A 46,567-nucleotide genomic window follows, 5' to 3' on the forward strand; every position below is an offset into this window, starting at 1 on the left:
GGGTAGGGAGGGAGGGGAGGAGCCTCGGTGACCGGGGCGTCAGCGAGGAGCTACGTAGACCGATCCGTCGCGGACCTCGACCGGCCACGTGTACAGGTCGAGGAGGTCCTTGCCACCGGCGTCGAGGCACTCGCCCGTCCGGACGTCCCACACCTGCTTGTGCAGCGGCGACGAGAGGGTCACCTGCGGTCCGGCACCGCCGACGGCACGCGACCCGATGAGGCCACGGGCGAGCACGTTCGCCCCGGTGTACGGGTCGCGGTGCTGGACCGCGACCACCTCGGTGGGCGAGAGCCGGAAGAGTGCGACCTGGACCCCGTCGACGAGGGCGGGGACACCCCGTTCGAGCGGCAGGTCCGCCAGGGTGCACACTGAGGTGGCTGTCGTCATGACCGTGCTCCTAGCGGGGTGCGTGCGATGGTCTCGGAGTCGCGCTCGTCCTGGGCCGCCGGGCGGACCTGCCCGCGAACCGGGATGTAGGCGAGGTCGGGGTCGGCCTCTTTCGGCGCGTTGACGAAGGACACGAAGCGGGCGAGCTTGTCCGGGTCCTCGAGGGTGGCGGCCCACTCGTCCTCGTAGCGCTCGACGTGTGTCTCCATGGCGGTGTCGAGGTCGGAGCAGATCCCGAGCGAGTCCTCGAAGATGACCTGCTTGACGCCGTCGAGGCCGCCGTCGACCTCCTGCACCCAGCTCGCGGTGCGCTGGAGACGCTCCGCGGTGCGGATGTAGTACATGAGGAAGCGGTCGATGGCCTGGTAGAGCTCGGCCTCGCTGAGGTCCTCCGCGAGGAGGTCCGCGTGGCGGGGGACGAAGCCGCCGTTGCCGCCGACATAGAGGTTCCAGCCCTTGAGCGTCGCGATGACGCCGATGTCCTTGCCGCGTGCCTCGGCGCACTCGCGGGCGCAGCCGGAGACGCCCACCTTGAACTTGTGCGGGGAGCGGACGCCGCGGTAGCGCATCTCGAGCTTGACGGCGAGGGCAGCGGAGTCCTGGACGCCGAAGCGGCACCACGTGGACCCGACGCAGGACTTCACGGTTCGGAGCGACTTGCCGTACGCCTGGCCGGACTCGAAGCCGGCGTCGACGAGCCGGCGCCAGATGTCGGGGAGCTGTTCGATGCGGGCACCGAACATCGCGATCCGCTGCCCGCCGGTGATGCGGGTGTAGAGGCCGTAGTCTCGGGCGACCTCGGCGATCGTCAGCAGCTTCTCGGGCGTGATCTCGCCGCCGGGCACGCGCGGGATGACGGAGTAGGAGCCGTCCTTCTGCATGTTGGCCATGAGGTGGTCGTTCGTGTCCTGCAGGTGGCCCTGGTCCTCGTCGAGGACGTGACCGAGGTCGAGCGAGGAGAGGATCGACGCGACGACGGGCTTGCAGATGATGCAGCCGCGTGACGTGTCGTCGGGCGAGAGCGGCACGGTGACGCCGTGCCGGGCGATGATCTCGGAGAACGTCCGCAGGCCGGTGACGCGCACGGCGTCGAAGAGCTGGGAGCGGCTCATCGCGAAGTGCTCGCAGAGGGCTTTGGACACGGTGACGCCCGAGCGGCGGAGCTCGACGTCGATGATCTTCGAGACGAGCGGGATGCACGAGCCGCAGGTCGCTCCTGCCTTGGTGCACTTCTTCACCTCGCCCATGCTCGCCGCGCCGTCCGCGACGGCCTGGCGCACGGTGCCGGCGGTGACGTTGTTGCACGAGCAGACGACGACGTCGTCCGGGAGGTCGGTGCTCGGGGCACCGCCGCCGGCGCCCTCGGGGACGAGGTACGCGGCCGGGTCGGCGCCGAGCTCACGACCGACCATGGGGCGGAGCGAGGCGTAGGAGGACGCGTCGCCGACGAGGATGCCGCCGAGGAGGACCTTGGCGTCGTCGGACATGACGAGCTTCTTGTACGTGCCGCCGATCGGGTCGGCGTAGACGACCTCGAGGGCGCCGGGCGTGGTGGCGAACGCGTCGCCGAAGCTGGCGACGTCGACGCCGAGGAGCTTGAGCTTCGTCGACAGGTCCGTCCCTGCGTACTGGGAGTCGCCGCCGAGGAGCTGGTCGACGACGATCTCGGCCATCGCGTTGCCCGGTGCGACGAGGCCGACGCACCCGCCCTCGATGCAGGCGACCTCGCCGATCGCCCAGATGTCGGGGTCGCTCGTGCGGCACGTGCTGTCGACGACGACGCCGCCGCGCGGGCCGCGCTCGAGGCCGGCGGCCCACGCGAGCTCGTCGCGTGGGCGGATCCCGGTCGCCAGGACGACGACGTCGACGTCGATCTCCTCGCCGGACGCGAACCGCATGCGCGAGACGGGGGAGCCCTGCGTGTGGGCGGGGTTCGCGAACACGGACTCGTCGGTGAGGAGCGCGCTCGTGGCGGTGCTGGTCCGGACGTCGATCCCGAGCCCGGCGATGAGGCGGCGCAGGGACTCGCCGCCGCCCGCGTCGACCTGGAGGGCCATGAGCCGGTCGGCGAACTCGACGACTGTGCTCTGTGCGCCGAGCGCACGGAGCGCACCGGCGGCCTCGAGGCCGAGGAGCCCTCCGCCGACGACGGCGCCGCGCAGCGGTCGGTCGTCACCGGTGCGGGCGAGGTGCTCGGTGCGGTCTACGACCCAGGAGCGCAGTGCCGCGACGTCGTCGAGGGTGCGGTAGACGAAGACGCCGGGGAGGTCGGTGCCCTCGAACGGAGGGACGGCGGCGGTCGAGCCCGTCGCGAGGACGAGCGTGTCGTAGGGGTGGACCCCGTGCGCGCTCGTGACCGTGCGGGCGTCGCGGTGGACGGCTGTCGCGCGGGCGTCGGGCAGGACCGTGATGCGCGGGTCCGACGCGATCGCCGGTCCGCCGTCGGCGCCGCCGAGCGTGAGGTCGTCGAGCGAGACGCCGCTGAAGAAGCTCGTCAGCGCGACGCGGTCGTAGGGGAGCCGGCCCTCGTCGCCGAGGACGGTGACGTGCCAGTCGCCGTCGGGATCGCGGTCGCACAGAGCTTCGACGAACCTGTGCGCCACCATCCCTGCGCCCACGACGACGATCTCGCGGCCCGCGCGGGCTCGCCCCTCCGGAAGCTCTGCGGCCTGACGGTGCGTGCTCTGTGTTCCCACGAGATCCTCCACGTTGTTCCTATGGATCACCGTAGTAATTCATCGGACGACATCCGCAGGACCTCGGACCTAGGGCGCGTCAGCTGCACGGGTATGCCGACGGCGAGGGCTCACGGTGCTCCGTCGACGGAACACCGTGAGCCCCTCGCCCGTCCCCCTACGTCGGGAAGCCCCACGTCTGGTTCTGCCCGCCGACGCAGTCCCACACCTGCAGGCCGTGGCCGTTGCTGGTGATGCCCTCCGGAACGTCTATGCAGCGGCCCGACCAAGCGTTGCGATAGCTGTTGCCGACGCGCGTCCATCGCTGCTGGGCGGAGCCGTTGCAGGTCCAGACCTGCAGCCTCGCCCCGTTGGCGATGTTCTCGAACGGCTGGTCCAGGCAGACGTCGTCGCCCGTTCTGAGCGATCCGTTCGCGGTGTGGGTCCACTGCTGGTTCCCACCGTCCCAGCAGTCCCAGATGCGCACCGCGGCCCCGTCGGCTGCGTACGGGTCCCGGTCGATGCACTTGGTGCTCCCGTTCCACCGCATCTCACCGCTGCCGCCTGCTGCCGGGGTCCACGCCGTGCCGAGGCGGTGGAAGGTCAGCGACACCAGCGTGGCGTCACCACCCAGCGCATAGGCGGAGATGCCCAGGCTGTCGGACGCGGAGCTGAAGTTGACGTTCTCCGTGTAGGACAGCTTTCCGTCGTTGCCGAAGGCCTCGACCTGACCGCGGTCCACGAGGATCCGCATCGTGATGCGGCTGTCGATCGGTGCGAGCGGCTTCCCCTCCATCTGCTGCCGACCCAGGTCGTAGGCGATGGTGCGGTCGCTGGACCCGTCCGCGCGCTGGTGCAGCCTGAAGCCGACCTCCTGCGCCGTCGCTCCGTCCAGGTCCCACTCGGCGATCAGCTCGTAGGTGTCCGCGCGGATGCCGTCGAGCGGGTCGCTGGAGCCGTCCGGCGTGATCGTGCGGGTGCCCCACGTCTGCGTCCCGCTGCGCAGCGTGGAGATCTCCTCGACCGGCAGCCTGGTGATGCGGACGCCCTCGGGGAAGGTTCGCAGTCCCAGCTCCGCCGGGAAGGAGGCGTTGCCGGTCCACGTCGCACCCTTGTTGCCGGGCTGCCAGAACATCTGCACGACCCGGTCCGTCGGCATGTTCGTGAAGGTCAGCCCGGCGTAGACGGACCCGTCGAAAGCCCCACGTCCCTCGTCCATCCGCTGAGGGCTCCCCCAACCGGCATCGGCTACGAAGACACCGTTGCTGTCGAGCGTGCCGATCACGTACCGGCCGGCCGCGTCGTTGAGGACCCACTTCATCGTGCCGGTGTTCCCGTCGACGGGGAGCGCGAAGAGGTCGGGGCACTCGTAGAGCCAGTCGGCCCGATACTCCCCGCGGGGAGACCAGGTCAGCAGGTCCGTCGAGCTGTAGAACTTCGCGACGTTGCCGTTCTCGTTGCCCCAGAACACCATGCCCCACCGGTTCCGGGCGGCGTCCCAGTACACCTTGGGGTCCCGGCTCTCGTAGGGCGTCGTGATGACCTTCGCCCCGCCGTCGTACATCTGGAATCGGTCCCCACCGTCGGTGCTGTAGGCGATGGAGACGCCGTCGGTGTTGGTGAACAGCAGGATCGGCGCGTGCGCGCCGTCCTGCAGGCCGGTCACGTTGTCGTGGTCGACCCAGCCGCCGCCGGAGAACAGGGTCGCGTCATGGACGCCCGGCTCGAGGGCGATCGGCTTCTGGGTCCACCGCACGAGGTCGGTGCTTACTGCGTGACCCCAGTGCATGGTGTCCCAGCTGAGGCCGTGCGGGTTGTGCTGGTAGAAGATGTGGTACTCGCCGTCGTAGTACAGCGGCGCGTTGATGTCGTTCATCCAGCCGCTCTGAGAGCTGAAGTGGAACTGGCCGCGGAACGGCTCGTCGTAATCCGTGGGGGCATAGGGGTACTCGGGGTAGCTGCTCGGCTCGCCGGCGGACGCCGCGCCGGCGCTCGCAACTGAGACTCCCGGTGCTCCGAGGGCGAGCACGACGGCGAGCAGTGCGGCGACGAGCCGCGGGCGTGATCGGAGAGGTCTGGGCATGGGTAGTTCGCACCTTCTTGTGGAGGAGGGCACAGCTGTGTGCTCGCTGAGCTGCGTGGGGGCGTGTGCCCAGGACGAGCTCGGCTCGGCGGCGTCGTCGATGGATCTGGCCGCTCGGCAGATGAAGCCGTGCTGGAGCCGCACGGGGCGCTCATCGAAGACTGTCGGGAGCTGTCGTCCTTTCGGTGAGGCTGCGCAGCTCGAAGGGTCCTGCTGGCCGTGCTGACGCGAGAGAATTCCGTCTCGCCAGAATTGCGTTCGTCATTGAAGGCTCCTCCAGGGGTGGTCGCAAGGACCGCTGACAACGTTGTCAGTCACCCATTAGTACCGGGACGGAACGCCCTCGTCAACAGTGATTTCCCATTTGTACGCTTGTGCCCGGCAGATCCGAGTGAGAATCCCATTTCCGTGCGGGTGGCTCGGATATCGCACAAGGCGATGGTCGGTGTCATTGCTGCCTGACCGAGCAGGCCTCCGCATCGCCGCTCGTCGAGCTCTTGACGGGGGACGACGACGCGCATTCCGTCGACGCTTTCCCTGACGCCGGGCCTGAGCATCGTTCCTGCGCCCATCTTCGGGCCGACCGGAGGAGGTAGACGCCTGCTCGATGTCGGACGACATCGAGCAGGCGTCCACGCTGAACCGACGAGCTCACCGCGGGCCGCGCACCACGACCGACCACCTGCTCCTGCTCGGCCGGCTCCTGGGACCGGCGTGATGAGCCGGTGCGCGCGATCCTGTCACCCCCGCTGGGTGGGCCGGTCCCTCAGGCTGACGTGCGGGCCGCCGTGCCGTACCAGGCGCTCCACGACTCGGGCGCGAGCGTCAGCGTGACGGAGCCGTCCGAGCTGGCCGGGGCCTCGCGGTCGACCGTGCCGACCTGCTCGGCGGCCTCCTTGCCCTCGCGCATGCCGACGTGGTCGGCGAGGAGCTCGAGGCCACCGTCGAGGGCTACGTCGAGGCCCGAGCAGCTGATCGTGACCGTGGCCGGCTCGGTCGAGCGGTTGACGAGGAACAGCGAGAGCGCGCCGGCCGTGCCGGCCGCGCCGGACTCGTCCCACGTGGCCGCCGCGGTGACGAGGGGAACGTCGCCGTGGGCCTTGGTCGTCGTCTGGGGCGCGGCGACGCGCAGGTCCAGGACGGAACCCTGGGCGAGGCGGGCGGTGTTCGCGAAGGGGTGGAACGTCGTCTGGCGCCAGGCGTCGCCGCCGGGCTCGGTCATGATGGGGGCGATGACGTTGACGAGCTGCGCGAGCGCGGCCACGGGCACGCGGTCGGTGTGGTTGAGCAGGGTGATCATGAGGTCGCCGACGACGACGGCGTCGAGAGCGGAGTAGATGTCCTCGATGATCCGCGGGGCGTCGCGCTGCAGGGGGAGGTTCTTCTCTCCCGGGAAGCGGGTCTCGAGGTACCAGACGTTCCACTCGTCGAAGGAGATGGTGATCTTCTTGTCGGAGCGCTTCTGGGCGCCGATGGAGTCGGCGGACGCGACGACCCGCTCGATGAACCGGTCCATGGCGGTGGCCGATCCGAGGAAGCTGGCGCGGTCGCCGTCCTTCTCCTCGTAGTACGCGTGCATGGAGATGTGGTCGACGATGTCATACGTGTAGGACAGCACCGTGCGCTCCCACTCGCCGAACGTGTCCATGTACATCGAGGAGGAGCCGCAGGCGACGAGCTCGATGGTCGGGTCGGTGAGCTTCATCGCCTTGCCGGCCTCGGCGGCGAGCTTGCCGTACTCGTGGGCGTCCTTGTGGCCGATCTGCCACGGGCCGTCCATCTCGTTGCCGAGGCACCAGAGCTTGACGCCGTACGGCTCTTCGCGGCCGTTCGCGATCCGCATGTCGGCCCACTTGCTGCCGGCGACGCCGTTGCAGTACTCGAGGAGCCCGACGGCGGCTGCGACGCCGCGGGTGCCGAGGTTGACGGCCATCATCGGCTCGATGCCCTCGCGCTCGGCCCACTGGAGGAACTCGTCGGTGCCGACGGTGTTGGGCTCGACGGTGCGCCAGGCGAGGTCGATGAAGGGCTTGCGGTCCTCGACGGGGCCGACGCCCTCTTCCCACACGTAGTTGGAGACGAAGTTGCCGCCGGGGTAGCGCACCATGCTCACGCCGAGCTCGTGGGTGAGGCTCGCGACGTCGCCGCGGAAGCCGAAGTCGTCGGAGGTGGGGTGGCCGGGCTCGTAGATGCCGGTGTAGACGGCGCGCCCGAGGTGCTCGACGAAGGAGCCGAAGAGGCGGCGGTCGATGGGGCCGACCTGGAAGTCGGGGTGGAGCGTGACGGTCGCCTGGATCGGGGCGTCGGTGCCCGCGGCGGCGTCGTTGCCGGTCTGCGCTGCGTCGTTCTGCATCGTTGTAATACTCCATCGTGAGAGGTGGGGCGCGTTCTGAGGATGGAATCAGGGTAGACGAGATCGTGCTGGATCGAAACGATTTGAGGGGACGAGTTTCGCTGGCGTCGGCCGAGCCGGTCCGCTAGGGTTGTAACGATTCAATGCGGAATCCCGAACGAGCGCCCTACCGCTTTCACCGTCGAGACGCGCCAGGAGCACACCATCGTGACCACCCCGACCGACCGCCAGCCCACCACCCCGAACGGCATGCCACCGGGGGTCGAGCGCCACCGCTACGCCGTCGCGGGCCTCGGGCACCGCGCCTCGATGTACGTCGGCGCGATCCTCGGTGACCACGCCGACGTCGCCGAGCTCGTCGCCTGGTGCGAGCCGAACCCCGGGCGCGTCGCCGTGTACGACGCGGTGGCCGCCGAGAAGGGCGTCACCGGCATCCCGGCCTACGGCCCGGACGACCTCGAGCGCATGATCGAGACCGAACGCGTCGACACCGTCATCATCACCACACCGGACCACCTGCACGCCGACCTCGTCGCCCGAGTCCTGCGGGCCGGAGCGCACGTCGTCGTGGAGAAGCCGCTGACGACCACCGCCGAGGGATGCCGCACGATCGCCGAGGCGGTCACCGAGACCGGCAACAGCGTCGTCATGACGTTCAACTACCGGTACGCCCCGCGCAACAGCGAGCTCAAGCGAGTCATCGCGAGCGGTGAGATCGGCGAGGTGACCTCCGTGCACTTCGAGTGGGTCCTCGACACGGTCCACGGCGCCGACTACTTCCGCCGCTGGCACCGCGAGAAGCGCTTCTCGGGCGGGCTGCTCGTCCACAAGTCGAGCCACCACTTCGACCTCGTCAACTGGTGGATCTCCGACGCCCCCGAGCGGGTCTACGCGCGCGGCGGCCTCAAGGTCTACGGCGACACGTCGGTCGTCGCGCAGGAGATGGCGGCGCAGGACGCCGCCGCCGGTCTGCCCCCGCGGCCCGCGCGCGGCACGGGCAGCTCCGACGGCACACGCGGCTGGGAGGGCCGCGAGGGCGACCGGTGGTCCCTCGACCTCCGGGCCGACGACCGCCTCGAGGCCCTCTACCTCGACGCCGAGCACCACGACGGGTACATCCGGGACCAGGACGTCTTCTCGCCCGGCATCACCATCGAGGACAACCTCTCGGTGCTCGTCGACTACCGCCGTGGCGCGACCCTCACGTACTCCCTCACCGCGCACGGCCCCTGGGAGGGCTACCGCGTCACTGTCAACGGCACGAAGGGTCGCGCGGAGCTCGAGGTCGTCGAGCGGGGATCGATCGAGCTCGACGAGCGCGGCCGCTCGATCCTCGACCCGTCCGCCAACCCCGCCGCCTGGGAGGGGGACGACGTCCGCCCGTTCGGCGACACCCTCGTCGTCCAGAAGCACTGGGAGCGGGCGCGCCGCGTGCCGATCCCCGACGGCATCGGTGGCCACGGTGGCGGCGACGCGATCCTCCTCCAGGACGTCTTCCGCGGTCCGGTCGACGGCCCCCGCTTCGACCCCCTCGGCCGCCCGGCCGGCTACGTCGACGGCGTCCGCGCCGTCGCGGTCGGGATCTCCGGCAACGCCTCTCTGCTCAGCGGACTGCCCGTCGTCGTCGACGAGCTCGGCCTCGGCGTCGACATCGAGGTCCGCACAGAGCTCGCCGTCCGCTCGTCCTCGCCCGTGAACCCGGAGCCCGTCCCATGAGCCCACGCCAGTACCGCGCCGCGATCGTCGGCACCGGCGGCATCGCCCACGCGCACGCCCAGGCGCTCGCCGACGCGGGGGACCGTGTCCGCCTCGAGTGGGCGATCGACGTCGACCCCCAGCGCGCCGCCGACTTCGCGGCGACCTGGTCGACGCCCGACCACACCGTCCGCGCCTCGACGGACCTCGCCGAGGTGCTCGCCGCAGCGAGCCCGAGCGGGACGGGTGGCGCCACAGCCCCCGGCCTCGACCTCGACCTCGTGCACGTGTGCACCCCGCCGCAGTCTCACGCGATGCTCGCCGCCCAGGTGCTCCGGGCCGGCGTCGACGTCCTCCTCGAGAAGCCGCCGACCCTCTCGCTCGCCGAGCTCGACGAGCTCGTCGCCCTCGAGGAGGAGACCGGCGCGCACGTCTCGGTCGTCTTCCAGCACCGCTTCGGGTCCGGCGCGCAGCGCCTGCGCGCCCTCCTCGACGACCCGGCCGCCCCGCTCGGCCGACCGCTCGTCGCCCTGTGCAACACCCTCTGGTACCGCGACGCCGAGTACTTCGCGGCACCGTGGCGCGGCCGGTGGGAGACGGAGGGCGGCGGCCCCACGATGGGCCACGGCATCCACCAGCTCGACCTCCTCCTCAGCGTGCTCGGCCCGTGGGCCGAGGTCACGGCCATGGCCGGACGGCAGGCACGGGACACCGACACCGAGGACGTGTCGATGGCCCTCGTCCGCTTCGAGAACGGGGCGCTCGCGAGCATCGTCAACTCCGTGGTCTCTCCGCGCCAGGTCTCGGCGCTGCGCTTCGACACCGAGCACGCGACCGTCGAGCTCGACCACCTCTACGGGTACACCGACGACGACTGGACCTTCACCCCGGCGCCCGGCCACGACGACCTCGCGGCGAGATGGGTCAGCGACCCGGACGCGGCGCTGTCGAGCCACGGCTCGCAGGTCCTCGCGATCCTCGACGCGCTCGACGCGGGCGACCCGCCGCCGGTCACGTCGACGGACGCGCGTCGCACGATGGAGCTCGTCGCCGCCCTCTACGCGTCCGCGTTCACCGGGGCCCCGGTCCGGCGCGGCGAGATCGGCGCAGAGCACGCCTTCGCCACCGCCATGCAGGGCACCGGCGCCCCGTGGGCGACGACGACCGTCCCCACATCCCAGCACCTCACCGAGGAGACCTCATGACCCGCCTGACCCTGGCCGACGACGGCGAAGCCCTCACCGTCCACCTCGCCGAGGGCACCGAGCTGCTCCGCTACGTCTACCGCCCCACCGACGTGCAGCTCGAGTCGCCGCGACCGTACTTCCACCCGATCCGCACGGTGAGCGGCGATCTCGTCAGCCTCTTCCGCCCGCACGACCACGTGTGGCACAAGGGCATCGCCTGGTCGCTCCCGAACGTCGGTCCCCACAACTTCTGGGGCGGTCCCACGTTCGTCGAGGGCGAGGGCTACGTCCAGCTCGAGAACGACGGCTCGATGGTCCACGAGGACTTCACGCAGCTCCCGCAGGGCGACGCAGAGGACTCGGACCGCGTCGGCGTGACCGAGGAGCTCACCTGGGTCACGCAGGGCGGCGAGCGCGTCGTCGAGGAGGAGCGCTCCTTCTCCGTCGCGCTCGCGGACGACGGCGGCTCGTGGGTGCTGACCTTCACCTCGGCCCTGACGAACGTCTCGGACGGTGACCTCCCCATCGGCAGCCCGACGACGAACGGTCGCGAGAACGCCGGCTACGGCGGGCTCTTCTGGCGCGGACCCCGATCGTTCACCGGGGGCACGATCCTCGCGCCCGACTTCGCCGGGGGCGAGGAGATCCGCGGCTCCCGTGCGCCGTGGATGGGCTTCACCGGCACGCACGACGAGACGGCACGGCAGTCGACCCTCGTCATGGTCGACGAGCCGAGCAACCCCCGCGGCCCGTCGTCGCCCGGCAAGGACCCGGAGTGGTTCGCGCGCAACGAGTGGTTCGCGTGCGTGTGCGCTGCGCCGTTCTTCAGCGAGGAGATCTCGTTCGCGCCGGGCGAGACGCTGACGTTCTCCTACGCCGTCGTCGTCTCGGACGGCGGTGCCGACCCCGCGCGCGGGGAGGAGCTCGCCGGGCTCGGCCGCGCCGAGCTCGCCCGCCTCACGCCGCCGGCCCGGCAGGCGGAGCGGGCGGCGCAGGGCTGATGACCCAGCCACCGTTCCCCGGCGGCACGTCGGTCTCGCTGCTCACGGTCTACGACTGGCCGACGACGGACGGCGAAGGCCTCGTCGGCGGCGGGACGCCGCACCTGCACACCGCCTCGGCGGAGGGGTACGTGGTGCTGCGCGGGTCGGGCTCGGTCCAGACCCTCGGCCCGGACGGCTTCGACGAGCACCGGCTCGTCCCGGGCGGGCTGCTCTGGTTCGAGCCCGGGATCGTCCACCGCCTCCTCAACGACGGCGACCTCGAGATCCTCGTCGTCATGTCCAACGCGGGCCTCCCGGAAGCGGGCGACGCGGTCATGACGTTCCCGCCCGACGTGCTGCACGACGCCGAGCGGTACTCTGCTGCGGCCTCGCTGCCCGGGCTGCCGGAGATCGCCGGGGACGCCGCAGGCGACGACGGCGATCACGGTACCGCCGCAGTCGCCGCAGCGGCCCGGGCACGCCGCGACCTCGCGGTCGAGGGCTTCGGCGCGCTGCGCGAGCGGGTCGAGGCGCACGGAGCGCAGGAGGCGATGGCCGACCTCTACGCGTCGGCCGCGCGCCTCGTCCAGTCGCGCGTGCCGCAGTGGCGCGAGCGGTGGGAGAGCACCGTCCTGCGCCAGACGCAGGTGACCGACAGCGATCTCGCCGCGCTCGCGAGGGGTGACGGCAGCCACCTCCTGGACGCGACCGTCGCGAGCGCGCAGCGCCGGGCGGGTCAGCCCCGGTTCGGCATGTGCGGTCGCCTGCAGACCTGGCCGCTCTGACCGGACGGCGTCCTGCCCGACCTGCTCCGACCTGCCCCCACCCGCACCCACACCCGCACCCGAACCCGCCCAGACCCTCGGAGGACCCGACGTGGCCCAGTTCGACCTTCCGCTCGCCCAGCTCGTCGACTATCTCCCGGAGCGGCAGGAACCGGCCGACCTCGAGGACTTCTGGCTGCGCACGCTCGCCGAGCAGGAGTCCCAGCACCCGCTGGAGGTGCGCTTCGAGCCCGTGGAGACCGGGCTCACCGAGGTCGTCACCGAGGACGTGACGTTCACAGGCTTCGGCGGCCAGCCCATCAAGGGGTGGCTGCACCGGCCGGCGCACACGGACGGCCCGTTGCCGGCGGTCGTGTCCTACATCGGCTACGGCGGCGGTCGGGGCCTGAGTCACGAGCACGTCCTGCACGCGGTGGCGGGCCGTGTGCACCTCGTCATGGACAACCGCGGCCAGGGGAGCGGCCACCAGATCGGTGACACCGGCGACGCGGGGTCGACCGGCGCGAGCGCCGCCGGCTTCCTCACGCAGGGCGTCGGTCACCCGGAGACGTACTTCTACCGGCGGCTCTTCACGGACGCCCAGCGCGCGGTCCGTGCCGCCCGTCGCCACCCCGCGGTCGACCCCGGCCGCGTCATGGTGAGCGGTGGTTCCCAGGGCGGCGCGACGAGCCTCGCCGCAGCCGCGCTCACCGAGCTCTCGGGCGAGCCTGCGCTCCGCGGCGCGATCGTCGACGTCCCGTTCCTCTCCCACGTGCGGCGCGCGAGCGAGATCACCGACGCCCACCCGTACGCCGAGCTCGTGCAGTACTTCCACACCCACCGCGACCTCGTCGAGCAGACCTTCGAGACGTTGTCCTACTTCGACGGCGTGAACCTCGCCGCCCGCGCGACGACCCCCGGACTCTTCTCCGTGGGGCTCATGGACACGATCTGCCCGCCGTCGACCGTGTACGCGGCCTACAACCACTACGCCGGCACCAAGAGCATGGTCGTCTACCCCTATAACGGACACGAGAACGGCGGTCCGTTCCAGGATGCCGAGCACCTGCGCTTCGCGAGGACGGTCCTCGCCTGACCTGTGCGGGGCCGACCGAACCGGCCGGTGGCACGTCGCCCTCGTGCGCTGTGCTCCTGGTGCGTCGCGGATGCTGGCCTGCCGCCCCCGGGTGCGCCATCATGTCCGGATGCACAGGTTCTGGCGACGTCGGCGCACCGAGGTCGGGCAGCCCGCCGTCGTGCGTGGACCTGGCGATGATCCGTCGCTGTCCGACGAGGAGCTGTTGGACCGGCGACGGTTGTGGTTCGAGAGGTACCTCGCGCAGCGGAACGTTTTCGCCCCGACGGCAGGAGGTCCGTACACGTGTCCCTGTTGCGGGCACTCCACCCTCGGCGAGCGCGGTGGTTACGAGATCTGCGACGAGTGCGGCTGGGAGGACGACGGTCAGGACGACCACGACGCTCATGTCGTGCGAGGTGGACCGAATGGTCGCCAGAGCCTCGAAGAGGCGCGCGAAGACTATGTGAACCGGGTCGGTGCCCGTCTTCCCCATCGGCCTCCTGTCGACCCGGTGTAGCCGCCGACGTCGCTCCTCGCTGCGAGGCCGGAGGAGCGCATCGGCCGCCGGTGCCATCCGCGCCCGACGGCTCGGATCACAGACTCAGCACGAAGTGCCGGGCTAGGCCTGGTTCACCCGGGGACGGGGTATTCTTCCCGTGACCATCGTGCGCCCCGAGCACCCTCGCGACCGCTCTCTCGAGGGCTGTGGGCGCGTGCACCAGGACGGCGGACGGTCGCGACCACCACCGAGCAGCGTGCCGCAAGAAGGAAGGGAGGGGCGCAGGTGAACCAGTCGAGCAACCCTCCTGTCGTGCTGCGCTTCTCTGACGGGCGCAGCGTCCCCCTGCGCGGCATGACGCTCGTGGGCCGCAACCCCCAGCCGGAGCCCGACGAGGTCGTCACCGACCTCGTGGCGCTCCCGGACCCTGCGCGGTCGGTCTCCAAGACGCACCTGCTCGTCGGCATGGACGCCAAGGGCCTGTTCGTCACGGACCGGCACTCGACGAACGGCACGCTCGTCACCCTCCCGGACGGTCAGCAGATCCTCTGCGCCGCCGGCCAGACCATCCGCGTCGCGCCCGGTGCGGTGGTCACCTTCGGTGACTTCAGCCTCGTCCCCGACTTCCGTGAGCACGGCTGAGGGGACTGGCACCAGATGCACACCATGTGGGGCTCGGCCACCGACACCGGCCGGGTCCGGACCCTCAACGAGGACGCGCTCCTGGCGTACCCGCCGATCTTCCTCGTGGCCGACGGGATGGGCGGGCACGACGCAGGCGACGTCGCGAGCCGGCTCGTCGTCGAGGAGTTCTCGCTGCTCGTCGGTCGGCCGTTCGTCGCGATCGAGGACATCCACGAGTGCTTCTCGCGCGCGGCGGCACGCCTGCGCGAGGTCCTCGGCACCCGCAGCGGCGGGGCGACCGTCGCGGGCGCCGCCATCGCGATGCACGACGACGCGGCGTACTGGCTCGTGTTCAACATCGGAGACTCCCGCGTCTACCGGGTCTCCGGCGGCGAGCTCGAGCAGGTGACCGTCGACCACTCGGTCGTGCAGGAGCTCATGGACGCAGGCCAGCTCGACGAGCAGGACGCCTCCGTCCATGCCGAGCGCCACGTGGTCACGCGCGCCCTCGAGACGGACTCCACCCCGGAGCCCGACTACTGGATGATCCCGGCAGGCGCACAGGACAGACTGCTCATATGTTCCGACGGACTGACCGATGAGCTGGACGATGACAAGATCCATGTCGGGCTCACGTTGATCGGCGATCCGCAGGCGGCTGCGGAGTCGCTCGTGCACGCCGCAGTGGAGGCGGGCGGCCGCGACAACGTGACCGCGGTCGTCGTCGACGTCGCGACCATCTGGCACGGCCTGAGCTCGGCCGAGCGCACGCACAGCTATGACGACGACGAGGAGCAGCCCTCCACCGACCCGCTCGCCGAGTGGGACGAGCAGACGCACGGAGTGACGCACCCGAGACCACGGTCGGTGCGGCCATGATCGTCCCCACCTATGTCGCCGGCGACTGGTTCGCCGTCATCACCGACGGCGCGGTCGCACTCCTGCCTGCGTCCGTGGGCGAGGTGAAGATCGCCGAGGTGTGGGACGCCCTCCGGGAGAGCCCGGACCTCACGCACAGTCTCACCGTGCTCGCTCGTGGCGGGCTCGTCGGCCTGCCGCCCTTCGCGCTCGTGTCCGTCGTCGAGGGCCACGTGCGCGGGTTCCTGCGCGGGAACGTCCGCCTGCTCGTCGCCGACTCCGAGGGGACGACCGAGCACACCGCGACCCACGTGGCGACGTGGGCGGAGATCAACGTGCCGGACGCCGACGCGCTCACGGTCGCCGTCCCGGCTGAGCTCGCACCACGCGGCCGTGCGGTGCGCATGTCGGCACTGGCCGCGGTGGTCCGCGCGTCGAGCGTCGAGGTGACGCTGCGACCGGCTGCGGCGGCCCCGTCGCCGGTGCCGGCACCGCCCGAGCGCGACGAGTCGGAGGTCGCCGAGACGACGACGCGCGACGGGCTCGACCTCGGTCCGGCGCCCCGACCCGCCCTGGCCCACGCCCAGGCCGTCGCAGCGTCCGGAGCCCAGGCCGCGGTGGACGCGCCTCCAGGTCCCGCGCCGCGCCGCGCCCTCGAGCCGTACACGGCCCCGATGACCTCCGAGATCACCGTCGCGCCCCGCAGAGAGCGGCACGCGCCCGTGACCGCTCCCGCCCCGACGATCTCCGCGCCCACGGACGCGATCTCCGCGCCGACCGCGGCCGTGCCGGCGGTCCCTCGCCCGCCGCGCGAGTCCGACGAGGACTGGGACGGCAACACGGTCCTCAGCTCGAGCCTCGTCGAGATCCGCAAGCAGATGCCCGGCTGGCAGCAGGACTTCGTGCCCGGCCCCTTCTCCGTCCCGCCCGTCCCGAAGGTGCACAAGATCCGGATGGCGTCGGGCCTCGTCGTGCCGCTGGACCGCGCCGTCCTCATCGGCCGCGCACCTGTCGTCTCCCGCGTCGCCGCCCGCGACCTCCCGCGCCTCGTGACGGTCGCGAGCCCCAACCAGGACATCTCCCGCACCCACGCGCAGGTGCGCGCCGACGGCGACGACGTCCTCGTGACCGACCTCAACTCGACCAACGGCATGCTCATGACCGACCCGGGGCAGCCCGCCCGACGACTGCGCTCGGGGGAGCCCACCCCGCTCCTGCCGGGTGCGCTCGTCGACCTCGGCGACGGCGTGACGTTCGTGCTGGAGCGTGACGAGTGACCTCCCGCCGCCAGCCGTCGATCCCCCCGAAGATCCCGGGCTACGAGTACGTCCGTCTCCTCGGCATGGGCGGCTTCGCCGACGTGTTCGAGTACCGCCAGGAGCTCCCACGACGCTCCGTCGCGGTCAAGGTGCTGCTCGGCGGGTCCCTCGACCAGGACGCGCGCGAGGCGTTCTTCGCCGAGGCGAACGTCATGGCCCAGCTCTCGCACCACCCGTCGATCGTGACGATCTACCAGGCGGACATCGCTGCCGACGGTCGCCCGTTCCTCGTCATGGAGTACTGCTCGCGCCCGAGCCTCGGCGCGCGCTACCGGACGGAGCGCTTCACCGTCGCCGAGGTGCTGCGCACCGGCATCCGGGTCGCGTCCGCCGTCGAGGCCGCGCACCGGCTCGGCATCCTCCACCGCGACATCAAGCCCGCGAACATCCTCGCGACCGACTTCGGGTGGCCTGCGCTCACCGACTTCGGCATCGCGTCGACCCTCGGCTCGTCGACGTCGGCGACCGGCATGTCGATCCCGTGGTCGGCGCCCGAGCTGCTCGCCGAGCACCCCGACGGTGACGCCCGCGGTGACGTGTACTCGCTCGGGGCGACGCTCTACACGCTCGTCGCCGGACGGTCGCCGTTCGAGATGCTCGGCCGCAGCAACACCCCGGCGGACCTCCTCTCCCGCATCGAGCGCAGCCCGCTGCCCCCGATCGAGCGCGAGGACGTGCCGCCAGGCCTCGCTGCCGTGCTCGCACGCTCGATGGCGAAGAGCCCCGAGCGCCGCTTCAGCAGCGCGCTCGCTCTCGCGCACGCGCTCCAGCAGGTCGAGCGCTCGATGCAGCTCCCCGTGACGAGCATCGATCTCGCCGAGGTGGTCGCCGGCACGTCCGCGGACTCGGCCGGCGCGACGACCGCCGACGCGTACGGCACGAGCGGTGCGTCGGGCTCGTTCTCGGCGCCCGACACCGGCTACGACGCCGAGGAGAGCCTCCCGGGCTCCGACGAGGCGACGCGCATGCGACCGATCATGAGCATCGACGCCTACGCGGGCGGGACGGCGACCGGCGGCGCGGACGGCATGTCGCACGTGGTCGACGAGCTGGACGACCAGGCGACGCGGATGCGACCGATCACGACCATCTCGCCGGTCGCCCCGGGCGACCCGGATCCCTCGGACGGCACGCGTCAGGCCGACAACGGGTACGGCGTCGTCGCTCCCGGGCGACCGGACGCGCTCCACGTCGGCACGGTGAGCCTGACGCCCGGCGAGGCTCCCGCGCCGGTGTACGGCACCGTCCCGGGGCAGGCACAGACCGGGAACGGCTTCCCGCTGGCGCCCGGGGCTGCACAGTTCACGCGGCAGCCCGGCGAGCAGCGCACCCGGCACTACCGGCGCTCGACCGATCGTGCCCTCGACGACAGCCCGGCGAAGGTCTCGACCGGTCGGCGGATCATGGCCGCGACCAGCGTCGTCGTCGTCGTGCTCGCGCTCGGTCTCGTCGCGTACCAGACCGTCGGGCGCGACGCCCTCTCCGACCCGCAGGAGACCGACGACGCCACGGCGACGCCCACCCTCGTGGGCGGGTCGGTCGTCCCGGCCCCCACCGACCTCGTCGGAGTCACCCAGGGCGACGGCACCGCCACCTTCCGGTGGACGAACCCGGACGAGCAGGAGGGCGACGCGTACCTCTGGCGGATCGACGTCCCTGGCGGCACGTCGCCCGTCGAGCGCATCCAGCGCCCGCTCGTCACCGTCGACGTCCCGGAGGGCCAGGAGGACGCCTGCATCGAGGTCTCGATCGTCCGGTCCGACGGCCGCGCGACCACCACACCCGTCGTGGGGTGCAGCGAATGAGCCTCTTCAAGCGCAGCGCCCGCGCCTCCCGGACGGGGCGCGTCAGCCGTCCGAAGCCGGCCGTCGTCGCGGGTGTGACCGTGCCGGCCGTCCTCGCCGTGCTCGCGATCATCAACCCCGGGGTGAAGATCGCCGAGGTCGAGCTCAACGACGGCGCGGTCTGGGTGACGAACGCCCAGGGACTCAAGCTCGGCCGCTACAACGCGACGGTCGAAGAGCTCAACGGCGGCCTCATCGCCACCGACCCGACGTTCAACGTCTTCCAGGACGCGCAGGACGTCATCCTCGTCGAGCCGAGCAAGGTCTCCGTAGTCGACCCCGCGTCCGTGACGCTCGCGACCCAGGCCGAGATCCCGCTGGGCTCGCAGGTCGACATGGCAGCAGGCATCGTGTCGATCGTCGGTCTCGACGGCTCCGTGTGGGTCCGGCCCACGGACTCTCTCGAGACCATCGACGCAGCCACCGACGGCGACCTCCAGCTCGGCGAGGGCGCGAAGGCGACGGTCACGCGTGACGGAGCGGTCCTCGCGGTCGACCCGACGGACGGCACGGTCCACCGGGTGGACCCCGCCGACGGCGAGGGCCAGGGCGAGGTCGCGACGCTCACCGACGCCGCCGGCGTCCTCCCGGATGCCGTCGCGGCGGTCGGCGACGATCTCGTCATGATCTCCGGGACCACGGTCTACGCCGAGTCGTGGTCGCTCGACGTGAGCGAGCACGGTGCGCGACCGGTGCTCCAGCAGACGTCCGACACGCACGACACCGTCCTCGTCGCGACGACGACGTCGCTCCTCGAGATCGACCTCGAGAGCGGTGACGTCGAGGTCCGGGAGCCCGGTGGCGTCGGCGCGCCCGCACGTCCGGTCCGCGTGGCCGGCTGCGACTACGCGGCCTGGGCGTCGATGTCGAGCAGCTACGTGGAGTCGTGCGGCGACAACGAGCCGCGGGTCGAGGACCTCGAGGCCATGACCGCGACGAGCAACCTCGTGTTCCGCGTCAACCGCTCCGTCGTCGTCGTCAACGACACCGTCGAGGGCCGGCTCTGGCTGCCGACCGACCTGCCCAAGGTCCAGGAGCCCAACTGGCAGGACATCGAGCAGGAGGAGGAGCCGGAGGACCAGCAGGACACCTCCGACGACGTCCAGACCGCCCAGCAGCTCCTCACCCAGTGCACCGAGCAGTCGATGGTGCCTGGCGCGGCGGACGACGCGATCGGCGTGCGTGCCGGCAGGACGTCCGTCCTCCAGATCCTCGGCAACGACACCGCCGGCGAGTGCGGCATCATCGCGATCAGCGCGTTCGACCAGATCCCCGAGACGTTCGGCTACCTCGAGTCGATCTACGGTGGCCGGGACCTGCAGCTCGTCGTGCGACCGGACGCGACCGGCACCGTCTCCTTCACATACACGATCACCGACGGCCGCGGCCAGAACCCGCCCTCGACCGCGACGGTCCAGCTGACCGTCCGGGACGCCTCGTCGAACGAGGACCCCGTCCAGGTCCGGACCGGGGCCGTCGAGGTCGAGCAGGGTGCGCTCATCGAGTACGACGCCCTGGCGAACTTCACCGACCCCGACGGCGACGACCTCGTCCTCGCCGGAGCGACGACCGACGGCACGGGTTCCGTGCGCGCCCGGCAGGACGGCATGGTCACCTTCGTCGCGGACGGCGACCAGCTCGGACGACAGGTTGTCCAGCTCACCGTGACCGACGGCATGAGCAGCGTCCTCGGCGAGATGTTCGTCGACGTGCGCCCCGCCGGCTCGTTGCCGCCGATCATCGACCCGGTCCACGCCGTGACGTACGTCGACGCGCCCGTCGAGGTCGACGTCCTGGCGTCCGTGCGCAGCGCGTCGCGCGAGCCCGCCCGGCTCGCGGCGGTCGACGAGGTCGCCGGCACGACGATCCTGCCCAAGCTCGACGACGGCTCGTTCACCTTCTCCGCGGCGAACACCGGCACGTACTACGTGAGCTTCACCGTCACGGCCCCGCCGCAGCAGGCGATCGGCCTCGCACGCATCGACGTCCGGGAGTGGCCCGGCACGCCGCTGCCGCCCATCGCCGTGCGCGACGTCGCACTGCTCCCCTCGGGCGGCGAGGTGACGGTCGACCCGCTCGCCAACGACACCGACCCGAACGGCGGGGTCCTCGTCCTCACCTCTGCGACGGCGTCGCCCGACTCGGCGATGCAGATCGCGATCCTCGAGCACCGGCTCGTCAGGGTCACCTCGCTGCGTGCCCTCGAGGCCCCCGAGACGATCAGCTACGTCGTCTCGAACGGCGTGGCCGAGACGCGAGGGGAGATCCTCGTCCAACCCGTCCCACCCTCCGCCGAGCAGCACGCGCCCGTGGTGCAGGACATCGAGGTGTCCGTCCGGACCGGAGGGGTCGTGACGATCCCGGCGCTGGAGTACGCCTACGACGCCGACGGCGACGTGATGGAGCTCGTCCCCGAGCTCGCCGAGCCCCTCGGCGACGGACAGGGCCTCCTCTTCGTCTCGGGCAACCAGCTCCGCTACCAGGCACCGTCGACGCCCATGACTGCGAGCGCGACCTTCAGCGTCCGGGACACCGCACTCAACGTGGGTTCGGCGAGGTTGACGGTCACCGTGCACGCGTCGTCTGCGGCCACGAAGTCGCCGCCGCGCCCCAAGGACCTCACGTCACGCACCTTCGCGGGCGAGACGGTCCGGATCAACGTCCCCCTCACCGGGATCGACGGCGACGGCGACGGCGTCATCCTCCTCGGCCAGGGAGACACCCCGCCGACGAAGGGCCGCATCGTCGCGGTCGGCGCGAGCTGGATCGAGTACGAGGCGTTCCCGGGAGAGTCGGGCACGGACACGTTCACCTATGCGGTCGAGGACTGGGTGGGGCAGCGTGCGGTCGCGACCGTCCGCGTCGGTATCGCCCCACGACCGAGCGAGCCGCTGCCCATCGTCGCCCGCAACGACGAGGTGACCGTCCAGCCGGGCGAGCTCGTCGAGGTGCGGGTCGTGCGCAACGACGTCGACCCGTCCGGGGGCGAGCTCTCCCTGTCGCCCGACATCATCGTCCCGCCCGGCGTGGACGCTCGGACCGAGGGTCGGCGCATCGTCGTCCAGGCGCCGGCGGAACCGGTCGACATCACGATCGCGTACACCGTGACGAACGACCGCGGGGGACAGGCGAGCGCCGTGCTGACGGTCCGCGTCGTCGCCGACGCGGTGATCCTGCCCCCGGTGGCGAGCGACATCCGTGTCGCGCCCATCGAGGTGGTCGGCAAGACGAGCATCGAGGTCGACGTCTTCGAGGTGGCGGAGAACCCGTCCGGGCCGCTGAGCGACCTCGAGGTGTCCATCCCGAGCAGCCACTCGTCGGTCGCGAGCGTCGTGTCCTCCGGGAGGGTCCTCGTGACGCTCTCCGAGGAGGCGCAGACCGTCCCGTACCTGTTGACGAACACGAACTCCGACGCCGGCGGTGTCCACGCGTACGCGTTCATCACGGTCCCGGCGCTGGGCGACTTCCCGCCGGTGCTCCGGCCGAAGGCGCGCTCGCTGCGCGTCGCGTCGGGTGCCGAGCTCGTCATCCCGATCGCCGAGTTCGTCCAGGTGGGCACGGCGAAGACCGCGCGCATCGGCGACTCGGAGAAGGTGAGCGCCACCCGCTCGGACGGCACGGAGCTCGTCGTGGACGACACGACGCTGCGCTACCGGTCGGCCGCCGGGTACGCCGGGCCGGCCTCGATCACCTTCGAGGTGACGGACGGAATCTCCAGCAGCGACACGACGGGTCGACGCGCGACGCTCACGCTCCCGATCACCGTGTTCACCGAGGACGACTACCCGCCGACCTTCGCGCCGAGCACCCTCGAGATCCCCCAGGGCGACGCGGCGAGCGCCGTGAACCTCCTGGCGTTCACCGAAGGTCCCGAAGGCGCCGACGAGGAGCAGCCGTACACGTTCCGGCTGGCCAGCACCCCACCTCCGGGCTTCGCCGTCAACCTCACCGGCACGGAGCTCAGCGTCAGTGCTGCGGCGGACGTGCCGCGGGGGACGACCGGGGCGGCGCAGCTGACGCTCGGGTACGGGCGCGCCGGCACGCTGGACGTCACGGTGAACTTCAAGGTCGTCGCGAGCAAGCGTGTTCTCGCGAGCGTCTCGGACTTCTCGCTCGACGGTGCGGCAGGCAAGGAGAGTCGCGTGGACGTCCTCGCGACCGGTGCCCTCAACCCGTTCCCGAGCGATCCGCTCGCGCTCCAGGGCGCGACCGTGGAGACGGTCGGGGCCGGTACCGCGGCGGTGTCCGGCTCGAGCGTGCTCGTCCGGCCGGTGGACGGCTTCGTCGGCACGATGGTGGTGCGCTACCGCGTGCGTGACGTCACGGGCGACCCGCTGCGCGAGGTCGAGGGGCGCGTCACGGTCAACGTCCGTGACGTCCCAGCGGCACCCGCGTCGCCACGGGTCGGTGAGGTGTCGAACCAGACGCTCGTGCTCTCGTGGGACGCGCCGAGCGCGAACGGGGCACCCATCACCGGGTATCGCCTCACGCGCTCCCCGGGCGGGCAGACGACGCAGTGCGCGACCACCACGTGCACGATCACCGGTCTGACGAACGGTACGGAGTACACGTTCACGGTCGCGGCGCAGAACGCCGTCGGCTGGTCGAAGGAGTCCGCGTCGAGCGCGAAGGCCACCCCGGACGCGGTCCCCGACGCTCCCGGTGCACCTGTCCTCGTGTTCGGCGACCGGCAGATCACCGCGAGCTGGACCGCGCCCGCCAACGTGGGTACCCCGATCACGCAGTACACGGTCGAGATCTCCCCCATGCCCACCTCCGGACGTTCGACCCAGACGACGTCCGGGACCTCGGTGGCGTTCACCGGCCTGACCAACGGCACGGACTACCAGGTGCGGGTCCGTGCGCACAACCGCGCGACGCCTCCCGAGGGTGGTGCGTGGGGCCCGTGGTCCGGCTCGATGCGGCCGGCGGGGGTGCCGGGTGCGCCAGCCGTGACGGCGAGCCGTGTCGACAGCGGTCGGATCAACGTCGCCTGGACGCCCCCGGCCGCCAACGGGGACCCGATCGCGGGATACACCCTCACGACGAGCGGCGACGGCGCTCCGGGTCCCGTGCAGCTCGACGGCTCGACGACGAGCTGGGCCTTCGACACCGCGCAGAACGGTGTGTCGTACACCTTCACGGTCACCGCGCGGAACAAGGCGGGGGTCGGCAGCGGAGGCGTGTCCGAGCCCACGTCCACCTACGCTCCACCGAGTGCACCGCGGTCGCCCGGGATCGCCGCTGTGGCGCCGCGCAACTTCGGCGACGGTGCCGTCGACCTCTCCTGGTCGGCACCCGCGGAGACCGGCGGCGTGCTCGTCGGGATCGACCACTACGAGGTGTTCGCGAACGGTTCGCTCATCGCGTCGCCGGCGGGCACCTCATTCCGGGTGACGGGTCTGCCAGGAGGCACCCCGACGCCGGCGTACTCGGTCGTCGCGTGCAACACACGGAGTGCGTGCGGGCCCGCGACCGTCCTGGGCAGTGCGACCCCGATCACTCTCCCGGCCGTGCCGGGAGTCACCGGGGCACCGGTCGCCGGAACCTACGACACCGTCCAGTTCTCGTGGACGAGCGCCGGGACGGGCGGTGGTACGTCCTTCACCTATCGCTACCGGGTGAGCACGGGGGGTGGGTGGACCGAGACCACCGGTACGTCGGTGACCGTGTCGGGAGTCCCGGAGAGCGGCGCGTCGATCGAGGTCTACGCCGTGACCAGCGCGGGTCAGAGCCCGCAGGCCGGCACGGCGGCGGCGGTCCCGCCGCCGCGCACCGCGCCGTCCGCCCCGCAGGTCACGGTGTCGTCGAGCGCCGCGAAGCGGTTGAGCTTCAGCTGGACGGTTCCTGCGACCAACGGGAGCGACCTTCAGAGGTACCGCTATCGCGTCTTCCGGTTCGACGGGACGGACTTCGTGCCGGAGGGCGCCGAGGGCTCGGTCAACCCGGGCACCACATCCGTGACCGACCGGACGGTTCAGGGTGGCACCTATCGTGTCGATGTCTGGACGGAGAGCTCCAAGGGCATCGGCGCGACCGGGACGAGCCCTGAGATCGTCGTCCCGTGACAGTCATGCTCGAGAACACCAGCACCGCGGCACCCAAGACGCACGTCGATGACAGAAAGCAGTCCCACCCATGACGAACACCACGACCCAGCAACCGATGACCGGCGAGCAGTCCGCGTGGTTCGCGCAGACGTTCTCGGCGCTCGTCGACAACGTGGGCCAGGCCGTCCTGGGCAAGACGCACGTCGTGCGCCTCGCGTTCACCGCGATGATCGCCGAGGGGCACATCCTCCTCGAGGACGCGCCGGGGACCGGCAAGACGATGCTCGCCCGCGCGCTCGCGGCGACGATCGACGGGACGCACAACCGCATCCAGTTCACGCCCGACCTCCTGCCGTCGGACGTCACCGGTGTGACGATCTACGACCAGAAGAGCGGCGTCTTCGAGTTCCACAAGGGCCCGATCTTCTCCTCCGTCGTCCTGGCCGACGAGATCAACCGCGCCTCGCCGAAGACCCAGTCCGCGCTCCTCGAGGTCATGGAGGAGTCGCGGGTGACCGTCGACGGCGTGACCCACTCCGCCGGCCGCCCGTTCATGGTCATCGCGACGCAGAACCCCATCGAGCAGGCCGGCACCTACCGTCTGCCCGAGGCGCAGCTGGACCGCTTCCTCATCAAGACGTCGCTCGGCTACCCCGACCACGCGTCGACGCTCCAGATCCTCGCGGGCGCGGCAGAGCGCGACCGCACGACGAACCTCACGCACCTCGTCTCCTCCGCCGCGGTCGTCCAGATGTCCGAGCTCGCCGCGACCGTCTACGTCGACACGTCCATCAACGACTACGTCTCCCGCCTCGCCGAAGCGACCCGCCACGACGCCGAGACGCGCCTCGGCGTCAGCGTCCGCGGGTGCCTCGCGCTCGTGCGCTGCGCCAAGGTGTGGGCCGCGGCCCAGGGTCGCCCGTACGTCATCCCGGACGACATCAAGGACCTCGCCGTCTCCGTCCTCGCGCACCGCCTCATGCTCGACGTCGAGGCCGAGTTCGCCGGCGTCACGTCCGAGGAGGTCCTCGAGCGGATCCTCTCGACCATCACACCCCCGTCGGAGCGTGTCGGCTGACATGAGCCTGACCCAGGACGAGGTCCCGCAGGGACGGACGGCCCGGACGGTCGACGCCCTGCGCGTCACCGCCCGGCGCGTCCGCGCGCCCCTGCGGATCCTCGCCGGCCTCGGCTGGGCGGTCCTCCTGTGCACCGTCGCCGCCGTGCTCGTCGGGCGCCGGTACGGGTGGGCGGAGCTCGTCGTCGGCGGGTGCATCCTCGGGATCACCGTCGTCGTCGCGCTCCTCCTGACCGTCGGGCGCTCCCACTACGCGGTCGACCTCGACCTCGCCGACCGCGCCGTCACCGTCGGGGAACGAGCGATGGGCCGCATCGAGGTGCGCAACGCGGGCCGCCGCAGGCTGCTGCCCGCCCACATCGAGCTGCCCGTCGGGACGGGCGCCGCAGGCTTCGCACTCCCGAGCATGGCCGCCGGCGCCGTGCACGACGAGCTCTTCGCCATCCCGACAGCGCACCGCGCCGTCGTCGTCGTCGGCCCCGTGCGGTCCGTGCGCGCCGACCCCCTCGGCCTCGCACGCCGAGAGATGGCGTGGACCGAGCCCATCGAGCTCTACGTGCACCCGCTCACCGTGTCGCTCGCCGGCACCCGGGCCGGGCTCCTGCGCGACCTCGAAGGACAGGCCACGCGCGTCATCTCCGACAACGACATGTCGTTCCACGCCCTGCGCGAGTACATCCCGGGCGACGACCGGCGCAACATCCACTGGCGCACGAGCGCCCGCACCGGGACGCTCATGGTCCGCCAGTTCGAGGACACCCGCCGCACGCACACGGGGCTCGCGATCTCGACGGACCGACCGGACTATGCCAACGAGGCGGAGTTCGAGCTCGCCGTGAGCACGTTCGCGTCCATCGGCGTCCAGGTCATCCGCGACGACCTCGAGATCACGGCCCTGGCCGGTGCCGCCGAGCTGCGGTCGCAGTCCCCGCGCCGACTCCTCGACGACTGCTCGGGCATCGAGCTCTCCCCGCGGGCCGACGACGCCTGGGACCTCGCCCGCACCGTCGCCCGCAAGGTGCCGACCGCCTCGATGGCGCTCATGATCACCGGGTCCGTCCCCAGCCACGCCGCCCTCCGGGCCAGCGCCGTCCACATCCCGGCCGGTGTCCGCACGATCTTCGTCGCGTGCGAGCCCGGAGCCGAGGTGGGGCTGCGCAGCCAGGGCTCTCTCTCGGTCGCGTCGCTCGGCGAGATCGCCGACCTGCCCCGCCTCCTGCGACGGCTGGTCGGGCCATGACGACCACCTCCGGGTCCACCGTGACCCGCCCCGCCACCTCCGCCGTCCGACGCCCGCCCGTCCGCCTGCTCACGCCACCACGCCCCACGTCGCACAAGATCGTCGACGCCGTCGTGGTCGCCGTCGCCGTGCTCCTCGCGCTCGCACCTCTGCTCCCCGTCTTCGGTGTGGCTGCCGCCCTGCCGGCCGTCGTCGGGGGCGTCGTCATCGGGCTCGTCGTCGCGATCCTCGCGGCCGTGCGCTCGTGGCCCGTCATCACGACCATCGCCACCGTGTTCGTCGCCTACGCCGTGCTCGGCGGCGCCCTCGCCGCACCGTCGACCACCGTGGCGGGCGTCGTGCCGACCCTCGACACGCTCGTCGCGCTCGGCGAAGGAGCCGTGACCTCGTGGAAGCAGGTCATCACACTCGAGCCCCCGCTCGGGACAGCCGGCAACGTGCTCGTCGCACCGTTCGTCCTCGGGCTCGCCGGGACCGTGGCCGGTGGCGTCCTCGCCTCCGGCCGCCGCCACGGGGTGCGCATCGCGGCGGTCGCTGCGGTGCCGGTGGTCGTCCTCGTCCTGTCGATCCTCCTCGGCACCGTCGAGCGGATGCTCGCGACCGTCGTGGGCGCGACCATCGCGGTGGTGCTCCTCGTCTGGGCGGCATGGCGCGTCGGACAGTGGCGGCCGCGGCGCCGCGCGACCCTCGCGGTCATGGCCGCCGTCTCCATCGCCGGCGGTGTGCTCGTCGCACCCGTGGTGGCCGGGGACCAGCCGCGCTTCGTCCTGCGGTCCGTCATCGTGCCGCCGTTCGACCCCCGGGACCACACCAGCCCGCTGTCCGCCTACCGCACGTTCATGAAGGACCTCAAGGAGACCGACCTGCTCACGGTGAGCGGGCTGCCGGAGGGCAGCGTGGTCCGCCTCGCCACCATGGACAGCTTCGACGGCGTCGTGTGGAACGTCCTCGGCGACGGCGAGCCGGACGGCTCGGGCTCCTTCCGCAAGGTCGGTGACGAGATCCCGACGACGATCGACGGCGAGCGTGTCCAGGTCGAGGTGGAGAACCTCGGCCTCGACGGCGTCTGGATGCCCACCGTCGGCCAGACGACGGGTGTGGAGTTCGCGGGCAGCTCCGCGGACGACGCGGTCCGCAGCTTCCGCTTCAACGACGCGACCGGCACCGGTGTGCTCATGCAGGGCATCGACGAGGGACAGCGCTACACGCTCGACGCCGTGGTCCCGGCGATACCGACCGACGAGGACCTCGGGTCCGCGCCGCCCGCCGACGTGATCCTCCCCGAGCCCGTCGGCGTCCCCGACGTGGTCCTCAGCCGTGCCACGGAGGTCGGGCAGAACGCGACGACCGCCGCGCTCGTGTCCCGCGCCATCGAGTCCTACCTGCACGACACGGGCTTCTTCAGCCACGGCATCGAGGCATCGGGTGACTACCCGTCCTACTCCGGGCACGGCGCCGCGCGCATCACGCAGCTCCTCGGCGACCCGGTCATGGTCGGTGACGCCGAGCAGTACGCGTCCGCCATGGCGCTCATGGTGAGCCAGCAGGGCCTGCCCGCCCGGGTGGTCATGGGCTTCGTGCCGACCGAGGAGCAGGCCGGCGACGCCGAGATCACCTTCACCGGCGACAACATGCAGGCCTGGGTCGAGGTCGCCTACGAGGGCTTCGGGTGGGTGCCGTACTTCCCGACCCCGCCGACGTCGCAGACTCCGCAGGAGAACGACGACCCCATCGAGAAGGAACCGCAGCCGCAGGTCGTCCAGCCGCCGCCACCGCCGGCCGACCCCGTGGTACCGCCGACCGAGGACGACGAGGAGCCGAACGTCGACTCCAACCTCGAGACGGACGAGGAGGGTGTGGACGTGCTGCGCGTCGTCGCGATCACCGCGGCGATCGCGGTCCCGCTGCTCCTCCTGCTCCTTCCGCCGCTCCTCGTCATCGCAGCGAAGGAGCGTCGCAGGCGACGCCGACAGCGCGATGAGGACCCGGTCGCACGCATCAGCGGCGGCTGGGACGAGGTCCTCGACACCGCGCTCGACCACGGCACAGCGGCACCGGCGGACGCCACCCGCCGCGAGACGGCCCGAGCCCTGATCTCGGTCTATCCGAGCGTGCGCGCCTCGACGCTGGCCGAGGAGGCGGACGCTGCCGTGTTCGCGGGTGGTCGACCTACCGATGCGCAGGTCGAGCAGTACTGGCAGGCGGTGACGGAGTCCGTGGCGGAGATCCGTTCCGGCGGCACCGCGTGGACGCGCGCGCGAGGCAGGCTGTCGCGCGCCTCGCTCAGGGCGCGCAGGCCGTCGCGCAGGCCGTCACGCGGGCTACGCCGGGTTGCGTCCGGCCGCTGAGGCGCACATGACCCGCTGACCCGGGCTCTCGGGCGGGAGCCGCACGAGAGGGCGGATCGCCTCCACAGCGAGCGGGGTGTCACAGACGTCCCGTGGGCGGTGTCTAGATGGTGTCAAGACACCTCTGGAGAGTGGAGCATGATGCCTGAACCGGTGCACGTCGTCGTCGTGGGTGGCGGTTACGCGGGAGTGATGGCGGCCAACCGCCTCGCCGGGAACGAGGCCTCGCCTCCTGTGGAGGTCACTCTCGTGGACCCGGGTGAGCAGTTCTCCGAGCGGATCAGGCTGCACGAGGTCGCGGCCGGGACGCGAGGCTCGGCGGGTGTCGACTGGTCCGAGGTGGTGCACCCGACGGTGCGGCACCTGCGTGCCCGGGCCGTGAGCGTCGACAGCGAGAACCGGGTGGTCGTCCTGGAGCACCACGAACCGGTCCGCTTCGACTGGCTCGTGCTCGCGGTGGGCAGCGGCGAGCAGACGACGCCCCTGCTGTCGGTGACCAACCGCGCGGCCGCGCAGGCCACGCGCGAGACGATCAGCGGGCTCCCGCCCGGGTCCACCGTGACGGTCGCGGGAGCGGGACCGACGGGTGTAGAGCTGGCCTGCGCCGTGGCGGCCTCTCGACCGGACCTGGCGGTCACCGTCGTGGCTCCCGGCCGGTCGGCTCGTCCGCTGACCGGGCGACCGGCCGTGGCCCGTCGCCTGCGGGGCCTCGGCATACGGGTCGAGGACGGGACCGTGGACCCGGTCACGGGGGCCGTCACCGTCGTCGGCGGCTCGCGCCCACCCGCGCAGGCGACCGTCTGGACGGTGGGGTTGTCGGTCCCGTCGCTCGCCGCTGACAGCGGCCTGCCCGTGACTGCGGACGGTCGGCTGCTCGTGGACGGGACGCTGACGGTGCCCGGGCACGAGCGCATCCTGGGCGCCGGGGACGCCGTGGCCGTGACGACTCACGCCGGGTCGCACCTGCGGGCCTCCTGCGCCTCGGCGCTCCCGCTCGGGGCGCACGCAGCCGGGACCGTGCTCGCCCGCCTGGCCGGCGACGAACCGGCGACGATCGACATCGGCTACGTCGTCCGGTGCGTGGACCTGGCGGCCGGGCACGGCCACGTGCAGGCCGTCCGTCCGGACGACGCCGCCCGCCCGTGGGCGCTGACCGGCCGAGCCGGAGGCTGGTTCAAGGAGAAGGTCTGCCGGATGACGGTGGCATGGCTGGCCGACGAGGCGCGCAGGCCGGGCTCCTACACGTGGCCGCCGGGACCGTCCGTGCCCGTAGGGTGACCGCCGTGGACACCGTGCAGGAGAAGACCATGACGGAGAAGGCCGAGCTGTTCGCCGCTCACCGGTGGACGGCCTTCGCGATCGCCTACGAGATCCTCGGCACCCGGGCCGACGCCGAGGACGTCGTCCAGGAGGTCTACCTGCGGTGGGCGGACGTCGAGCTGTCAGCGGTGCGACACCCGCGGGCGTACCTCGCCACGATGGCCACGCGCACGGCGCTCAACGCGGTGCGCACCGTCAGCCGACGCCGGGAGGACTACCCAGGTCCCTGGTTGCCCGAACCGTTGGTGGCCGACCGGGAGAGCCCGGAGCAGCAGGTCCTCGCCCGGGAGGACATCGGCTACGCGCTGTCCGTGGTGCTCCAGCAGGCGACCCCGGAGCAGCGGGCGGTGTTCATGCTCCACGAGGTCTTCGGCCTGCCCTACCCGGTGGTCGCCGACGCCCTGGGCAAGACCCAGGCGGCCGTCCGCCAGATCGCCCGCCGAGCCCGCACCCGCCTGACGGCACCGGGGCGCAGCCCGGTCGCCACCCAGGTCGGGGAGGAGGTGCTCGAGGCTTTCCTGGCCGCGGTGGTCACCGGGGACCTCCAGGCGCTCATGGACGTGCTCGCACCTGACGCGGTGCTGCTCTCCGACGGTGGCGGGAAGGTCGTCGCCGCCCGCAGACCGATCGTCGGGGCGGAGGGCGTGGCGGCGTTCGTGCTGAGCATCGCGCGCGCGCCGCTGCCGCAGGTGCGGGTAGAGATCGGGACGCTCAGCGGCGGTCCGGGCGCGCTCGTCCACGTCGGCGAGCGGCTGGACGTCACCCTCGCCCTGGCGGTGGACGACGAGCGCAGGATCACCGGTGTCTACCTCGTGCGCAACCCCGACAAGCTCGTCCAGCCGGCGGCTGGATAACCGACGGAGCTCAGCTGCGCGGGCCGAGCCGGGGCGTCGTCGGCTCGTCGCGGTCGCAGGTCAGCCGTCCGTCGACGACGCGGAGCGTCGCCACCTGGACGGACGTGCGGCGCTCGCCGTAGCCGACCGGGTCCCGCAGCTCGCCGTGACGCTCAGGGTGCGTGAAGTAGAAGACGTACGCGACCGCACCCGGGTCGTCGGCGCCCGCGGGCACGTCGACCGACACCGACCCGGGCACGACGACGTCGGCGTGCAGCCCGATCGTCGCGTCGTCCGGGCGCGACCCGGGGGAGTCGAGGACGAGGCCCTGCGCCTCCCAGGACTCGAGGTCGTCCGACCGGTAGACGCGCTGCCCCTGCCACTCGTCGACGATCATCCAGAAGTGGCCGCCGAGCCGGAAGACGTTGGGGCCCTCGTGCGGACGCCCCGTGATGACGGGCCCGACCGGCGTCCAGGTGTACAGGTCGTCGGAGTCGGCGGCGTAGGTGTGGGACCCGGCGTCCTCGTCCTTGAACCACATGCGGTACCGCGCCCGCCGGGTGCCGTCCGGTGCGACCGGACCGGTCGAGGCGGCGAGCGGGAAGACGCACGCGTCGATGACCTTGTGCGAGCCGAGGTCGAGCCGCGAGCGCCGCGTCCACGTGAGGAGGTCGGGGCTCGTCCAGTGCTCGATCTCGCGCTCGTGCCCCGCCCACTGCGTCGGGATGCCCTGGATGTACGAGACGTACATGTGGTACTCGCCCTCGGCCCAGACGATCTCGGGCGCCCAGAACGTGTTGCGCCCCCACTCGACGTCGAGACCCTCGACGATCCCTCGGTACACCCAGGTGGCCCCGTCGTCCCGCGAGCTCGCGACGCCGATGTCGGTGCCGTGCACCCAGCCCACGCCGGGCCCCTCGGTCGTCGCGCGACGGTTGGTGTAGAACATCCACCACTCCCCGAGGTCGCGGTTGTAGACGACGACCGGGTCCGCCGCGCCGTCGTGGACCGGGTCGCGGAACACCGGGGCAGGGCTCACGGGTGCGGTCGTCACGCGGGCGCCCCGGCGACGAGCCCGAGCTCGACGCGCGGGTCGCGCACCGTGCTCTCCAGCCCCGTGGACAGCAGCCCGGTCTCGCGCAGCTCGGTCGCGGTGACCCGGCGGCCCCCCGCGTCGGCGGACGCGTAGATCGCGGTGACGATCTCCAAGGGGCGCCGGGCGAAGGTCGCGACGTCGGGCAACGGCGTCCCCTCGCGCAGCGCGCGGTACGTCTCGCGCACGAGCGGCACGTGGCCGCTCGGCTCGTCGTGCTCAGGGAAGGCCCACGACGCAGCCTCGTCGGGGTCGACCGTTGGAGCAGGCGTGACCCGCCAGCTCGCCACGGAGTGGCCGTAGAGGTGCTCGACCTCGATCGTCGCGCGCTCGCAGTCGACCCGCACGTGGCTGGTCTCCCGAGGGCACAGCGTCGAGGACGTGGCCGTCGCGACGACGCCGTTGGCGAAGAGGATGGTCGCGGTGGACGCGTCCTCCATCTCGGTGTCGCGTGCCAGGCGCCACGTCTGCGCGCTGATCTCCTGCCAGTCGCCGAGGAGGTGAGCGAGCAGGTCCATCTGGTGGATCCCGTGCCCGAGGGTGGTCCCGCCGCCCTCGCCGGTCCAGCTCCCGCGCCAGTCGACGGCGTAGTAGTCGTCGCCCCGGAACCAGAGGGTCTCGCACTGCGCGAGCAGCGGGCGCCCGAGGCGGCCCGAGCGCAGGAGGTCGCGCACGTGCGCGGCTGCCGTGCCCGTGCGCTGCTGGAAGATGATGCCGAACGCGAGGCCGGCGTCGTCGCAGGCGCTCTGCATGTCGTCGAGCTCGGCGAGGGAGAGGGCCGGAGGCTTCTCGCACACGACGTGGACTCCCGCCGCGACGGCCTGGAGCGTCTGCTCGCGGTGGAGGTCGGGCGGGGTGCACAGGTGCACCACGTCGACGGTCTCGGCGGCGAGGAGGTCGGCGAGGTCGGCGTAGCGGCCTGCGACGTCGTACGTCTCGGCGAAGGCCTCGCGTCGCTCGGGGTTGCGGTTGGCGCAGGCGACGAGCTCGGCGAGGGGGTCGAGGGCGATCGCCTGGGCGTGCAGGTGGGCGACGGCTCCGGTCCCGATGATCGCCGCGCGGATCGGGCGCTCGCTCCCGATCGCGGGCCAGGCCGCGACGAGGGGGCTCGTCGCGGTGGCGGGGGTGGGCGTGGCAGGGCGTGCAGAGTCAGACATCGTCGTGTGCTCCGGGGGTCGGGGACTGCGGGTCGGGTGCTTCAGGTCGTGCTGGACGACGCTCGGACGACGAGCTCGGGCTGGAACTGGACCTGCTCGTGGCGGAACCGGTCGCCCTGCCCGTGCTGGGCGAGGAGGAGCTCCGCGGCGCGGTAGCCGAGCTGGTGGGTGGGCTGACGGACGGAGGTGAGGGGGATCGCGAGCTCGCCGGCGAAGTTCACGTCGTCGTACCCCACGACCGCAAGCTCCCCGGGGATGTCGATGTGCTCCTTGCGCAGGGTGCGCTGGACGCCGAGCGCGACGAGGTCGTTGACGCAGAACACGGCCGTGGGACGGTCGAGGCCCGCGGTCGTCGTCGCGAGGATCTGGCGCATGGCCGCCTCGCCGCCGTCGGCGTTGAGGGACGGCGCGGTGATCTCGAGGAGGTGGGTCGACGGGTCGAGACCTGCCGACTCGAGGGCGCGCACCATGCCGGCGTGACGGTCGCGGCACTGGCGGATGCTGTGCGGGCCGTTGATGAAGGCGATGCGGGTGTGGCCCTGCGCGACGAGGTGGTTCCCGGCGAGCTGCCCGCCGGCGACGTCGTTGACGGCGGCGGAGGAGATGTCGGGGACGGGCGAGGTGGCGTCGAGGAGCACGACGTTCACGCCGCGGGCACGGAGCTCGAGCAGCGGTTCGATGTCGTCGCTCGACGGGACGACGAGGACGCCGTGCACGCCGTGCTCCTCGAAGAGCTTGAGGTAGCGGGCCTCGCGCTCGGGGTCCTCGTCGGAGCTCGCGAGCATGAGCGTGAAGTCGTCCTCGGCGAGGCGGTCCTCGATGCCGCGGGCGACCTCGGTGAAGAACGGGTTGCCGATGTCGAGGACGATCGCGCCGACGGTGGTGATGGTGCCGGCGCGGAGCTGGCGGGCGGAGCCGTTGGGGACGAACTGGAGGCGGGCGATCGCGTCCTCGACCCGCTCGCGCGTCGAGGGTGACACGCGGTCGGGGCGGTTGAGCACGTTGGACACCGTGCCGACGGAGACGCCTGCGAGCCGTGCGACGTCGCTGATGGAGCTCCGTTTGCGCGTGGTGGTCGTCGACACGGGTGTGACCTTTCGATGGAGGTGCACCGAGGCGCGCCATTGAGCCCCGGAGCGTCTCGATCGTAGCCGCGCTTGACCGTTCCTGTGAGGGGACGTAGCGTCTCGCACAGCGGAATGAACCGATTCACCCCTGAATCTATCGCACCCGCGAGCCGAGACGTGGACGACACCGCTGTCGTTCCCCGACCGGCGTGGGTCCGCCGGGGCCCGGGTGCCCGGAGGAGCTTCTCGTGGCACGTGTCTGCTTCGTCTCTCAGGTCCGACCCGATCGGCTGGAGGAGTACCGCGCGCGTCACGCAGCGGTGTGGCCCGAGATGCTGGAGGCCCTGCGGGACTCCGGCTGGACGGACTACCACCTCTTCCTCTCGGCGTCGGGTCAGCTCGTCGGTTTCGTCGAGACCGACGACTACGCGGCTGCGCAGGAGGCGATGGCGCGGACCGGCGTGAATGCTCGGTGGCAGGCCGAGATGGCGGAGTTCTTCGTCGCGGACGACGGGACGGCCCCGGACGAGGGGATGGTCCGCCTGGAGGAGGTCTTCCACCTCGAGGCGCAGCTCGCCGCAGCCGGTCTCCCGACGAGCGCGGGGGGCTGACGGGAGTCGCTTGACGGTGGGCCAGGCGCTCAGTACAGTCCTTTGAAACGATTCACAACGAGGTGGAGAGCATGATGGCAGCACACGAGCTGAGCCCCGCGGCGCGCGCGGCGCTCCTGTCCCAGACGATCGAGCTGCCCTCGTGGGCATTCGGCAACTCGGGCACCCGGTTCAAGGTCTTCGCCCAGCAGGGCGTGCCGCGCGACCCGTTCGAGAAGATCTCGGACGCCGCGCAGGTCCACCGGTTCACCGGCGCCGCCCCGCGCGTGTCGCTCCACATCCCGTGGGACCTCGTCGACGACTTCGGCGCACTGGCAGCGCACGCTGCCGACGAAGGCGTGGCCATCGGTGCCATCAACTCGAACCTCTTCCAGGACGACGAGTACATGCTCGGATCCCTGACGCACCCCGACGCCGCCGTGCGCAAGCGTGCGGTCGAGCACCACATGCGCTGCATCGACGTCATGCGGGCCACCGGCTCGACGGACCTCAAGCTGTGGCTGCCCGACGGTCTGAACTACCCCGGCCAGGACAACCTGCGGGCGCGCCAGGACCGTCTCGCGGACGGGCTGGCGGAGATCTACGCGGCGCTCGACCCGGAGCACCGCCTCGTCGTCGAGTACAAGTTCTTCGAGCCCGCGTTCTACTCGATGGACATCCCCGACTGGGGGACCGCGCTGCTGCACTGCCTCGCGCTCGGCGAGCGGGCCGTCGTGGTCCTCGACACCGGCCACCACGCGCCGGGCACGAACATCGAGTTCATCGTCGCGCAGCTCCTGCGCCAGGGCCGCCTCGGCGCGTTCGACTTCAACTCGCGGTTCTACGCCGACGACGACCTCATGGTCGGTGCGGCGGACCCGTTCCAGCTCTTCCGGATCATGCACGAGATCGTCTCGGGCGGCGCGCTCGCCCCGGACTCCGGCGTGAACTTCATGCTCGACCAGTGCCACAACATCGAGCCGAAGATCCCCGCGCAGATCCGGTCGGTCATGAACGTCCAGGAGGCCACCGCGAAAGCGCTGCTCGTCGACACCGAGGTGCTCGACGCCGCGCAGCAGTCCGGTGACGTGCTCGGCGCGAACGCGGCACTCATGGACGCGTACAACACGGACGTCCGCGGTCTCCTCGCCGAGCTCCGCGAGTCGCAGGGCCTCGCACCCGACCCGATCGCGGCCTACGCCGCCTCGGGGTACTTCGAGACGATCTCCGCCGCCCGCGTGGGCGGCGCTCAAGCCGGATGGGGAGCCTGACCCGATGAGCACGGACCAGACGAGCACGGACCAGACCAGCACCGGCACGACGACTCCCGCCGCGGCCCTCGTCGCGCGCTCCAACCGCCTCGGCGCGGACCCACGGACGACGAACTACGCGGGCGGCAACACGTCCGCCAAGGGCACGGAGACCGACCCGGTGACGGGAGAGCCCGTCGAGCTGCTGTGGGTCAAGGGCTCCGGCGGCGACCTCGGGACGCTCACGGAGAAGAACCTCGCGGTGCTCCGCCTCGACCGCCTCCGCGCGCTGACCGGCGTCTACCCGGGTGTCGACCGCGAGGACGAGATGGTCGCGGCGTTCGACTTCTGCCTGCACGGCAAGGGCGGTGCGGCGCCGTCGATCGACACGGCGATGCACGGCCTCGTCGACGCGCCGCACGTGGACCACCTGCACCCGGACTCGGGTATCGCGATCGCGACGTCGGTCGACGGGGAGGCGCTCACGGCGGAGTGCTTCGGGGACCGTGTCGTCTGGGTGCCGTGGCGTCGGCCCGGCTTCCAGCTCGGACTCGACATCGCGGCGGTCAAGGAGGCGAACCCGCAGGCGATCGGCTGCATCCTCGGTGGCCACGGCATCACTGCCTGGGGCGCCACGAGCGACGAGGCCGAGGCCCGCAGCCTCGAGATCGTCGCGGCCGCCGAGGCGTTCATCGAGGCGCGCACGAGCACTCTCGCCGACGAGGGCACGCACCCGTTCGGCGCGCCCGTCGCGGGTGCCGAGGCGCTGCCCGTCACCGAGCGCCGTGCGAAGGCCGCGCGGCTCGCACCCGTGGTCCGAGGGATCGCGTCGACCGACGCCCCGCAGGTGGGCCACTTCACCGACTCCGACGTGGTCCTCGACTTCCTCGCCCGCGAACGGCTCGCCCCGCTGGCGGAGCTCGGCACGAGCTGCCCCGACCACTTCCTGCGGACGAAGATCAAGCCGCTCGTCGTCGACCTGCCGGCGTCGGCCTCGGTCGAGGAGGTCACGGCTCGTCTCGCCGAGCTGCACGAGGCCTACCGCGCCGACTACGCGGCGTACTACGACCGCCACGCCGACGCGTCGTCGCCCGCGATGCGCGGCGCAGACCCGGCCATCGTCCTCGTACCGGGCGTCGGCATGTTCTCCTTCGGCAAGAACAAGCAGACGGCACGGGTGGCGGGGGAGTTCTACGTCAACGCGATCAACGTCATGCGCGGTGCCGAGGCCATCTCGACCTACGCGCCCATCGACGAGTCGGAGAAGTTCCGCATCGAGTACTGGGCGCTCGAGGAGGCCAAGCTCCAGCGCATGCCTGCCCCGAAGCCGCTCGCCACGCGCGTCGCGCTCGTCACGGGCGCCGGCTCCGGCATCGGCCGGGCCATCGCCGAGCGGCTCGCGGCCGAGGGCGCCTGCGTGGTCATCGCCGATCTCAACATCGAGGGCGCGCAGGCCGTCGCCGACGAGCTCGGCGGGTCCGACGTCGCCGTCGCCGTCCGCGCCGACGTCACGAGCGAGGAGGACGTCGTCGCCCTCGTCGACGCTGCCGCCCTCGCGTTCGGGGGAGTGGACCTCGTCGTGAACAACGCCGGGCTGTCCATCTCCAAGCCGCTCCTCGAGACCACGGCGGCCGACTGGGACCTCCAGCACGACGTCATGGCCAAGGGGTCGTTCCTCGTCGCCCGCGAGGCGGCACGCGCGATGATCGCCCAGAAGATGGGCGGCGACGTCGTCTACATCGCGTCGAAGAACTCGCTCTTCGCCGGCCCCAACAACATCGCGTACTCCGCGACGAAAGCCGACCAGGCCCACCAGGTCCGCCTCCTCGCGGCCGAGCTCGGTGAGCACGGCATCCGGGTCAACGGCGTCAACCCCGACGGGGTCGTCCGCGGCTCGGGGATCTTCGCCGGCGGCTGGGGCGCCAAGCGCGCCGCGGTCTACGGCGTCGCCGAGGAAGACCTCGGCCAGTACTACGCCCAGCGGACGCTGCTCAAGCGCGAGGTGCTCCCCGAGCACGTCGCCGCCGCGGTGTACGCGCTCACCGGACCGGACCTCTCCCAGACCACCGGGCTGCACGTGCCCGTGGACTCGGGGGTCGCCGCCGCGTTCCTGCGATGAACGACCGGGCGAGCGCCGTCGCGGCGGGGACGCCGGCGTTCGTCGCCGTCGACCTCGGTGCGTCGAGCGGCCGGGTCATCGTCGGTCGCGTCCTCGACGTGGCCTCCGGCGAGCCTCGGGTCGAGCTGCACGAGGTGAACCGCTTCCCCAACGGCCCCGTCGAGGTCGGAGGCACGCTCCGCTGGGACGTGCTGCGCCTGCACCAAGGGGTGCTCGACGGCCTGCGCGCCGCCGGGCGGGAGTGCCACGCGCGGGGCGACGTCGTCCACGGCGTAGGCATCGACTCGTGGGCGGTCGACCACGGCCTGCTCGACGCGGACGGTGAGCTCCTCGGCAACCCCGTCCACTACCGGGACGGCCGCACCGCCGGAGTGCCGGAGCGCGTGTTCGCGCGCGTCAGTGCCGCCGACCACTACGCGGTGAACGGCCTCCAGACGCAGCCCTTCAACACCGAGTTCCAGCTCGTCGCGGCGGGCGGTTCCGCGCAGCTCGCGGCCGCCCGGCAGATGCTCCTCGTCCCCGACCTCCTCGGGTACTGGCTCACGGGCGCGGCCGTCGCCGAGGTGACGAACGCGAGCACCACGGGTCTGCTCGACGTCCGTGCGCGGCAGTGGTCCACCCACCTGCTCGCGCGCCTCGCCGTGCACTTCGACGACGTGGCCCACCTCCTGCCGAGGCTCGTCGAGCCGGGCACGGTCGTCGCGCCGCTGAGCGACGACGTGGCGCGGACCGCCGGGATCGCCGGCCCCGTCCCGCTCGTCGCGGTCGGCTCGCACGACACGGCGTCGGCGGTCGTCGCGGTCCCTGCGACGACCGAGAGCTTCGCGTACGTCTCGTGCGGCACGTGGTCCCTCGTCGGTCTCGAGCTCGACGCCCCTGTGCTCTCCGAGGCGAGCCGCGAGGCGAACTTCACCAACGAGCTCGGCGTCGACGGGACAGTCCGCTACCTGCGCAACGTCATGGGCCTGTGGCTCCTCCAGGAGTCGCTGCGCACGTGGAACGATGCCGGCCTGCCCGCAGACCTGCCGGACCTCCTCGCCGCCGCCGCGCGGGTTCCCGCGCTCACGACCGTCATCGACGTCGACTCGCCCGAGCTCCTCGCGCCCGGGGACATGCCCGCGCGCATCGCGGCGGGTGCTGTGCGGACGGGGCAGACGCCGCCGCAGTCGCAGGCCGAGACGGTGCGCTGCATCCTCGACTCGCTCGCGCTCGCCTACCGCCGGGCCGTCCGCCTCGCGAGCGCGCTCGCAGACCGCGAGGTCGACGTGGTCCACGTGGTCGGCGGGGGAGTGCGCAACGAGCTCCTGTGCCAGCTCACCGCCGACGCGACCGGTCTGCCGGTCGTCGCCGGGCCGGTCGAGGGGGCGGCGCTCGGCAACGTCCTCGTCCAGGCGCGCGCCGTCGGTGTGCTCGGCGGGACGCTCGCCGACCTGCGCGCCGTGGGTGCGCGCGGGGTCGAGCTCACGCGCTACACGCCGGGCGGCTCGCGAGGCTCGGGTGTCTCCGAGGAGCACTGGGCGGCCGCGGAGGAGCGGCTGCGGCGCTGAGGTGGCTCCGTGCTGAGCGGTTCAGGCGTTCACGCGTCGACGAGGGTCAGGCGCTGACGGTGGTCCCCGCGAGCGCCGCCTCGACGGCTGCCAGGGCGTGCACGTGCGCCGAGTCGATGAGCGGCAGCGCGGTGTCCGTGGGGCGCACGAGCAGCCCGATCTCGGTGCAGCCGAGCACCACGGCCTGCGCACCGCGGGCAGCGAGCCGGTCGATGACGCCGACGTAGTCGTCGCGGGACTCGGGTCGGAGGATGCTCGCCGTGAGCTCCTCGAAGACGACCCGGTCGACGAGGTCGCGGTCCTCGGCCTCCGGGACGAGGACCTCGATGCCCCACCGCTCCCGCAGCCGGTCCCGGTAGAACGGTTCTTCCATGACCTGGCGCGCGCCGAGGAGTCCGAGCCGGTCGACGCCCATCTCCTGCGCTCGGGCGCCGACGGCGTCGGCGATGTGGAGGAGCGGCACCGTCGTCGCCGCCTCGATCGCGGGGGCGACCTTGTGCATGAGGTTCGTGCACAGGACGATCGTGTCCGCCCCGGCGGCCTCGAGCCGCTGGGCCGCCTCCGCGAGCATCGCGCCCGCCTCGTCCCACGCCTCGCGGACCTGGAGCGCGCGCACCGCAGCGAAGTCGAGGGAGACCATGACGACCTGGGCGCAGCTGTGCCCGGCGAGCCGTGCCCGGACCTCCTCGTTGAGCACGCGGTAGTAGGTCGCGGAGGAGTCCCAGCTCATGCCGCCCAGCAGTCCGATGGTTCGCATGCGTCCATCGTCGTCCGGACGCCCGGGGCGCGGAAGACCGACCTCGTAGGCACAGATCCAAGTCATACTTGGGTCATGGACGCCAAACGACTCCTCATCTTTGGGGCGGTCGCCCGGACCGGCTCGCTCGCCGCCGCGGCCCGTGAGCTCGGGTGGACCCAGCCCGCCGTCAGCCAGCACGTCCGTGCGCTCGAGCGCGAGTTGCGCGTCCCGCTCGTCGTGCGCGGTGCTCGCGGGATCGTCGTCACCGAGGCCGGCGCGGTCCTCCTCGGGCACGCCGACGCTCTCGCGGCTCGCCTGCGGGCCGCCGACGCCGAGATGGCCGCTCTCGCGGACAGCACCGCCGGGAGCGTGCGCCTCGCGACCTTCCCGACCGCCGGCGCCACCCTCGTCCCGGCGGCCCTCCAGGTCATGGACGAACGGACGCCCGGCCTCGAGGTGCGCCTCGTCGACGCCGAGCCGCCCCAGGCGCTCGAGCTCCTCGAGCGCGGCGACGTCGACGCCGCGCTCGTCTTCCGGTACGACGACGAGCCCGAGCCGGGCGGTCGCTCCCTCGTGCACCACGCGCTGGGTGACGACGTCCTGCGCCTCGTCCTGCCCGCCGCGCACCCGCTCGCAGGCCGACCGGACCTCCGTCTGGAGGACGTCGCCCACGAGCGGTGGGTCGGCGGCTGCGTCCAGTGCTCCGAGCACCTGCTGCGAGCGTGCGCACGCGCCGGGTTCGTGCCGGACGTCCGGCACAGCACGGACGACTACGTCATCGTCCAGTCCCTCGTCGCGCAAGGGCTCGCGGTCGCGCTCCTGCCGGAGCTCGCGCTGCTGAGCGTCCGCAACCCGGGCGTCGCCGTCGCCGAGGCCACCGGTGCCGGGACGCGACGGCTCTTTCTCGTCCACCACGCGGACGCGGCCGGGATCCCCGCCCTGCGCGCGCTGCTCTCCGGGCTCACCGCGACGCTCCCGGCGCCGGCGACCTCCCGGCTGGACGGGTGCCCGTCGCGCGTCGGCTCCAGGTAGCGTGACGACGTGCCCGACCGCTCCTCGCCCCGCCCTCTCGCAGCTGCCCTCACCGACACGGTCTCGGTCGGTGTCGCCCTCGTCCCGCTCGGTGTGGCGTTCGGCCTGCTCGTCGTCGAGGCCGGCCTCTCGTGGTGGTGGGCACCGCTCTTCTCGGTGTTCATCTACGCGGGGTCGCTCGAGTTCCTCGCGATCGGCCTCGTCGTGGCGGCGACCCCGCTCGCCAGCATCGCCCTCGCGACCCTGCTCGTGAACTTCCGGCACGTGTTCTACGCCCTGTCGTTCCCGCTGTACGCCGTCCGCGGCCGGGCTGCACGGACGTACAGCATGTACGCGCTCACCGACGAGGCCTACGCGCTCGCCCACCACATCCCCGAGGCCGAGCGGACCACGGCCCGGGTCGTGTGGATGCAGGTGCTGTGCCAGTCCTACTGGGTGCTCGGGGGCATCGCCGGCGCGCTGCTCGGCGAGGTGCTGCCCGAGGTCCCGCGCGGCATGTGGTTCGCGCTCACGGCACTGTTCACTGTCCTCGCGCTCGACGCGTACCGGCACAGCCGCGACGTGCCGTCGCCGGTGCTCGCGCTCGGTTCGGCGCTCGTCGCGCTCCTCGTCGCCCCCGGGGAGATGCTCGTCGTCGCGATGCTGCTCTTCCTCACCGCGCTCACCGTGCGGTTCGCCCTGCGCCGTCGTCCCGACGGGCGCGGACCGGACGCGGAGGAGGCTGCCCGTGCCTAGCGACGCCTACGTCCTCGCGGCGCTCACGACGATCCTCGCCGTGACCTTCGCCCTGCGTGCGCTGCCGTTCGCAGTGCTCGAACCGTTGCGAGGCTCGGCCTTCATGGGTTTCCTCAGCCGGTACATGCCGGTGGGGATCATGACGATCCTCGTCGTCTACACGCTCAAGGACGTCTCGCTCGGCACCGGGTGGCACGGTCTGCCCGAGGCGATCGCCCTCGGGGTGACCGTCGGGCTCCACGTGTGGCGGCACAACGCGCTGCTGTCCATCCTCGGCGGGACGGCCGCCTACGTGCTGCTCGTCAACACCGTCCTCGCGAGCGCGGTCGCATGAAGATCGTCCTCGCCCCCGACTCGTTCAAGGAGTCCATGACCGCGCGCGAGGCCGCGGCGGCGATGGAGCGCGGCGTCCGCGCGGTGCTTCCCGACGCGCAGTGCGTCGTGCTCCCGATGGCGGACGGCGGCGAGGGGACCGTGGACGCCCTCCTGGGCGCGCTCGGCGGGGAGCTCGTCACCGTCCGGGTGACAGGGCCGCTGGGCGCACCCGTCGACGCCGCCTACGGCTGGGTCGCGGACGAGCGGCTCGCGATCGTCGAGGTCGCTGCTGCTGTCGGTATCGCCCTGGTGCCCGCGGACGCGAGAGACCCGTGGCGCGCGGGCTCGGCCGGCGTGGGCGAGATCGTGCGCGACGCGCTCGACCGGGGAGCCCGACGTCTCGTCGTCGGGCTCGGCGGGACCGTGACCAACGACGGCGGTGCCGGGATGCTCCAGGCCCTCGGCCTCCGGCTGCTCGACGGCGACGGCGTGGACCTGCCTGCCGGGCCCGGTGCCCTCGAGCGTCTCGTCCGCATCGATGCGAGCGGGCTCGACCCTCGACTCGCGCGCACAGACGTGCAGCTCGCGAGCGACGTGACGAACACCCTCCTCGGCCCGGACGGAGCGTCCGTGGTCTTCGGGCCGCAGAAGGGCGCGTCGCCCCGGCTCGTCGAGCGGCTCGACGCGGCCCTGACGGTCCTCGGTGAGCACCTCGGTGCGCTCGCGGGGCGCGACGTCACGCGCGTCCCCGGCTCGGGCGCCGCGGGTGGTCTCGGGGCGGCGTTCCTCGCGGTGTGCGAGGCGCAGGTCCGCAGCGGCATCGAGGTCGTCAAGGCTGCTGCGCACCTCGGTGACGCGCTGGCGGGCGCGGACCTCGTGCTCACCGGGGAGGGGAGCGTCGATGCGCAGACCGCCCAGGGCAAGGCGCCGTTCGGTGTCGCACGAGCCGCACAGCGCGCAGGGGTGCCGGTGATCGTCTTCGCGGGACGTGTCGAGGGCGGAGCCGCGGTGCTCTACGAGCACGGCGTCCACGCCGTCGTCCCGATCACCCAGGGTCCCTGCGACCTCGCCACCGCCCTCCGCGAGGGGGCCGCGAACCTCGAGGCCGCCGTCGCGACGACCTGCAGGGTCCTGCTCCTCGAGCTCGCGCAGCACTGACGATTGACACGTCGGGACGTGAGGTGCATTCTTTAGTCAATCGGTTTACTACCGGTCGGTCGACTGCTCAACGAGGAGCACAGATGGCACGGATCAAGATCGCTGACGTCGCGCGCGAGGCGCTCGTGTCGGCGACGACCGTCTCGCTCATCCTCAACGGGCGCAACACCGACCGCTTCCCCGAGAGCACACGTCTGCGGGTGCACCGCGTCGCGCAGGAGCTCGGATACGAGCCGAACGTCCTCGCCCGTGGGCTGCGCACGCAGCGGACGCACACGATCGGTCTGATCTCCGACCGCATCGCCACCACCCCCTACGCGGTCCGGATGGTCGAGGCGGCCCAGGACGTGGCACGCGAGCACGGTCGGCTCCTCTTCCTGGTCAACACCGGCGGTGACGCCGAGGTCGAGCGGGACGCGGTCCGGGCGCTGCTCGCGCAGCAGGTCGACGGCCTGGTGTACGCCTGCATGTGGCACCGGCCCGTCGACCCGCCCGAGGGACTGCCGACCGGCACGGTGTTCCTCGACTGCTTCCCCCGCGAGGGGGGCTTCCCGTCCGTCGTGCCGGACGACCGCGAAGGCGCGCGCACCGCCGTGGACCTCCTCGTCCGGACCGGCCACCGGCGCATCGCGTTCGTCGACATCGGCGAGGAACCTGTGCCGCTCGCGTCGGGCCTCCGCCACGCGGGCTACCTCGAGGTCCTGCGCACCGCGGGCATCACCCCGGACCCGGCATGGCACGTGCACGCGAAGGCCGCGACGGCTGCCGACGCCCGCGTCGCCGTCGACAGCCTGCTCGCGCTGCCGGCACACCGGCGACCGACCGCGCTGTTCTGCTTCAACGACCGGATCGCCGCCGGCGCCTACGCCTCCGCCCGCCACCACGGCGTGCGCATCCCCCAGGACCTGTCGGTCGTCGGCTACGACGACCAGCAGCTCATAGCCACCGAGCTCGACCCACCGCTCACCACGGTGGCCCTCCCTCACTACGAGATGGGTCGCTGGGCGACGGAGGTCCTCCTCGGCGTGAGAACCCCACCCGACACGGGGGAGGGCATCCTGCGGATGCCCTGCCCCCTCGTCGAGCGGGAATCAGTGTGCCCGCCGTCGGCCTCGCCTGGACAGCCGGCCGACGACGGGCAGTGAACACCCCGTGGTCTCCGGACGGGAGACCACAGAGCACGAGGTCGGACCTGACATCCGACCTCCGAGAGGAACACCGATGAAGCGCACGTCCCTCACGGCGATCTTAGCGATCAGCGCCGTCTCTGCCACGACCCTCACCGCCTGCGGGCAGGCAGGACAGGGCGGTGGAGACACCGACGGCCCTGCCCAGGTCACGCTCTGGACCCACTCGGCCGGCAACCCGGCCGAGCTCGGCGTCTACGAGCAGATCATCGAGGACTTCAACGCCTCGCAGGACGACTACGAGGTCGTCCAGGAGTCCTTCCCCCAGGCGGCCTACAACGACGCGATCGTCGCCGCCGCAGCGTCGGACGACCTGCCGTGCCTCCTCGACATGGACGGGCCGATCGTGCCCAACTGGGCCTGGGCGGGGTACGTGCAGCCGCTCGGGATCTCCACCGAGATCACGGACAGCCTGCTGCCCACCGCGGTCGGCACCTGGGACGGGGAGGTCTACTCGGCCGGGTACTGGGACGCCGCGCTCTCCCTGTTCGCGCGCCAGTCCGTGCTCGAGGCCAACGCCATCCGCATCCCCACGGTCGAGGACCCCTGGACCATCGACGAGTTCGACGCCGCGCTGGTCATCCTCCAGGCGGCAGGCTACGAGACCCCGCTCGACATCGGCGCCGAGGACACCGGGGAGTGGTGGCCGTACGCCTACTCGCCGATGTTGCAGAGCGCGGGCGGCGACCTCGTCGACCGGGACACGATGACCACCGCCGAGGGAGCGCTCAACGGTCCCGAGGCCGTCGAGTTCTTCACCTGGTTCCAGAGCGCGTTCGACCGTGGTCTGACGAGCAACGGCGGGACGATCGGCAACCAGGAGTTCAACGACGACGAGGTCGCCATCAGCTACACGGGCGTCTGGAACGCGATGGACTCCCTCGACGCCGTCGGTGACGACCTGCTCATCCTCCCGCCGCCGGACTTCGGCAACGGCCCGAAGATCGGTGGAGGCTCCTGGCAGTGGGGGATCTCGACGAGCTGCAACCAGGTGGAGGGCGCCCGCGCCTACCTGGAGTTCAGCTTCGACACCGAGTACATCACGGCCTTCAGCGACCAGCAGGTCGTCATCCCGGCGACCGCTGAGGCTGAGGCCGCGTCGGCGAACTTCGCCGAGGGCGCGCCGCTGCGCCCGTTCGTCGACCTCACGGACCTCGCCGTCATCCGGCCGCCGACGCCGGCCTACGCCGTGATGTCCAGCACCTTCGAACGAGCCGCGAAGGACATCATGTCCGGTGCGGACATCCAGTCGACCCTGGACCAGGCGGTCGCCGACATCGACGCGGACATCGCAGCCAACGACGGCTACGGCTCCTGAGCCCTCGTCCAGAGCAGGGGGGGGGGGGGGGGGGGGGGG

34 protein-coding genes are annotated in these 46,567 nt (G+C 71.9%); 26 read left to right on the top strand and 8 right to left on the bottom strand.

Annotated features, from left to right (window positions below):
* Positions 1-39 precede the first annotated feature (39 nt).
* From nirD to ABKW26_RS17380, 4 genes are all read right to left on the bottom strand, one after another.
* Complete coding sequence (gene nirD, locus ABKW26_RS17365) at positions 40-390, bottom strand: nitrite reductase small subunit NirD (protein ID WP_348595286.1); 351 nt, start codon at positions 388-390, stop codon at positions 40-42.
* Positions 387-2,996 (bottom strand): nitrite reductase large subunit NirB, encoded by a 2,610-nt coding sequence (gene nirB / locus ABKW26_RS17370; protein WP_348595332.1) that lies wholly within the window; start codon positions 2,994-2,996, stop codon positions 387-389. The genes nirD and nirB overlap by 4 nt, the downstream gene beginning before the upstream one ends.
* A gap of 247 nt (positions 2,997-3,243) precedes the next feature.
* Positions 3,244-5,148 (bottom strand): ricin-type beta-trefoil lectin domain protein, encoded by a 1,905-nt coding sequence (locus tag ABKW26_RS17375; protein ID WP_348595288.1) that lies wholly within the window; start codon positions 5,146-5,148, stop codon positions 3,244-3,246.
* A gap of 766 nt (positions 5,149-5,914) precedes the next feature.
* The gene (locus ABKW26_RS17380; protein ID WP_348595289.1) at positions 5,915-7,501 is read right to left on the bottom strand and encodes an alpha-L-arabinofuranosidase C-terminal domain-containing protein; all 1,587 of its coding nucleotides are present in this window, start codon (positions 7,499-7,501) and stop codon (positions 5,915-5,917) included.
* A gap of 249 nt (positions 7,502-7,750) precedes the next feature.
* Between ABKW26_RS17380 and ABKW26_RS17385 the strand changes: the two genes are divergently transcribed.
* The 16 genes from ABKW26_RS17385 (at position 7,751) to sigJ (ending at position 31,242) form a co-directional block, all read left to right on the top strand.
* Complete coding sequence (locus ABKW26_RS17385) at positions 7,751-9,217, top strand: Gfo/Idh/MocA family oxidoreductase (RefSeq protein ID WP_348595333.1); 1,467 nt, start codon at positions 7,751-7,753, stop codon at positions 9,215-9,217.
* Positions 9,214-10,401 (top strand): Gfo/Idh/MocA family oxidoreductase, encoded by a 1,188-nt coding sequence (locus ABKW26_RS17390; RefSeq protein WP_348595290.1) that lies wholly within the window; start codon positions 9,214-9,216, stop codon positions 10,399-10,401. Before ABKW26_RS17385 ends, ABKW26_RS17390 begins: the two co-directional genes overlap by 4 nt.
* Positions 10,398-11,384 (top strand): PmoA family protein, encoded by a 987-nt coding sequence (locus ABKW26_RS17395; RefSeq protein WP_348595291.1) that lies wholly within the window; start codon positions 10,398-10,400, stop codon positions 11,382-11,384. Before ABKW26_RS17390 ends, ABKW26_RS17395 begins: the two co-directional genes overlap by 4 nt.
* Entirely contained in the window at positions 11,384-12,151 is a 768-nt protein-coding gene (locus ABKW26_RS17400) for a cupin domain-containing protein (RefSeq protein ID WP_348595292.1), read from the top strand. Before ABKW26_RS17395 ends, ABKW26_RS17400 begins: the two co-directional genes overlap by 1 nt.
* 91 nt (positions 12,152-12,242) lie before the next feature.
* The gene (locus ABKW26_RS17405; protein ID WP_348595293.1) at positions 12,243-13,226 is read left to right on the top strand and encodes an acetylxylan esterase; all 984 of its coding nucleotides are present in this window, start codon (positions 12,243-12,245) and stop codon (positions 13,224-13,226) included.
* A gap of 109 nt (positions 13,227-13,335) precedes the next feature.
* Complete coding sequence (locus ABKW26_RS17410; protein WP_348595295.1) at positions 13,336-13,725, top strand: CPCC family cysteine-rich protein; 390 nt, start codon at positions 13,336-13,338, stop codon at positions 13,723-13,725.
* A 267-nt stretch (positions 13,726-13,992) separates the two neighbouring features.
* Complete coding sequence (locus tag ABKW26_RS17415) at positions 13,993-14,349, top strand: FHA domain-containing protein (RefSeq protein ID WP_348595297.1); 357 nt, start codon at positions 13,993-13,995, stop codon at positions 14,347-14,349.
* Positions 14,350-14,364: 15 nt separating this feature from the next.
* The gene (locus ABKW26_RS17420) at positions 14,365-15,210 is read left to right on the top strand and encodes a protein phosphatase 2C domain-containing protein (RefSeq protein WP_348595299.1); all 846 of its coding nucleotides are present in this window, start codon (positions 14,365-14,367) and stop codon (positions 15,208-15,210) included.
* Complete coding sequence (locus ABKW26_RS17425) at positions 15,207-16,466, top strand: FHA domain-containing protein (RefSeq protein WP_348595300.1); 1,260 nt, start codon at positions 15,207-15,209, stop codon at positions 16,464-16,466. The genes ABKW26_RS17420 and ABKW26_RS17425 overlap by 4 nt, the downstream gene beginning before the upstream one ends.
* Positions 16,463-18,313 carry a serine/threonine-protein kinase gene (locus ABKW26_RS17430; protein ID WP_348595302.1) on the top strand — a complete coding sequence of 617 codons (1,851 nt, stop codon included), beginning with the start codon at positions 16,463-16,465 and terminating at the stop codon, positions 18,311-18,313. Before ABKW26_RS17425 ends, ABKW26_RS17430 begins: the two co-directional genes overlap by 4 nt.
* Positions 18,310-24,420 carry a fibronectin type III domain-containing protein gene (locus ABKW26_RS17435; RefSeq protein WP_348595304.1) on the top strand — a complete coding sequence of 2,037 codons (6,111 nt, stop codon included), beginning with the start codon at positions 18,310-18,312 and terminating at the stop codon, positions 24,418-24,420. The genes ABKW26_RS17430 and ABKW26_RS17435 overlap by 4 nt, the downstream gene beginning before the upstream one ends.
* Positions 24,421-24,490: 70 nt before the next feature.
* On the top strand, positions 24,491-25,480 hold the full coding sequence (locus ABKW26_RS17440; protein ID WP_348595305.1) for a MoxR family ATPase: 990 nt from the start codon (positions 24,491-24,493) through the stop codon (positions 25,478-25,480).
* A 1-nt stretch (position 25,481) separates the two neighbouring features.
* Complete coding sequence (locus ABKW26_RS17445) at positions 25,482-26,720, top strand: DUF58 domain-containing protein (RefSeq protein WP_348595307.1); 1,239 nt, start codon at positions 25,482-25,484, stop codon at positions 26,718-26,720.
* Entirely contained in the window at positions 26,717-29,068 is a 2,352-nt protein-coding gene (locus ABKW26_RS17450) for a transglutaminase-like domain-containing protein (RefSeq protein WP_348595308.1), read from the top strand. Before ABKW26_RS17445 ends, ABKW26_RS17450 begins: the two co-directional genes overlap by 4 nt.
* 138 nt (positions 29,069-29,206) lie before the next feature.
* Complete coding sequence (locus tag ABKW26_RS17455) at positions 29,207-30,346, top strand: FAD-dependent oxidoreductase (RefSeq protein WP_348595309.1); 1,140 nt, start codon at positions 29,207-29,209, stop codon at positions 30,344-30,346.
* 5 nt (positions 30,347-30,351) lie between these two features.
* Positions 30,352-31,242: an RNA polymerase sigma factor SigJ gene (gene sigJ / locus ABKW26_RS17460; protein ID WP_348595311.1), complete on the top strand. Its 891-nt coding sequence runs from the start codon at positions 30,352-30,354 to the stop codon at positions 31,240-31,242.
* 10 nt (positions 31,243-31,252) lie between these two features.
* Here sigJ and ABKW26_RS17465 read toward each other — a convergent pair whose 3' ends face one another.
* The 3 genes from ABKW26_RS17465 to ABKW26_RS17475 are packed head-to-tail and all read right to left on the bottom strand — an operon-like array spanning position 31,253 to position 34,556.
* Positions 31,253-32,275: a hypothetical protein gene (locus ABKW26_RS17465; protein ID WP_348595312.1), complete on the bottom strand. Its 1,023-nt coding sequence runs from the start codon at positions 32,273-32,275 to the stop codon at positions 31,253-31,255.
* Entirely contained in the window at positions 32,272-33,471 is a 1,200-nt protein-coding gene (locus ABKW26_RS17470; protein ID WP_348595314.1) for a Gfo/Idh/MocA family oxidoreductase, read from the bottom strand. Before ABKW26_RS17470 ends, ABKW26_RS17465 begins: the two co-directional genes overlap by 4 nt.
* 41 nt (positions 33,472-33,512) lie before the next feature.
* The gene (locus ABKW26_RS17475; RefSeq protein WP_348595316.1) at positions 33,513-34,556 is read right to left on the bottom strand and encodes a LacI family DNA-binding transcriptional regulator; all 1,044 of its coding nucleotides are present in this window, start codon (positions 34,554-34,556) and stop codon (positions 33,513-33,515) included.
* A 230-nt stretch (positions 34,557-34,786) separates the two neighbouring features.
* Between ABKW26_RS17475 and ABKW26_RS17480 the strand changes: the two genes are divergently transcribed.
* From ABKW26_RS17480 to ABKW26_RS17495, 4 genes are all read left to right on the top strand, one after another.
* On the top strand, positions 34,787-35,149 hold the full coding sequence (locus ABKW26_RS17480) for an L-rhamnose mutarotase (RefSeq protein ID WP_348595318.1): 363 nt from the start codon (positions 34,787-34,789) through the stop codon (positions 35,147-35,149).
* A 74-nt stretch (positions 35,150-35,223) separates the two neighbouring features.
* The gene (gene rhaI, locus ABKW26_RS17485; RefSeq protein WP_348595334.1) at positions 35,224-36,399 is read left to right on the top strand and encodes an L-rhamnose isomerase; all 1,176 of its coding nucleotides are present in this window, start codon (positions 35,224-35,226) and stop codon (positions 36,397-36,399) included.
* Between the two features lie 4 nt (positions 36,400-36,403).
* Positions 36,404-38,497, top strand: a complete 2,094-nt coding sequence (locus ABKW26_RS17490; protein ID WP_348595319.1) for a bifunctional aldolase/short-chain dehydrogenase — start codon at positions 36,404-36,406, stop codon at positions 38,495-38,497.
* Positions 38,494-40,044: a rhamnulokinase family protein gene (locus ABKW26_RS17495; RefSeq protein ID WP_348595321.1), complete on the top strand. Its 1,551-nt coding sequence runs from the start codon at positions 38,494-38,496 to the stop codon at positions 40,042-40,044. The genes ABKW26_RS17490 and ABKW26_RS17495 overlap by 4 nt, the downstream gene beginning before the upstream one ends.
* Before the next feature lie 46 nt (positions 40,045-40,090).
* Here the strand turns inward: ABKW26_RS17495 and ABKW26_RS17500 are convergent, their stop codons facing one another.
* A complete protein-coding gene (locus ABKW26_RS17500; protein WP_348595322.1) occupies positions 40,091-40,801 on the bottom strand; it encodes an amino acid racemase in 711 nt (236 codons plus the stop codon).
* A 75-nt stretch (positions 40,802-40,876) separates the two neighbouring features.
* Here ABKW26_RS17500 and ABKW26_RS17505 point away from each other — a divergent pair, with 75 nt between their 5' ends.
* From ABKW26_RS17505 to ABKW26_RS17530, 6 genes are all read left to right on the top strand, one after another.
* On the top strand, positions 40,877-41,815 hold the full coding sequence (locus tag ABKW26_RS17505; protein ID WP_348595324.1) for a LysR family transcriptional regulator: 939 nt from the start codon (positions 40,877-40,879) through the stop codon (positions 41,813-41,815).
* A 9-nt stretch (positions 41,816-41,824) separates the two neighbouring features.
* Complete coding sequence (locus ABKW26_RS17510) at positions 41,825-42,550, top strand: AzlC family ABC transporter permease (RefSeq protein ID WP_348595326.1); 726 nt, start codon at positions 41,825-41,827, stop codon at positions 42,548-42,550.
* Complete coding sequence (locus tag ABKW26_RS17515; RefSeq protein WP_348595327.1) at positions 42,543-42,884, top strand: AzlD domain-containing protein; 342 nt, start codon at positions 42,543-42,545, stop codon at positions 42,882-42,884. The genes ABKW26_RS17510 and ABKW26_RS17515 overlap by 8 nt, the downstream gene beginning before the upstream one ends.
* Complete coding sequence (locus ABKW26_RS17520) at positions 42,881-44,023, top strand: glycerate kinase (RefSeq protein WP_348595328.1); 1,143 nt, start codon at positions 42,881-42,883, stop codon at positions 44,021-44,023. The genes ABKW26_RS17515 and ABKW26_RS17520 overlap by 4 nt, the downstream gene beginning before the upstream one ends.
* Before the next feature lie 83 nt (positions 44,024-44,106).
* Positions 44,107-45,168 carry a LacI family DNA-binding transcriptional regulator gene (locus tag ABKW26_RS17525; protein WP_348595329.1) on the top strand — a complete coding sequence of 354 codons (1,062 nt, stop codon included), beginning with the start codon at positions 44,107-44,109 and terminating at the stop codon, positions 45,166-45,168.
* Positions 45,169-45,244: 76 nt separating this feature from the next.
* Positions 45,245-46,528 (top strand): extracellular solute-binding protein, encoded by a 1,284-nt coding sequence (locus tag ABKW26_RS17530; RefSeq protein ID WP_348595331.1) that lies wholly within the window; start codon positions 45,245-45,247, stop codon positions 46,526-46,528.
* Positions 46,529-46,567: the final 39 nt, after the last annotated feature.

This window comes from Sanguibacter sp. 25GB23B1 (assembly GCF_040012415.1).
Taxonomy (GTDB): Bacteria; Actinomycetota; Actinomycetes; order Actinomycetales; family Cellulomonadaceae; genus Sanguibacter.

What these genes read in the sequence shown, in the direction of transcription:
- ABKW26_RS17470 (WP_348595314.1), bottom strand. Translation starts at nt 33,471, where the DNA reads ATGTCTGACTCTGCACGCCCTGCCACGCCCACCCCCGCCACCGCGACG.
- ABKW26_RS17440 (WP_348595305.1), top strand. Translation starts at nt 24,491, where the DNA reads ATGACGAACACCACGACCCAGCAACCGATGACCGGCGAGCAGTCCGCG.
- ABKW26_RS17530 (WP_348595331.1), top strand. Translation starts at nt 45,245, where the DNA reads ATGAAGCGCACGTCCCTCACGGCGATCTTAGCGATCAGCGCCGTCTCT.
- ABKW26_RS17425 (WP_348595300.1), top strand. Translation starts at nt 15,207, where the DNA reads ATGATCGTCCCCACCTATGTCGCCGGCGACTGGTTCGCCGTCATCACC.
- rhaI (WP_348595334.1), top strand. Translation starts at nt 35,224, where the DNA reads ATGGCAGCACACGAGCTGAGCCCCGCGGCGCGCGCGGCGCTCCTGTCC.
- ABKW26_RS17525 (WP_348595329.1), top strand. Translation starts at nt 44,107, where the DNA reads ATGGCACGGATCAAGATCGCTGACGTCGCGCGCGAGGCGCTCGTGTCG.
- ABKW26_RS17400 (WP_348595292.1), top strand. Translation starts at nt 11,384, where the DNA reads ATGACCCAGCCACCGTTCCCCGGCGGCACGTCGGTCTCGCTGCTCACG.
- ABKW26_RS17495 (WP_348595321.1), top strand. Translation starts at nt 38,494, where the DNA reads ATGAACGACCGGGCGAGCGCCGTCGCGGCGGGGACGCCGGCGTTCGTC.
- ABKW26_RS17420 (WP_348595299.1), top strand. Translation starts at nt 14,365, where the DNA reads ATGCACACCATGTGGGGCTCGGCCACCGACACCGGCCGGGTCCGGACC.
- ABKW26_RS17450 (WP_348595308.1), top strand. Translation starts at nt 26,717, where the DNA reads ATGACGACCACCTCCGGGTCCACCGTGACCCGCCCCGCCACCTCCGCC.
- ABKW26_RS17445 (WP_348595307.1), top strand. Translation starts at nt 25,482, where the DNA reads ATGAGCCTGACCCAGGACGAGGTCCCGCAGGGACGGACGGCCCGGACG.
- nirB (WP_348595332.1), bottom strand. Translation starts at nt 2,996, where the DNA reads ATGGTGGCGCACAGGTTCGTCGAAGCTCTGTGCGACCGCGATCCCGAC.
- ABKW26_RS17410 (WP_348595295.1), top strand. Translation starts at nt 13,336, where the DNA reads ATGCACAGGTTCTGGCGACGTCGGCGCACCGAGGTCGGGCAGCCCGCC.
- nirD (WP_348595286.1), bottom strand. Translation starts at nt 390, where the DNA reads ATGACGACAGCCACCTCAGTGTGCACCCTGGCGGACCTGCCGCTCGAA.
- ABKW26_RS17505 (WP_348595324.1), top strand. Translation starts at nt 40,877, where the DNA reads ATGGACGCCAAACGACTCCTCATCTTTGGGGCGGTCGCCCGGACCGGC.
- ABKW26_RS17375 (WP_348595288.1), bottom strand. Translation starts at nt 5,148, where the DNA reads ATGCCCAGACCTCTCCGATCACGCCCGCGGCTCGTCGCCGCACTGCTC.
- ABKW26_RS17395 (WP_348595291.1), top strand. Translation starts at nt 10,398, where the DNA reads ATGACCCGCCTGACCCTGGCCGACGACGGCGAAGCCCTCACCGTCCAC.
- ABKW26_RS17455 (WP_348595309.1), top strand. Translation starts at nt 29,207, where the DNA reads ATGATGCCTGAACCGGTGCACGTCGTCGTCGTGGGTGGCGGTTACGCG.
- ABKW26_RS17390 (WP_348595290.1), top strand. Translation starts at nt 9,214, where the DNA reads ATGAGCCCACGCCAGTACCGCGCCGCGATCGTCGGCACCGGCGGCATC.
- ABKW26_RS17520 (WP_348595328.1), top strand. Translation starts at nt 42,881, where the DNA reads ATGAAGATCGTCCTCGCCCCCGACTCGTTCAAGGAGTCCATGACCGCG.
- ABKW26_RS17490 (WP_348595319.1), top strand. Translation starts at nt 36,404, where the DNA reads ATGAGCACGGACCAGACGAGCACGGACCAGACCAGCACCGGCACGACG.
- ABKW26_RS17435 (WP_348595304.1), top strand. Translation starts at nt 18,310, where the DNA reads ATGAGCCTCTTCAAGCGCAGCGCCCGCGCCTCCCGGACGGGGCGCGTC.
- ABKW26_RS17385 (WP_348595333.1), top strand. Translation starts at nt 7,751, where the DNA reads ATGCCACCGGGGGTCGAGCGCCACCGCTACGCCGTCGCGGGCCTCGGG.
- ABKW26_RS17500 (WP_348595322.1), bottom strand. Translation starts at nt 40,801, where the DNA reads ATGCGAACCATCGGACTGCTGGGCGGCATGAGCTGGGACTCCTCCGCG.
- ABKW26_RS17380 (WP_348595289.1), bottom strand. Translation starts at nt 7,501, where the DNA reads ATGCAGAACGACGCAGCGCAGACCGGCAACGACGCCGCCGCGGGCACC.